Origin of the sequence: Caballeronia sp. SBC1, from assembly GCF_011493005.1 — a bacterium.
Classification (GTDB): Bacteria; Pseudomonadota; Gammaproteobacteria; order Burkholderiales; family Burkholderiaceae; genus Caballeronia.
In genome coordinates, this window is sequence record NZ_CP049159.1 from 459,474 (window position 1) to 517,144 (window position 57,671).

General features: G+C 58.0%; 44 protein-coding genes and 2 pseudogenes (1 of these 46 only partly in view). 25 read left to right on the forward strand and 21 right to left on the reverse strand.

What is annotated here, in order from left to right:
* Positions 1-751: 751 nt before the first annotated feature.
* Positions 752-1,114, forward strand: coding sequence for a response regulator (locus SBC1_RS37080; protein WP_256443283.1), 363 nt, complete (start codon positions 752-754; stop codon positions 1,112-1,114).
* 117 nt (positions 1,115-1,231) lie between these two features.
* On the opposite strand, the gene SBC1_RS37085 is transcribed toward SBC1_RS37080, so the two are convergent.
* Both SBC1_RS37085 and SBC1_RS37090 read right to left on the reverse strand, forming a co-directional pair.
* The gene (locus SBC1_RS37085; protein ID WP_165106788.1) at positions 1,232-1,450 is read right to left on the reverse strand and encodes a hypothetical protein; all 219 of its coding nucleotides are present in this window, start codon (positions 1,448-1,450) and stop codon (positions 1,232-1,234) included.
* A 506-nt stretch (positions 1,451-1,956) separates the two neighbouring features.
* On the reverse strand, positions 1,957-3,621 hold the full coding sequence (locus SBC1_RS37090; protein ID WP_165106790.1) for an alpha-amylase family protein: 1,665 nt from the start codon (positions 3,619-3,621) through the stop codon (positions 1,957-1,959).
* Between the two features lie 51 nt (positions 3,622-3,672).
* On the opposite strand from SBC1_RS37090, the gene SBC1_RS37095 reads away from it, so the two are divergent.
* Complete coding sequence (locus tag SBC1_RS37095) at positions 3,673-5,274, forward strand: alpha-amylase family glycosyl hydrolase (protein WP_165106792.1); 1,602 nt, start codon at positions 3,673-3,675, stop codon at positions 5,272-5,274.
* Here the strand turns inward: SBC1_RS37095 and SBC1_RS37100 are convergent.
* Positions 5,251-5,598: a cytochrome c gene (locus SBC1_RS37100; protein WP_206366222.1), complete on the reverse strand. Its 348-nt coding sequence runs from the start codon at positions 5,596-5,598 to the stop codon at positions 5,251-5,253. The two genes, SBC1_RS37095 and SBC1_RS37100, sit on opposite strands and share 24 nt — an antisense overlap.
* A gap of 232 nt (positions 5,599-5,830) precedes the next feature.
* On the opposite strand from SBC1_RS37100, the gene SBC1_RS37105 reads away from it, so the two are divergent.
* Positions 5,831-7,383 (forward strand): IS3 family transposase gene (locus tag SBC1_RS37105; protein WP_241202531.1). Its coding sequence is split into 2 segments (ribosomal slippage): positions 5,831-6,293 and positions 6,293-7,383, totalling 1,554 coding nucleotides; the frame shifts between segments, so codons are not numbered across the junction.
* A 91-nt stretch (positions 7,384-7,474) separates the two neighbouring features.
* Positions 7,475-8,794 carry a hypothetical protein gene (locus SBC1_RS37110; protein WP_165106797.1) on the forward strand — a complete coding sequence of 440 codons (1,320 nt, stop codon included), beginning with the start codon at positions 7,475-7,477 and terminating at the stop codon, positions 8,792-8,794.
* Positions 8,795-8,902: 108 nt separating this feature from the next.
* Here SBC1_RS37110 and SBC1_RS37115 read toward each other — a convergent pair whose 3' ends face one another.
* The 4 genes from SBC1_RS37115 to SBC1_RS37130 all read right to left on the reverse strand — a co-directional run bounded on the left by SBC1_RS37115 (position 8,903) and on the right by SBC1_RS37130 (position 16,303).
* A complete protein-coding gene (locus SBC1_RS37115) occupies positions 8,903-12,475 on the reverse strand; it encodes a WD40 repeat domain-containing protein (RefSeq protein ID WP_165106800.1) in 3,573 nt (1,190 codons plus the stop codon).
* Positions 12,476-12,497: 22 nt separating this feature from the next.
* A complete protein-coding gene (locus tag SBC1_RS37120; protein ID WP_165989209.1) occupies positions 12,498-13,388 on the reverse strand; it encodes a hypothetical protein in 891 nt (296 codons plus the stop codon).
* Positions 13,389-13,526: 138 nt separating this feature from the next.
* Positions 13,527-14,117, reverse strand: coding sequence for a toll/interleukin-1 receptor domain-containing protein (locus SBC1_RS37125; RefSeq protein WP_165989211.1), 591 nt, complete (start codon positions 14,115-14,117; stop codon positions 13,527-13,529).
* Positions 14,118-14,569: 452 nt separating this feature from the next.
* Positions 14,570-16,303 (reverse strand): DUF4231 domain-containing protein, encoded by a 1,734-nt coding sequence (locus tag SBC1_RS37130; RefSeq protein ID WP_165106806.1) that lies wholly within the window; start codon positions 16,301-16,303, stop codon positions 14,570-14,572.
* 480 nt (positions 16,304-16,783) lie between these two features.
* Here SBC1_RS37130 and SBC1_RS37135 point away from each other — a divergent pair, with 480 nt between their 5' ends.
* The 4 genes from SBC1_RS37135 (at position 16,784) to SBC1_RS37150 (ending at position 22,001) form a co-directional block, all read left to right on the forward strand.
* Entirely contained in the window at positions 16,784-18,226 is a 1,443-nt protein-coding gene (locus SBC1_RS37135; protein ID WP_165106809.1) for a multidrug effflux MFS transporter, read from the forward strand.
* A 54-nt stretch (positions 18,227-18,280) separates the two neighbouring features.
* Positions 18,281-19,672 carry a hypothetical protein gene (locus SBC1_RS37140; protein WP_165106812.1) on the forward strand — a complete coding sequence of 464 codons (1,392 nt, stop codon included), beginning with the start codon at positions 18,281-18,283 and terminating at the stop codon, positions 19,670-19,672.
* A complete protein-coding gene (locus tag SBC1_RS37145) occupies positions 19,669-21,435 on the forward strand; it encodes a tetratricopeptide repeat-containing protein (RefSeq protein ID WP_165106814.1) in 1,767 nt (588 codons plus the stop codon). The genes SBC1_RS37140 and SBC1_RS37145 overlap by 4 nt, the downstream gene beginning before the upstream one ends.
* A 227-nt stretch (positions 21,436-21,662) precedes the next feature.
* Positions 21,663-22,001, forward strand: a complete 339-nt coding sequence (locus tag SBC1_RS37150; protein WP_165106817.1) for a hypothetical protein — start codon at positions 21,663-21,665, stop codon at positions 21,999-22,001.
* A 1,229-nt stretch (positions 22,002-23,230) separates the two neighbouring features.
* Here the strand turns inward: SBC1_RS37150 and SBC1_RS37155 are convergent.
* The 6 genes and pseudogenes from SBC1_RS37155 to garD form a co-directional block, all read right to left on the reverse strand.
* Entirely contained in the window at positions 23,231-24,430 is a 1,200-nt protein-coding gene (locus tag SBC1_RS37155; protein ID WP_165106819.1) for a porin, read from the reverse strand.
* A gap of 76 nt (positions 24,431-24,506) precedes the next feature.
* Entirely contained in the window at positions 24,507-25,859 is a 1,353-nt protein-coding gene (locus SBC1_RS37160; RefSeq protein ID WP_165106822.1) for a TRAP transporter large permease, read from the reverse strand.
* Positions 25,860-25,861: 2 nt separating this feature from the next.
* The gene (locus SBC1_RS37165) at positions 25,862-26,389 is read right to left on the reverse strand and encodes a TRAP transporter small permease (protein ID WP_165106824.1); all 528 of its coding nucleotides are present in this window, start codon (positions 26,387-26,389) and stop codon (positions 25,862-25,864) included.
* 127 nt (positions 26,390-26,516) lie between these two features.
* Positions 26,517-27,509 (reverse strand): TRAP transporter substrate-binding protein, encoded by a 993-nt coding sequence (locus tag SBC1_RS37170; protein ID WP_165106826.1) that lies wholly within the window; start codon positions 27,507-27,509, stop codon positions 26,517-26,519.
* Positions 27,510-28,238: 729 nt separating this feature from the next.
* Positions 28,239-28,427: pseudogene (locus SBC1_RS37175) on the reverse strand (NAD(P)-dependent oxidoreductase); the annotation flags it as partial.
* A gap of 24 nt (positions 28,428-28,451) precedes the next feature.
* Positions 28,452-30,041 (reverse strand): galactarate dehydratase, encoded by a 1,590-nt coding sequence (gene garD, locus SBC1_RS37180; protein ID WP_165106828.1) that lies wholly within the window; start codon positions 30,039-30,041, stop codon positions 28,452-28,454.
* A gap of 202 nt (positions 30,042-30,243) precedes the next feature.
* Between garD and kdgD the strand changes: the two genes are divergently transcribed.
* The 5 genes and pseudogenes from kdgD to SBC1_RS37205 all read left to right on the forward strand — a co-directional run bounded on the left by kdgD (position 30,244) and on the right by SBC1_RS37205 (position 35,717).
* Complete coding sequence (kdgD, locus tag SBC1_RS37185) at positions 30,244-31,161, forward strand: 5-dehydro-4-deoxyglucarate dehydratase (RefSeq protein WP_165106831.1); 918 nt, start codon at positions 30,244-30,246, stop codon at positions 31,159-31,161.
* A 219-nt stretch (positions 31,162-31,380) separates the two neighbouring features.
* Positions 31,381-32,730 carry an MFS transporter gene (locus tag SBC1_RS37190; RefSeq protein WP_304502602.1) on the forward strand — a complete coding sequence of 450 codons (1,350 nt, stop codon included), beginning with the start codon at positions 31,381-31,383 and terminating at the stop codon, positions 32,728-32,730.
* 325 nt (positions 32,731-33,055) lie between these two features.
* Positions 33,056-33,797 (forward strand): annotated as a pseudogene (locus SBC1_RS37195) (FadR/GntR family transcriptional regulator).
* A 596-nt stretch (positions 33,798-34,393) separates the two neighbouring features.
* Complete coding sequence (gene gspG / locus SBC1_RS37200) at positions 34,394-34,858, forward strand: type II secretion system major pseudopilin GspG (protein WP_165106836.1); 465 nt, start codon at positions 34,394-34,396, stop codon at positions 34,856-34,858.
* Between the two features lie 85 nt (positions 34,859-34,943).
* Positions 34,944-35,717 (forward strand): alpha/beta fold hydrolase, encoded by a 774-nt coding sequence (locus SBC1_RS37205; RefSeq protein ID WP_165106839.1) that lies wholly within the window; start codon positions 34,944-34,946, stop codon positions 35,715-35,717.
* Positions 35,718-36,171: 454 nt separating this feature from the next.
* Here the strand turns inward: SBC1_RS37205 and SBC1_RS37210 are convergent, their stop codons facing one another.
* Complete coding sequence (locus SBC1_RS37210) at positions 36,172-37,575, reverse strand: replication initiation protein (RefSeq protein ID WP_165106842.1); 1,404 nt, start codon at positions 37,573-37,575, stop codon at positions 36,172-36,174.
* 1,069 nt (positions 37,576-38,644) lie between these two features.
* Between SBC1_RS37210 and SBC1_RS37215 the strand changes: the two genes are divergently transcribed.
* The 4 genes from SBC1_RS37215 (at position 38,645) to speB (ending at position 45,372) form a co-directional block, all read left to right on the forward strand.
* Positions 38,645-39,856, forward strand: coding sequence for a ParA family protein (locus SBC1_RS37215; protein ID WP_165106845.1), 1,212 nt, complete (start codon positions 38,645-38,647; stop codon positions 39,854-39,856).
* Positions 39,853-40,830, forward strand: coding sequence for a ParB/RepB/Spo0J family partition protein (locus tag SBC1_RS37220; RefSeq protein ID WP_165106848.1), 978 nt, complete (start codon positions 39,853-39,855; stop codon positions 40,828-40,830). Before SBC1_RS37215 ends, SBC1_RS37220 begins: the two co-directional genes overlap by 4 nt.
* Positions 40,831-42,377: 1,547 nt before the next feature.
* Positions 42,378-42,878 (forward strand): transposase, encoded by a 501-nt coding sequence (locus SBC1_RS37225; protein ID WP_165989214.1) that lies wholly within the window; start codon positions 42,378-42,380, stop codon positions 42,876-42,878.
* Positions 42,879-44,394: 1,516 nt separating this feature from the next.
* Positions 44,395-45,372 (forward strand): agmatinase, encoded by a 978-nt coding sequence (gene speB / locus SBC1_RS37230; RefSeq protein ID WP_165106855.1) that lies wholly within the window; start codon positions 44,395-44,397, stop codon positions 45,370-45,372.
* Here the strand turns inward: speB and SBC1_RS37235 are convergent, their stop codons facing one another.
* Positions 45,373-46,308 (reverse strand): LysR family transcriptional regulator, encoded by a 936-nt coding sequence (locus tag SBC1_RS37235; RefSeq protein ID WP_165106861.1) that lies wholly within the window; start codon positions 46,306-46,308, stop codon positions 45,373-45,375.
* Positions 46,309-46,534: 226 nt separating this feature from the next.
* Between SBC1_RS37235 and SBC1_RS37240 the strand changes: the two genes are divergently transcribed.
* The 6 genes from SBC1_RS37240 (at position 46,535) to SBC1_RS37270 (ending at position 53,435) form a co-directional block, all read left to right on the forward strand.
* Positions 46,535-47,677: a branched-chain amino acid ABC transporter substrate-binding protein gene (locus SBC1_RS37240; RefSeq protein WP_165107447.1), complete on the forward strand. Its 1,143-nt coding sequence runs from the start codon at positions 46,535-46,537 to the stop codon at positions 47,675-47,677.
* A gap of 265 nt (positions 47,678-47,942) precedes the next feature.
* Positions 47,943-48,248, forward strand: coding sequence for a panthothenate synthetase (locus tag SBC1_RS37245; protein ID WP_165106864.1), 306 nt, complete (start codon positions 47,943-47,945; stop codon positions 48,246-48,248).
* A gap of 1,369 nt (positions 48,249-49,617) precedes the next feature.
* Positions 49,618-50,361, forward strand: coding sequence for an acetoacetyl-CoA reductase (gene phbB / locus SBC1_RS37250; RefSeq protein ID WP_165106875.1), 744 nt, complete (start codon positions 49,618-49,620; stop codon positions 50,359-50,361).
* A gap of 306 nt (positions 50,362-50,667) precedes the next feature.
* Complete coding sequence (locus SBC1_RS37255) at positions 50,668-50,934, forward strand: hypothetical protein (RefSeq protein ID WP_165106877.1); 267 nt, start codon at positions 50,668-50,670, stop codon at positions 50,932-50,934.
* 1,007 nt (positions 50,935-51,941) lie between these two features.
* Positions 51,942-52,148 (forward strand): hypothetical protein, encoded by a 207-nt coding sequence (locus tag SBC1_RS37265; RefSeq protein ID WP_165106882.1) that lies wholly within the window; start codon positions 51,942-51,944, stop codon positions 52,146-52,148.
* A 654-nt stretch (positions 52,149-52,802) separates the two neighbouring features.
* Entirely contained in the window at positions 52,803-53,435 is a 633-nt protein-coding gene (locus SBC1_RS37270) for an SH3 domain-containing protein (protein WP_165106884.1), read from the forward strand.
* Between the two features lie 48 nt (positions 53,436-53,483).
* Here the strand turns inward: SBC1_RS37270 and SBC1_RS37275 are convergent, their stop codons facing one another.
* Both SBC1_RS37275 and SBC1_RS37280 read right to left on the reverse strand, forming a co-directional pair.
* Complete coding sequence (locus SBC1_RS37275; protein ID WP_165106887.1) at positions 53,484-53,804, reverse strand: CcdB family protein; 321 nt, start codon at positions 53,802-53,804, stop codon at positions 53,484-53,486.
* Positions 53,804-54,046 (reverse strand): type II toxin-antitoxin system CcdA family antitoxin, encoded by a 243-nt coding sequence (locus SBC1_RS37280; RefSeq protein ID WP_241202532.1) that lies wholly within the window; start codon positions 54,044-54,046, stop codon positions 53,804-53,806. The genes SBC1_RS37275 and SBC1_RS37280 overlap by 1 nt, the downstream gene beginning before the upstream one ends.
* Positions 54,047-54,740: 694 nt before the next feature.
* Here SBC1_RS37280 and SBC1_RS37285 point away from each other — a divergent pair.
* Positions 54,741-54,974: a hypothetical protein gene (locus tag SBC1_RS37285; protein ID WP_241202533.1), complete on the forward strand. Its 234-nt coding sequence runs from the start codon at positions 54,741-54,743 to the stop codon at positions 54,972-54,974.
* Between the two features lie 35 nt (positions 54,975-55,009).
* Here SBC1_RS37285 and SBC1_RS37290 read toward each other — a convergent pair whose 3' ends face one another.
* Together SBC1_RS37290 and SBC1_RS37295 are read right to left on the reverse strand one after the other, a co-directional pair.
* The gene (locus SBC1_RS37290) at positions 55,010-55,369 is read right to left on the reverse strand and encodes a hypothetical protein (protein WP_370469757.1); all 360 of its coding nucleotides are present in this window, start codon (positions 55,367-55,369) and stop codon (positions 55,010-55,012) included.
* A 6-nt stretch (positions 55,370-55,375) separates the two neighbouring features.
* Positions 55,376-55,519 (reverse strand): DUF447 domain-containing protein, encoded by a 144-nt coding sequence (locus SBC1_RS37295; protein ID WP_370469756.1) that lies wholly within the window; start codon positions 55,517-55,519, stop codon positions 55,376-55,378.
* Positions 55,520-56,276: 757 nt separating this feature from the next.
* Here SBC1_RS37295 and SBC1_RS37300 point away from each other — a divergent pair.
* The gene (locus tag SBC1_RS37300) at positions 56,277-56,720 is read left to right on the forward strand and encodes a response regulator (protein ID WP_165106896.1); all 444 of its coding nucleotides are present in this window, start codon (positions 56,277-56,279) and stop codon (positions 56,718-56,720) included.
* Positions 56,721-57,219: 499 nt separating this feature from the next.
* Here the strand turns inward: SBC1_RS37300 and catC are convergent, their stop codons facing one another.
* Complete coding sequence (catC, locus tag SBC1_RS37305; RefSeq protein ID WP_165106898.1) at positions 57,220-57,498, reverse strand: muconolactone Delta-isomerase; 279 nt, start codon at positions 57,496-57,498, stop codon at positions 57,220-57,222.
* Between the two features lie 92 nt (positions 57,499-57,590).
* Positions 57,591-57,671 carry the 3' portion of a muconate/chloromuconate family cycloisomerase gene (locus tag SBC1_RS37310; RefSeq protein ID WP_165106901.1) on the reverse strand. It continues 1,047 nt past the right edge of the window, so only the last 81 of its 1,128 coding nucleotides appear in the window; the start codon falls outside the window, past its right edge; it ends in the stop codon at positions 57,591-57,593.

Consider the following 57,671-nt stretch of genomic DNA (forward strand, 5'->3'; position numbering starts at 1 on the left):
AGTTTTCGTCCGTATTCGGGGCATTTTCGACAGGCATTTACCACCCATCACCGCACCCGAACGCACGGGAGGGGTTCTTCCGACTGGCGCTCGCTCTACGGGCAGTTCCTCCGACAATTCAGCGTTAATACGGGGTGCCGGAATTAGAGCATCGATTCTAGAATGCGGCTGCGCTTCAGTTCTAACCGTTGCCGTGTCGTACCGTCGTAACAGTGCATTGAGACACTCCACGGCATTGCAGTAAACACCTTCGCGTAGACGAAGGTGATCACCTGAGAGCCAGTATTCATGAGAGCACCATCTACAACCGCGCATCGCGGTTTTCTGCTTACAGCAAGCTCATGTCCCGTACATAACGGCCTGCTTGCGGCGGACCTTGTGGTCCAACGGCCGGGCCATGCGCCACGCTCCTTCCCTGCACTCGACTACTTCTTCGACCACGAGCAAGCGGTGAACTACGCGACTCGTTGGGGTCGAATCTGGATTGATACGACGGTTTGAGCCGACATTTGGCGCAGGCCGGTCATCGCCGAAGCGCATTCTCACGAGCAACGTGGCTGTCCAACATACTGGCTAACGCGAACACGGGTTTGACGTCGCTCACGCGCGAGCCATGATGCAAGCTTGTTGCCCACAGCCATAACTTCGTCGTTCGTGATTCGGACTTACGCGCAGACGCGAACAGTGAGCGACGGTTTTGTCCTCGGCACGCGACGCGCAGTTCTGGCGTACGCCGACAGGGAAGAACGACATGAATGTTTTGTTTGTAGACGACCACGTAGTGTGTGCGGACATGTTCGCCGACATCGCAGAGGGACTGGGACATCGCGCTCGCGTAGCATACGACTGCGTTAGCGCGCTGCAACGTTGTTCCGAAGAAACCTTCGACCTCATCCTGATGGATATAAGCCTTCCCGATGGCGACGGCCGCGACGTATGCCGCGAACTTCGTGCCAATGGGCGGGCGCAGAAGACTCGAATCGTTGCTCTAACAGGGCATATTGATTTAAAGGGGAGCAATTGCATGTCAGGTTTCGATGGATGCATCATCAAGCCGATTGCAATGCAAGCGCTAGAGGCGCTTCTGAAGGCCCCCGAGCCGTCAACGGTGTGAATGAAGTCGCCGGCTAATTAACCGTTTCCGTCTCAGCGACGTTCAGTCCACGACCGCTCCTATCCTATATAAGCAGCGCCATCTAAATCCGGCCGTGCTCTGGCGGACCTTCAGTGTCTAGGAAGGAGGGCTCTTCAGGTAGCCGTGCTGCCAGCTCCACTGAAGGTGTTGCCTCAGAAATTCCTCGGCATCGAAACACACCCCATCGGCACGTCCAAAACGCGCGCTCAGGCCCAGGGACCTGGCCATGGCCGCCGACGCCGCTTTCCCGTCAACCGAACCGCCGGGGAAGTAAGGGATGTTCCACACGGCATTCAGGTCGTTCGCGTAAAACATGGGGTCCGCGTCATAGTGGGCGCAGATCGTTCGAGAAGAACGGGCCGCGGTGGCATAACGATTGCGGCGGATTTGCCACGGGATGTGCCTGTTGCGCCACTCTCGGGTCTAGGCGAAGGAGACTGCCATGCGAGTTGCCACAAAGGGACTATTGGTTTCAGCGTTAATTTTGGCGCTTTGCGATGCCGTTTACGCCCAGGGCGCAGGCAGCGCCGGTACGGGCGGCGCCGGCGGCACAGCGGGAGGCAATGGCGCTGGACAAGGTGGAACTGGAATAACAACTCCAAATGGAAGCGGCACTACCGGTTCAACATCCACGACGTCGCGCCCGAGCACAACGGGAACATCGTCAGGCGGTGCGCAGCCGAAAATGAATGCGGGAAGGATGGACGCGCCTGCCTCAGCCAGCGGAATAAAGAAACCCTATTGAGAACGCTGCGGAGCCCGTTAGCGGCCACGCGTCTACCGCTACTAGCCACCGACAGCAAACGACGACATCACGCACATTACACTTCACTGCGCTTGAGCAAGTAATCGAGCCCTCCCATGCGATACCACCGATACCCGTAAGGCTCGAAAACAACGCTATGGCGGCCGTCGGCAGCCACTTGGCTGTGGTCATCGGACAGAAGGTTGACGAGGATGTCCTCGCCGGGGTTCTCACAGCCCGATTTGAATTTCACCGTGCACGCCTCGGCGCTGAAGTTATGCAGGCACAACACCGAATTGTTACGCCAGTCGTAGCGCAGGGCGAGTACGTCGTTGCGGGAAACGCGTAAGACCGCGAAGTCGCCCCAACTGATCTCCGGTACCTCGCGGCGCATGCGGATCATGCGCTCGATCCAGTTCAGGAATGAGTCGGGATTGCGCCGCTGGTCCGCCACATTGACCCGTTCGTAACCGTAAGGACCACCCGAAATGACTCGCGTGACGGGCCGTGCGTGCTTGGTAAAGCCTCCATGCGGCTCGGTGGACCACTGCATGGGCGTGCGGGCGCATTCACGTTCTGGGAGGCGCAGATCGTCACCCATGCCGATTTCATCGCCGTATCGCAGTACGGGTGTCCCCGGCAGGGTCAGCATCAGACTGTAAGCGAGTTCAAGGCGTCGCCGATCCCCCGAGAGCATCGGCGCAAGCCTTCTGCGGATGCCCCTTTCGTATAGCTGCATGTCCGGGTCCGGACCGAAGGCTGCGAACACGATGGCGCGTTGCTCAGGGCTCAGGCGGCCGAGATCGAGTTCATCATGGTTGCGCAGGAACACGCCCCATTGCGCCGTTGCCGGCCGCGGCCGGGTCGCCATCAGCGCCTTCTTTAGCGGTGCCGTGTCCGCGCTTGCCAATGTGTAGAACGTATTTTGGTTAACCTGGAAATTGAACATCATCTGAAGGCGCTCGCCTTCATCGCCAAAGTAATCCAGGTCCGTATCGGGCAACACATTCGCCTCGGCAAGGATGATCGCGTCCCCCTTGCGCCACTGCAAGAACTCCCGGAACGTTCGCAGCATGTTGTACTGCTCGATCGGCTTTCCGACCTTGGCGCCCTTCGTCGATATGACGAAGGGCACGGCGTCCATCCGGAAACCCGACACGCCAAGTTGAATCCAGAAGCCCATCACCTTCAGTATTTCCGCCTGTACATGCGGGTTGGCCGTATTCAAGTCGGGCTGAAAATCGTAGAACCGATGAAAGTACCAAAGCGCCGCTTGCTTGTCGTAGGTCCACGTCGACTTCTGAACGCCTGGGAACACGATTCCCTCTCTAGCGTTGCGGGGTTTCTTTTTGGACCACACATACCAGTCGCGATATTTGGAGTCAGGATCGCTACGTGCTTCCTGGAACCATGCGTGTTGATCGGATGTGTGGTTGACCACCAGATCAATCATGACTCGCAGGCCGCGTTGATGACAGGCATGCGCGAACTCGGCGAAGTCGCCCAGCGTGCCGTAGCGGGGATCGACGTTGTAGTAGTCCGAGATGTCGTAGCCGTTATCAAGGCCGGGAGACGGCTGGAACGGCATCAACCAGATAGTGGTAATGCCGAGGCCTTGCAGATAATCAAGGCGACGGATAAGGCCCTTGAAGTCCCCGACGCCGTCACCGTTTGCGTCCAGGAAAGTGCCGACCGAGAGGCAATAGACGATTGCATTCTTGTACCAGAGATCGTTTAGCATTTATGTGTTCTCGTTGGTTGCAACTCACTCGAAGCAAATAGAGGAACAGCAATGTCAGACTTGGCGTGGTGGCAGCGAGGCGTGATCTATCAGGTTTATCCGCGATCGTTTCAGGACGACAACGGCGACGGAGTCGGCGATCTTGCTGGCATCACGGCGCGTCTCGAGTACCTGGTGACGCTTGGGGTGAACGCCGTATGGATCTCGCCTGTCTATCCCTCGCCGATGGTCGACTTCGGCTACGACGTCGCCGACTACTGCGCCATCGCGCCGGTGTTCGGGACGCTCGGCGATTTCGACCGGCTCATGGCTCGTGCGCACGAACTGGGCCTGAAGGTACTCCTCGACTTTGTCCCGAATCACTCTTCCGACCAACATCCGTGGTTCATCGAGAGCCGCTCATCACGCGATAACCCAAAGCGCGATTGGTACTTGTGGCACGATCCCGCGCCCGATGGCGGACCACCGAACAACTGGCTGAGCCGCATGGGGGGCTCGGCCTGGGAATGGGATGCGGTCACCGGCCAATATTACTATCACGCGTTTCTGCGCGAGCAGCCCGATTTCAATTGGCGCAATGCCGACGTACGCAAGGCGATGGACGGTGTGTTGCGGTTCTGGCTGGATCGCGGCGTCGATGGCTTTCGCGTCGATGTGCTTTGGTTGCTGATCAAGGATGCCCTTTTCCGCGACAATCCACCGAATCCGCAGTTTAAGGCCGGCGAACCCGATCATCATCGGCAATTGCAAACCTATACGGAAGATCAGCCCGAAGTCCATGACATCGTCCGGTCGATGCGCGCGACGCTCGACGAATACGGCGAGCGCGTGCTGATCGGCGAGATCTATTTACCCGTGCCTCAACTTGTCAGCTACTACGGGCCGAATGGCAACGGGGCGAACATGCCGTTCAACTTTCAACTTATAAACGCGCCCTGGAACGCGACGGAGATTGCGCGGATCGTGTCGGACTATGACCACGCGCTTCCTTTGCATGCGTGGCCGAACTGGGTGCTCGGTAATCACGACAACGAGCGTGTCGCGTCGCGCATCGGCGCGCGCCAGGCGCGCGTCGCCGCGATGTTGCTGCTTACCTTGCGGGGCACGCCCACGCTCTACTACGGCGATGAACTCGCCATGGCCGACGGAGTGATTCCGCCCGATCGCGTGCAAGACCCTGCCGAGTTGCGGCAACCCGGCATTGGCCAGGGCCGCGACCCGGAACGAACGCCCATGCAATGGGATGGATCGCCTAACGCCGGCTTTTCGAGCGGCGTGCCATGGTTACCAATAAGCGGTGGCGATTGCATCAATGTTGCTGATCAGGACGACGAATCAATGTCGATGCTGACTCTTTATCGACGTTTGCTTTCATTACGCAGAAGCGAACCGGCGTTGGTGGAAGGAACGATTGAACGCGTTGATTCAAGTGGGAACGTACTAACGTATGAACGCCGCCTGGGCGGCGACCAGTTTTTCATCGCGTTGAACATGGCCGGTTCCCCCGAGCAGGTGAAAGCGCCCGAGGGGACCCTGGTCTTGTCGACCACGGGAGATCACGAGGGCAAGCGGATCGAAGGACACAGCGTGTTGCTCGCCGGCGACGAAGGCATCGTCCTATCTGTCCGTTCACTTACGAATCTCCGCACGTAAAGAATTCACTTGATGCGTTGTTACCGGGCCTGTGTTTCCCCATGTACTGCGAACAAATGTCAGCACTCTTGCCATTTCTTCGCTGGTCAACTTGCTCGCGAACGCCGGCATTTTCTCGCGCGGCGGACCGCCGTTGGTCTCAGGGCTGCTACCGCCTTCGACCCGCAGGCACATCAGCGAAGTCGCGTCCGGCGCAAGGACAACCGGATTGCCGGCCGGCTTTGGATATTTAGGGGGTTTTCCGGAACCGTCGGCTTGATGACATCTGGCACAGAAGGATAAGAAAATGCCAGCGACCGGCCGCTGCACGGCGCCCGTGCGCATGGTTTCCACACCCTGTTGAGCCCCTCGTGAGTCGGGTTCGTAGGCGCCGGACTGATGGTGGGCCGGCAAGCTCTTGAGATAATGCCCAATCGCATTCCGGTCGTCGTCGCTCTCTTTGACTCTTTTACGTCGACCTGAACCCAGCTAACTGCTGTTACCCCCCGGCGTCAGAATAGTTGTCGTGTTATCTGATTCTTATAGACATGGTCCGGGGGCGGTAAAATCAGGGTGAATGAAAACCTACTCAGCAGAAAGAAAAGAAGCGCTGGTGCGGCGCATGATGCCACCGGAAAACGCGCTGGTTTCGGCGCTGGCCAGAGAAACGGGGATTACCGAACAGACGTTGTACACGTGGCGCCGACAGGCGAAAGGACAAGGGTTGGCCGTGCCGGGCGATGGGAAGAATCCCGAAGCATGGTCTTCGGAGGACAAGTTTGCAGTAGTGCTGGAAACCGCGCCGCTCAATGCAGCGGAGCTGGCCGAGTATTGTCGTCGAAAGGGTCTTTATCCAGAACAGATATCCGCCTGGCGAGCCGCTTGCCGTTCGGCCAATGCGAATGCCACGGAGCAGGCACGCGAGCAGCGCCATCAGTCGAAGGACGACAAGAAGCGGATCCAGCAGCTCGAGAAGGAATTGCAGCGCAAGGAGAAGGCGCTGGCGGAAGCGGCTGCGCTGCTGATTCTGAGAAAAAAAGCCCAGGCGATCTGGGGAGACAAAGAGGACGATTAATCAACGTCCCGGATCGCCTGTTATGTGTATCGTTGATACGCGAGGCGGCGCAGTCAGGCTGCCGGCTGGAGAAGGCTTGCGACGAGCTGGGCCTGAGCCTGCGCACGTTCCAGCGCTGGGTGGGTGACGGTGACGCGGTGCACGCCGATGGCCGTACCACGACCGAACGGCCGCCGCCGGGTAACCAGCTGAGTGAGGCCGAACGGCAACAGATTCTTGAGGTAGCCAATAGTGCGGAGTTTGCCAGCTTGCCGCCCAGCCAGATCGTGCCAAGCCTGGCGGATCGCGGCGTGTATGTCGCGTCGGAATCGAGCTTTTACCGCGTGCTGCGCAGCGCCTCGCAGCAGCATCACCGGGGTCGTGCGCGCAAGCCTTCGACCCGGGTGGTGACCAGTCATTGTGCGACAGCGCCGAATCAGGTCTGGTCGTGGGACATCACGTGGCTGCAGGCGGCGGTCAAAGGACAGTACTACTACTGGTACATGATGCTGGACGTGTTCAGCCGCAAGATTGTTGCTCACGAAGTGCATGAAGCCGAATCGGCGGAACTGGCCGCGTTGCTGATGCGGCGTGCCAGTCTGGCCGAGGGCCTGGCAGGACGTCCTCTGGTGCTGCACTCGGATAACGGCAGCCCGATGAAGGGTGCGACGATGCTTGCCACTCTGGAGAACTTGGGGGTTGCGGCCTCGTTTAGCCGCCCGCGTGTGAGTAATGACAACCCGTACGCAGAGTCGCTGTTCCGCACCTGCAAGTACCGGCCCGACTATCCACGCAGGCCGTTCGGCAGCGTGGATGAGGCCCGTGCCTGGACGCAGAAGTTCGTGCGTTGGTACAACCAGGAGCACAAACACAGCGGCCTGAAATTCGTCACGCCGGCGCAGCGCCACAACGGCGTAGCCGCCGCAGTGCTCGCGCAACGTGAAGCCGTTTATGCAGAGGCCAGGCAGCGCAATCCACAGCGTTGGTCCCGATCGACGCGCAATTGGGAATTGAAGGATGAAGTCTGGCTCAATCTGGAGCGTATGCAGCCGGAAGAACTAAAGCAGTTTGCTTGAAGTGACGCGACAACTACGTTGACAACCGCCGTTACCAAGCGCCCTCACCTATAATCGTCGATAGTCTGTTCACGGCGGAGAGTCCTAATTTATGAGTCAAGCACACGGGCAGCGCACCGGATCGCGAGGCAATGGCCAGCGTTTTCCGCGCCAACCCTCACAATCCACGCCCCATCGGCAAAACAAGCCATACGCGAAAGGGCCGCCTGCAAAAGATCCGGCCCAGACGGCGTCTATCCTGAAAACACGGTCTTTCAAATTACTGGTCGACGCAGTTGGTGCTGAAAACATCGCTTTGGGTCTGGACTCGAATCTGACGCGAGTTGCCGAATTGGTGAACGGTGAGCGCTTTACACCCGAGACCGCGTTCCACATGGAAATGACGCTTGGGTTGCCTGACGGATTTTTCGACCAGCCAAATCCTGTCCTGACACCGGAAACCATTGCTCGCCTGAAGTCGCCGCTGGACTTTATACACACCAGCGCTGATATAGATCACGCATACGACGAAGTTGATACCGTCGTTGTCGCTCACCAGACAGCTGTGCACACATCTCCAAATAATGGATTGATTGAGGAAGCGGAAATGCCGAAGAAAACAAGCAGCGGAGTGGCACCTGCCGCCGCCAAGAAAAGCACCGCAGCAGCAGTGAAGCCGGTGGCGTTCAAACAATCAAAGGGCTCGCAGAAGCCGGCGTCTCAGCAATCGCTTGAGCTGAACGACGCGCAAAACGTTCTGGACATTCGTCGCGCGAACCTGCACGTGCTGACCGCACGCAATGGAGCGAAAGCGCAACTCGGCCGTTTGTTAGACATGAGCCAGTCCAATATGGCTCATCGTTTGCACGGCCAAAAGCGTATGGACGATGCAGAGTCGAAACGCTTTACAGACAAACTCGGGTTACCCACGGGTTGGCTGGACATACCGCGTGAGCCAACCGACATACCCAATGCTGTTGCTGGATTGCTGGCGCCGCAGTCCCGTAGACAAGCATCGTCAATAGTTGAACCGCTCATCGTCGAAAAGCCGGCGAAGACACCCCCAGCGAAGGGAGCCGGCACGAAGGTGCGCGCCATTCGAGAAGCGGCTCTTACGTCCATGGCACCGGCAGATACAGCAACCCCCGCAACTCCCGCCCAGGTTGCCGATATCGGCGTTGAGTCGCAAGACGGACGCCTTGCACAAAACAACGTATCGTTCGCTCTTCAGCGACCGGACAGCTTGGCAAATACGCCAGCCTCCTTCGCGCAAGAGGCGTATCCGTCCACGACTGCGACCAGTCTCGACACCTTGCGCGGAATTGCGCCAATAGCAGAAGCACTTTTGAAGACCTTGGCCGGTAAAGCACGCACAGGTCGCCTGGATGAGATCAAGGCTTTGCAGCTTTTGCAGCAAGCCATATTGCTTTAGCGCGGGAGTTGCGCTTCGACCGTCACCAGTGCGCGCTGGTGACGGCCAAGGCTACGAGCCCTTTCTGCGGATCTATTTCGGCGTCAGCGCGAGTCATTGCGCGGCACGCTACGGCTTGAGTGCACTGTACGATTTATCGTCGGACGCGTGCGCTTCAATTGGCGGGGCGTCGCTTTCGGATGCCCTCATCAGGGACCAGAAATTGCCATTCAACAGGTAGTCCGTTGTAGCCGACAGCTCCGCTGGCTTAAACCTGTTCTCGTTTGAAACCCGCGGCAGCGACTGATCGACGAACGCCAGCAGTTTGTCCTTGTCACGGAAGAACTGCCACTGGAGCACTGCGCCATCTATGGATCTGGCCACAATCCGGTCTGGCTTCTCAGCAAAATCCGCACCAGACCACTTCGCTCCGGCTTCCCCGAAGACACCAACCGGACTGCTCAGATAGCGTAAGTCGTAGAGCATCAGCCGCCCTTGCGAAGGCGCCAGAAGGAGCCACTTGCCATCGCCCGAAACTTTGCATGCGTCAATTCCTGGCCTGATTCCTCCCGCTCCGACCGGAATCGTCAGGTTTCCTTTAGCCACGCCCCTCACCTTCGAGGTGACGACCCAATCGCCGTTCTTCGCGGCCCTTGTTACTTTGGTCCCTGCCGGACCGGCACTTGCACACGCCATCCCGGCCGGCACCGATTGTGCAAGCGGATCGAGACCACGCGACAACGCGGGTTGTGTGTACCAGAGCGACACTTTCCCGTTAGTCGTGCCAGCGGCAATGTGATTCTGGTTGTCGAAAGCAACACTTATGAAAGATCCGTCATCCGGGCTTCCCTGCAGCAACAGCGGGGATTCTCCGCTTCCCTGCCTGGACTCTGGCGAAGGCATCTTCCATAAACAGATGCGTGGCTGGTTCTGAATGGTTGCCGCAACGAATTGGCCGTCCGGACTGATCGCCCCGCGGAAGATCGGGAGATTGTTATATGTTTCGAGTGTGGTAACGCTTCCAGAAGCAATGCTCCAGACGTCGATGCTTCCTCCCTGCTCGTAGGCTCCGATCAGCCTGTCTGGATTGCTCGGGTCAAACATGAGCCACTTGACAGGGTTCTTCGGGAGAGTGGGATCTTGGCCTCGATGACCACTATTGCAAGTATTCTGATCTCCCGACGAATGGCACAGTTCTCTGGCGGGGCTCCAATCATGTCCATTGCCGAGTCCTTTATAGACTTGAACCGTGCCGTCGTTTGCGGCAATCGCCACAAATTTTCCGGAAGCACTGATTGCCGCGGCACCGGAAAATCCGGACGCTGGCGCAATATCTGCAAACACGTGGCTTGGATTAGCGGGCCAGGTGATGGGGCCGCCATCTACCGGTCGCGACAACATCCACATTGCCCACTTCGTGCCGGCGCCGCCAGTCAGTGTGAGATCTCGGTCCGGGGCGAACACACCGAAGATCGGCCTCTTGCCATCGACTCTGATTGCATCGTTCCGGATCCATCCCTTTGAGCCCGACGTGACCAGGCTGATGCCTTCGGAGTCTACGGTCGGTCCCGATAACATTGCATCGCCGGTCTTGTTGACACTAAGCTGATAAGCACTTAACTGGTTGGCCGATTTCATTTCGTGTAATTTAGTAGGTCTACTAAAAATATCACTCCAAACCGGGCTGACATCCCATACCCAAGGGTCTCCGCGATCGGCCCAGGAGACGGTCACAAGTTCGAGCTTCTGTGAACCGCTAACGGGCTTAAAGACCACGCCGATCGTTCCCTTCTGGGCTGTGAGCACCACGCGCTCCTGCATGTGCTGAAGCGCTTCATAGGCGAGCGCCATGTTCTCCGGTTCGAAAGGCAACCTGTTTTCGAGCTTCCTGGCATCCTCATGCGACAACGCATACTTGGCAAGGAGACCTGCCTGATCCGCGCTGTCCCGCTTCAGTAGATTAAGGCCCGCGGCCGCGATCTGGAGCGCCCGCATCTTCGCAACATTCGCGATCTGGGCCTCCTGTATCCTCGCAGCATTTTCTCTCGCCTTTTGCGCATTGTAGAAAGGAAGCCACGCCGCCAACATGGCTATCGCGCCGACGACGACCGCGCCACCCACCACCGTTACCCGACGACGTCGACGCCTTTGAGTTGCCTCCGCCCGTTTGCGTGCTACCTCTGCGCGGCTGCGCGCAAGGAGATCCGCCGCGGCCTTGAGGCGGCTCTCGCCGCCGCGTGTGTACCGGCTGGCCCAGAAACTCGATGGCTGCCGCTGCTGCCACCATGTCTCGAACTCCTGAAGCAACTGGGGTGGAAGCGCGTCCAGATCAGCGAGCGTGACCAGCCTGTTATATTTTTCCGCATCCTCGCGTTCCAGACGCACCCAACTGGTCGGATCGTTGCCGCCCAACCGTTCCCACCGGCGAATCAGCGCCTCATGGCCTATATCGACAACAGCGTTTGCGCTTAACGTATCTTCGGTAGGCGCGCGCAAAAAGCTGCACATCGGGTCGGCGAAATGCGCAACGACCTTGTGCACTGCAGCCTCGATCTCCGCTACTTCGTCAGCCGGCGCGTCGTCTCGCGCGATCACCTTCACGAGATCGCCAATGGTCTGCGGCCGACGAATGACGCGGCCCTGGCTTTCGACTTCCGTGAGGGACTGGAAAATCCGTTTGGCGATGTCCTGAAGATTCAAGCCGCCCGGTGCAGCGTCAGGTTGCGCGAGTGCTGCCAGGACTTCGTCGCCGTGCTGGGTCAACGCCCTCTCTATGCCGCCGATCTCGTTGTAACGCTCGAGGGTGAACGCTGGCGGCAAGGGGCGGTCGTGGTCCTGCGCCCGTTGGCAGCATCGCATCATGGCATGTTGCAGGACGGGAAGCTGATCGGGATCCTCGTTCGTATCATTGAGCACCCGCTGGACGAGAGCGGGTTCAATCGTGGCCCCGGCACGTTCTACCGGTCCGCGGATCGCTAGCGCGCGCTGATCGCGGGTCAGCGCAGGAACCAGGTATTGTGTTCTGGTCACCGCTTCCGAAAGACCATAGAAGCGAGCGCAGTCTCCAATGAAGTCTGAGCGCATCGTCAGCACAATGGCGCCAGAAAATTGTTCGTCTGCCGCCGCAGTCAGCAGCAGCTGCACGAAGAAGGTCGCCTCGTCTCGCAGCTCGGACGCGCGCGTCGGATTGGTATTGCGTCGCGCCCGCAGATTGGCATAGCGGAAGATTTCCTCGAATTGATCGACCACGATCAATAGCCGCGTCTGGTCGCGTACGCGCGTGCTTCTGAGCGCCTCGCCAATACCAAAGCTTGAACTACGCAGCATGATCTCGATGCGGTCCGCCCTAGGCTCCGCCAGCGAATCGGAAGGCGCTGCGCCCGCCCCCTCGTTGGGCCGCGCCAGTGCTTCCGCCAGATTGCGAACTGGCGCCTCGCCGGGCCGCATTTCGACCCACTCCCAAGGCGGCTCGCCCGTTTCGGCTGACTTCAGCGCGGGCAGCAGGCCGGCACGGACCAATGAAGACTTGCCGCTTCCGGAGCTGCCAATGACCGAAACAAGCGAGCCGTTGCGGATGAGGTGCAGAAGCGTTGCGATCTGCAGTTCCCGGCCAAAGAAGAAGGCGGCGTCCTCGACCCTATATGGACGCAAGCCAATGAAGGGATGAATGTTGGAGGCGGCCGCATCGGCGAAATTGAGCATGGCTGGCGGCTCGTGACGCACGTCAGCCGACCGTGCTGCCAGACAACTCGGCAATCAACCCTCTCTCGCCGAGGTTGGCCGCGTCCACGACGAAATCGGCAGCGCCGAAACTTTCGATCTCGCGGGCGATTTTCTTGATGTCGTTATCCGGGCCGAACACGATGAGATGCAGCTTGCCATCCGGTCTCAAACGTCGCCATTCCGACGAGTCGAGCCGATCGAGCGCCTCCATCACGGCGATTTCGTCGGCCTCACCCCAGCAGAACGCGAGATGGTCCGCGCGGCTCGCCAGCGAATAGTCTGTATCGGACGGAAAAATGAGAACCTTTTGACCATGCTCCTTCAGGCGTTTCCCGGCCTCGATCGCCAGCTTCAGATCGACTGGCGCGGCGGCAAGATAGATGGTGGCGGCACGGTGAAGCTCCTGAGGCTTGGCGGGCGTCCGAGCCTCGAGTCGCTGGATGACAAACTCGTTGAAGCGGGCGGCAGTGTCGCCTTCAATTTCATCGGTTTCAAGCAGCGTGTCGAGCTGGGCAAGAATCCGCAACGGATCGCGTACGTTCGCCGCAGCCTCGCCAACCGCAGCATTTTCAGCATCAGGAACAATGGTCGGTATCCAGATCAGCCGATGGAAATCAGGCCTGCGCGCAACCTCCCCAGCCGCTTCCGCGAGTTGCAGGGATACGATTCCGACGTCGAGGCCATCGGGTTTGTAGCCACGCCGTTCACCGATGAAATGGATCGAAAGCTCCGCCTGGGCAAGCGCGGAACGTATCGCACCCTGAACGGCGCTCCCCTCGTCCGCGAGTGGCGATTGCGCGTCGGGGACAACGGTATAGTGGCGTCTGCGAATTTCTCGAACGAGCGTCTCGTAGGGCTCCAGCAGGTCACTGGCAGGCTTGGCTACATACACTGTCCTCTGACCTGCGCGAACCGGGAATTCAACAATATTGTGTTCGTTTTGCTGTTCAGGATCGCTGTCGCGCTCGTGGCCCGATTGGCCCGATTGTCGCTTGAATTCATCCTGCCGCCCCCCGGCACTGCCGGCGGCCTAATCCCCCTCTATTTGCCTGAGCCCCTCGAGGCTCTTCATGATAGAGACAGCCAGGCCGTGGATTGCAGCAGCATAGGGCGTGGGCCGTTTCAGAACGCCGCGAACGTAATATGGACTTTCACCGCCCGTCTCCCGGTCTTTCTCCCAGAAGCGGACCGCGTGAACGCTCTGGAGCAATTCAGGCAGTTCGTTGTTCGCTAGCGGCTGCTTTTCCACCCGGAAGATTCGATTGCCCTGGGCCATTTGCGGCAGGCTCCGCAGCCTTTGCATGAACAACTCGACCTCTCGCTGACACTCGTCGCTTTTCGCGAAGTTTTTTGACGTGACCACCAGCATGATGTCGCTCTGCTGGAGCTTGTCGTTGATCACGCTCGGCCAGTTGTCGGAGAACCTGAGATTTTCCTGATCGCGCCAAATGAGATTTTCTGGGAGGCCCAGATCAATGAGCTCCCACTTGAGCTGATCGTAGAGATAGCTAACGAAGCCGCGGGTTTTTGGCTTTTCAAGAGGACGCTGGTCGTCGTCCCTGGCATAGCTCAGGAAGGCCGTACCTCGCTTGCGCGACGCGGATGCGGCGCTGCTGCTCATGATACGCTCCGCCTATTGGCGTTATTATCCCCTGTGCGGGGTCCATGGTCAGTGCTACGTATTAATTACCGCCGAACGACCACCAAAACGATCACCAAGCACAATCGTTCCGTCTTTTAATCTAGTCCAAACTGTCGAGCCATGCAAGCTTGCCCGTTCCCAATGCGCGCAGCGGATTGCGCCATTTGAATTGGTTGTGCCTTCAATCGAGCGTGATGACAACTCGCCGGAGCGCCTGAATATTCACCTGCTTTCGCGACAATGGAGATACCGAAGATTGCATGTTGGATTTTTGTGCAGTCAATCACACCCGTAAGCATTTGACTGTGTTTTTGCGCACAGTACGAAAATGTTCTTCATGCGGAAAAACACCGCAACGCCGCAAATGAACCACGCATGATGCGGTGCATATCTTGCTAGGAGAGCGGCTTTACCGCGAAGCGACTTCCGCGCTAAACAACTTCCGATTCCTTCACCTCGAAAATCTCCGCCCATGCGCGCGAATCGTCCTGCATGATTTGAGCGCTCCTTTGCATGGCCAGTCGCAATGATTTGCTGGTCAGCCTGTCGCCTGAGAGCCTTTCGATATTGGCTTTCTCCATTGCCAGTAATCCGATGAGTCGTGTCGATCGATGGACGACAATTTCAAACTCGGCCTGATTGCGGATGCCAAAGCTCGCAGCACCCAAGGCTGGAAAAACGCCGGCTAGCCAGCGCAGCCATCCAGAATCATCTGTTTTCGGCCAGCAAAGCTCGGCCCCCGCCGCTAAGATGGTCAATGCAAAAAGACCTACGCTCACCAATCGAAGACATTTGCTTATCTTTGCGTTGCGATGCGCCGTGGCCTCGTTGTACGCCAGTTGATCGCGCAATCTCTGCTTGACTGCCCAGTCCCGGATCTCTGAAAGATAGGCCGCGTCATATCGTGCGCCAACTATTCCGACCGACCGCTTGACCGCAGCGACGAACCACGGCACCCATCCGCGCGTTGGGTGAATCTCGCTATTGAGGTTCATGCAACCACACGGCTCGGAGCCTCCGATTGTCGCGAGCAGGTCTGTCTGTCGAAACTGCTCCGCGAGTGTTCGGTAATCGAGCCATCGTTCCCGCCAGCGGAATCGTAATTCTGCCAGCACGAGAACAAGAACAAAGCCTAGGGCCGCCAGTTCAATGTAAGTGGCACAAACGTTTAGTTGCAACTTGCCGAGAGGCACGCCTGCGAGAAATTGCGCCGTAAATGCAGCGACAAGCGATATTGAACCAAGAAGATAGATCATCACAAACGCGCTTCGATGTATGTTGGCATAGTGCGTCGCCAACGCATCGGATCTCTGGAAGTGTGCGATGTAGGTCTGGGCAGCCAGGCTGCCGGCGCTGGCCGGCTGGTTCAGTTCAGGAGTGGTGGCGGGTGAAGCGTCTGCAAGACATCGCTGCAAGAGGGGAAACACGGTGCCTAACCATATTAAAGGCGTTACTTTCAAACCGGACCAGGACAGGTCGGGGCCATCGGCACAAACACTTTCCGGTTCGTCCCACAAATAGGTCGCGACAGCCTTGTGATGATGACGGGTGCTGGTTGGAGCGGTCGAACCCACCTTCCACGCCGGTATAACAATCAGGCGAACCAGCTCTTCGGTCGTGAAGCTGCGGTCACCTTCGCCGAGGGGCGGGTCAAGCAGCAGTTTGACAGCATGGGGCGCCGCCGAATCGATGTGAACGACCGGCAAACCCAGCCTCAAGGCCGTTTCCACAATCTCTCCAGTGCCCCCTTCCCCGGCCGCTTCGAGACCATCCCAGACCGCAATGATCAGGTCGGAATGGCGCAGGACAAAGTGCCCCGCTTCGAAATACGCTGCGCCTTCCGCGTCGCGGCGACCATCAAGTTCGACCACCTCGTTAATTGCTTTCGCACGCGCCAGCAAACTGCGGAACTCGTCGACGCTGTCGGTAAAGTCCTTTTCGTATTCCTGCTGCGGGAAGGGCAAAGGTGCCGAAAGCAACCACTGTCGCGCGAGAGCTTGTCGCGCAACCACGCGGTCTGCGCCCGTCGCCAGCGGCGAAATAACTCGAAGAACAGGCTTCTCTTGCTGGTAGAACCGATGCAGCGTGGGATCGTTGGCAAGCGCGTTCATTGTGGCGCCGATTGTGTCGAGGATCTTCCCGATCGTCTCGTCGAGAAGCGCCATATTGGCCGCGGGGAGCTTGCGATGTCCGGTGACGCCTAAGCGCAGGCCTGGCGTTGGGCGGCCGACTGTTGCGCTCGCTTTTCCCAAACTCCCGGGCGTGACGCCCTGTTCACCTCGCGCAACTGGTTCGCACTCCCCCATTTCATTGCCTCCGGCAAAAAACGTGCTATCACGCCCCAACTCGCGTTAGCCCGCGACAGCCAGGATTCCCGGCGACGCCGACAACGCGATCGCTAACACACATTTAGTAGATGCAATTTTTCCTGCGTATGTGCGGTGCGCCATACCCAGACCTATCGCGCGTCAATTCTGTCGAGCCACACTTTCCGAGGGTGTTAAGCCGTCACTGACCGCGACCGTTCGTTGACCGTACGTTAACGCACATACTGGAAGAACCGCTCACCGAGAATGAGGAACGGTATCGCATCTGTAAGATTTCTCGCGGATATGCGCCCGCATGAGACATCGCTCGATAAGAGATTGAAACGTCCGGGCAGTAGGCTCGATTCCGAGCGCGGGGCGCCCGTCGTCGCCGCGAATCACGAACAGATTGACGATCTTTCCGGACGCGATCAACGCACCGGAGTCGAGCACCTGATCAACCTGACTGTCGAGATCCGGCTTCGTGGGCTGGACGGCGTTGCCCTCGGGGGCGGGGCGATCAGTGCGTTGTTGTGTGCGCTGCAGTTTGGATTGAGCGGTCCACTGGAGTTCGCAATGGACAATCTTCAAAACCTGCGCGTCAAGCCGACGCCCGATTTGAAGTATCTGCTCGGGTTCATCATCGCGATCGGCCCGGTGTCGGTGGACATGTATCTGCCCGCCGCTTCCGCGATTGCGCAGGAGTTCGGCCGCTCGACACCGCAGCTCACGCTCGCCGCCTACTTCGCCGGGTTCGCGGTCGGCCAGCTGACTCAGGGGCTGATCTCGGACCGCTTCGGACGGCGCATGCCGCTTGCTGCCGGCCTCACGATCTACATACTCGCGTCGATCTGCTGCGCGCTCGCGCAGGGCACAGCGAGCTTTTGCGCGTTTCGGGCGCTCGCGGCATTCGGCGCCGCTGCCTCGATCGTGGTGCCGCGGGCGATGGTCCGCGATGTCGCCGATGGAGCGAAGGCCGCCGCGCTGATGTCCGGCGTCATGCAGGTCATGTCGGTCGCGCCGGTCATCGCGCCGGTTCTTGGCAGCCTCGTGCTGGAAGTCGCCAGCTGGCGGATGATTTTTGTGGTCGCGGCGCTGTACGGCGTGGTCAGCCTCGCGCTGCTGTTCTATTTCCTGCCAGAGACGTTGCCGCGCGAGCGGCGTCTGTCGATTGACGTCGTGGCCTCGCTGCGACTCTTCTGCGGTGTGTTGCGGGAAAGGCAGTTTCTCTCGAACGCGCTGGTCGGCACATTCGGCATGGGCGCGCTGTTCGCGTTCCTCGCCGGATCGCCAACCGTGTTCATGACGCAGTACGGCTATACACCGACTGCCTACGGCCTGACCCTCGCGCTGATCGGCGCCGCAACGGTTGGCTTCTTTCGCTTCAATACGTGGCTCGTGCAGCGTCGCGGTGCACCTCGGGTGATCAGCTTCGGCGTCGTAGTCTGGCTGGTCGCGAGCGGCGTTCTGTTGGCGTGCGGAGTCAGGCCACCGCCACATTCCTGGCCAGTGTTCATCGCACTGCTGGTTTTCACGCTCGGTTACTGCTTTATCCCATCGAACACGCAGGTCGGTGCACTGTCGCGGCACGCCAGTCACGCCGCCAGTGCGACCGCGCTCATGAGCACCATGCAGTACTCAGGCGGGGCGGTAACGGGCGCCCTCGTGGGCAAACTGGCCGACGGCACGGCCAGACCGATGGCAGCCGTGATGCTGGGCTGCGCGATCGCAGCTGCGATCGCGGCCAGCCTCAGACCCCGCATCGCTCAGCAACCGGTCTGATCGAACGAGGCCGTTCACGACCGTCCAGAACAAATAACACGATAAGAGGAGAACATGATGACGCGTCCGCTGCTGATACTTTTCGCTCTGCTCTGCCCACTGCTCGCGGCCTGTTCGCTCGAGCCGATCATCAACCACCAGGTTGTCGACTATTTCGAAGCCAACGACATTGCGTCGAATCAGGTGATTCTTCAGAACATCCTGCGAGCGAAGGACGGCGCACCGCTGCACTTCAGCGAACTCGCGAGCATACGCGGGTCGCTGTCGAGCGGCGCCTCGGCATCGGCGACCTTTCCGTTCATGGGACCCGATCACGCAACGACCTTGCCACGAAAACTCGGCACTGTCGGCTTGACGATCACGAGTTCGCCAAGCTTTGACATCGACAGTCTGGATACGCAGGATTTCACCAACGGTGTGATGCGGCCCATCACGCCCGAGACCGCGCAGTTCTTTCTGAACGAAGGCATAGACTACCGGATGGTGCTGCTGTTGCTGGTGTCTGGCGTGCGCTCGGCGGGTAGCCCGGAAATGCTGCTGAACGCGCCGAACAGTTCGCGAATCGTGTGCTACAAACAGATGCCGGGCCCGAACGCACTGCCGATCGACTACACGATCCTGGAAGCGGACGAGAAATGCGACGGCAACAAGTCGGAACCCGAGTTCTACGCTTTTCTGCGGACCATCAATCATCTGGGACGGCTCTATCCCCTGAGTGTCAAAAAGTCACCGAAGCCGGTCGGCGGTCCATTCGATCTCGACATGCACAAGGATTTGCCGGAGGTCGCCAAGATTGATCCGAGCCACTATCGGCTCGCGCGCCTTGGGTCGGGAAAATATCAGCTAATGAGCGAGACGCAGGGCAGCAATGTGGTCCTGTGCCACGAGACGACGAGTGAACCTGCCGTCGCCGGCGTACTGGCCAGCGAAAGCGACGAATCGACGCCAGTGCCCTTCGACGCGTGCTCACGCAAGCGCGGCGCCGCCGTCGATCACAGTGCGTATGACGAGCAGACGGGCATCACCAGGCAGACGGTCGTCGGCGAACATGAAGGTACCGTCGTGTTCAAGCTGCGTTCGACGCTCGAAGTGATCGAGTACGTCGGCCAGATCCTGGCGCTGCAGCAGGAGGAAACGGAAGCGAATCTGCAACTGCCGGAGCGCTGCGTGACGCTCGAATATGAAGACTACAAGAACGGCAAAAAGATGACCTGCAACTACGGCGTGCTGTTCCATCTGCAAAGAAGTTCCGACGGATTCAGTTCGCCGTTGACCACCGTTTCCTACAACGGCGTGAGCTGGTCGCTGCCCGCTCCGAAGGTCTGCAGGTCACCGACGCTCTGCGATCACACGCTCGAAACCATCTCGGTAATCTCGCTGCTGCTCAACCAGAATAAATCGTCGAAGGACATCGCCAAAACGCAAGCCGTGCAGGTGGTTCCATGACGCCATCCGTCATGGACGCTACCGTTTCGTCTACGTCGAGTGTGGTGGAATGGCTCGAGCGCATTCAGCGCGCGAACGGCAACGAAGGCAACTACCTCGCCGCTTACGATCTCTCCGTAAAAGCGCTCGCCGCGTGGCCCGATGCAATGGTTTTCGAGCATCAGGCGATTCTTGCGCTCGCGCGGGCGGGCGCGCTGAACCGTGCGCTCGAGCGATACCGGAGACTCGAAGGATCTGGCCGGCTCGCCGCGCTGACCGACCTTGATCTTGCGGCGGAATTCGCGGGCCTGTTCGGCCGGTTGCTGAAGGATTGCGCGAGCGGCAGTTCCATCGAGGATGCAAAAAAACATCGGCTGGGATCGGCGATTGCTTATGCGAGCGCATTCGAGCGGCTCGGCAAGTACTACCTCGCGATCAATGCTGCGTCGATGTATCTATCATGCGGCAAGTCCGGCAAGGCGCGCCATTACGCACAGGTTGCGCTCGAACTGGCTGCCGCGCAGCGCGAACAGGATTACTGGTCGCATGTCACACAGGCGGAGGCATCGCTGATCCTCGGACAACCCGGGGTCGCGATCGACATGCTGAAGGCCGCGGCTGCCGACCGGCTTGCCATTATTGCCGTCAACGGCGCCGAAAATCTCGATGCCGTGGCGAGTACCCGTCGTCAACTGACGTGGGTTGCAAGCCTCGCGCATGCGCCTGCGGACATCGTCGACCATCTGCCGAAGCCGCGCGTGCTCAACTGGATCTCGCGTCCCAATCTTCTTCTGTCGCACAACCCGTTTGTCTTCGCACCCGGACAGACGGTCATCGCATTCGGTCCATTGATGTCCGCTGCAGATCTGCTGATCGCAAGCGCGCTGCTCCAGGTTGGCGCGAATGTGCACCTGGTACTGCCGTGCGAGCCGGATTTGCTCGCCGCGCGAATCTTTCTGAATCAGCCGGAATTGCTCGAGATGCTGGCCCGCGTACTCGCCAGCGAGCGCGTGCGCGTGACGCTTGTCACGAAGGAAGGTTCGCCCGACGAGCCCGCAGGCACCCTGCTGTGTCAACAGCAAGCGCGCGGCCTCGCGCTGCTACGCGGGCATAGTCTCATGGTCGACCCGGAACTGGTCGCGCCCGGTGATGGCACCATCGCGTTCGGAGCGATTCCCTCGGGCAACCGGGACATTACCGGCAGTGCGCTGCCAGTGGGCTCGCATTCGAATGACGTGCGCAAACCGCATGCCATCGTGTTTGGCGACGTGCGCGGCTTCAGCATGTTGAATGAGGCAGAGCAACTGACGTTCCTAGATCACGTGATCGGCGGATTCGCGAACGCGCTGCACGCGTGCGAGGGCGTTGAATATGCCGAAACCGCCGGGGACGGCCTGTTTATCGTGCTATCCGACGTGATGGCCGCGGTCGACTGTTGCTTCAGACTTCAGAGGGTGCTGCGGCCGGAGAAGACGGCAAGGCTCGGCTTGCCTCCGCATCTCGGCATCCGGCTGAGCGCGCATGTCGGGCCACTTTACCGGCGTTACGACAAGGTGATTCACCGATACAAGTTCGTCGGGGTGGAGGTCGTGCGCACGGCCCGGATCGAACCGGTGACGCCCGTCGGTGAAATCTTCGTGACCGAGCAGTTCGCGGCAGCGCTGGCCTTCACGACACGGGAGGCTTATGTCTGCGAGTACGCGGGCATGCAGCCGATGGCGAAAAACTTCGGCGAATGCCGGATGTATTCGTTGCGGCGGGCGGGGCGGCGTTTTCCTGCGTGAGGGGCATGCGTGAGAGGCATGCGCGAGACGGGACGCACGGACGGGCGTTGAATAAACTACGGCGTCGTCTGCGCGCTTGAATTCTTTGTCGAATCTACGCCGAGATCTCTTCGATACAACCACCGCATTACCAGCGTCCCTAGTCCTGGATGCGAGCGTTGTGCCATGATGGAGCCAGGAAGACGACACAAGACGGTCACATGGCCCATCGGCCGAAGGAGGTCAAAGTGGCGGACGACAATGGTTTAGCGAACGGCCAACCCGAGCAGGCGTCTGAATCGCTGCAGGCACTTGCCGAATATCTGGAGCGGTCACTCGACAAAGCGACAAGCATTGTGATGATGCGACATACGGCCGACATTTGTACCGTGTATCTGGGGGACCCCGCGGGTCCACGCGAAGACCTGAAGCAGATTGGCGCGATTGCAACATCGCTCGCAAACGACATGCTTGAATCGACCTCTTCGGGAGCGAATCAATTGCCAATTGGCAGCCAGGTCTATCGTTTTGTCCGTAGTTTCACGCAAGTCGGAGATACGGCGGCGGTCGTCTTCTCAACGGATTAGGCCGTAGCTGACTGCTACCCGGCTAGTAGCTGCTATGTTGACGTGTTGCAGACAACGCGACGTCATGCGGGCACGCTGGATTGCCGCAACGGCAATCTGGCGGTCGTACGTCCCAGAGCCGTGGTCCATAGACTGCTCCGGCGGTGGTCACGTCTTCCCAATCCGCGGCTCGATGGCAATCATGTTCAAGGAGGACTGGTGCATCCGAGACAACATTTGGCATTGCTGCTGTCAATGGCAGCGTTTGGTTCAACCGGAGCATGGGCGAGCGATATTCAATGTGCTACCACGCGTCAACCGGCTGAGCGCGTCATATGCGACCACGCCATTCTGAACAACGAGTACGACGATATTGTCGCTCAGCAACAGACTCTGCTAAGCGCTGGGAAGCTATCGCCGCAACGGCTCGCCCAGTGGAGGCAATCGCGCAACGCGTGCATTGATGTCCACTGCATCGACACCGTATTTGCGCAGTGGAAGGCGATCGCCAAGTCTAGCCAAGCCATTTCTCGCGAACCGTCGGCTCCGGTTATAGCTTCGGCTACCGATATGGCTCCCGTCGGACCCGCTCCAGACGCGGTTCCCGTGCCAGCATCTCAGGCGTCCCCGACATCGGAAGCGTCCCTCGCGCGGCAAGGGAGTGCCGCTGGCGTAGCGCTTCCGCAGCCGGTTGCGACGCAGGCATCGGTACCTGCGGCTGCATCCGACGCGGCTTCGGAGGCGACTGGTTCCCACGGCTCGAGCGCGCTGAGCGTTGTTGCACTTTTCGCGATTGGATTCATCGCGCTCGTCGCACTCATCGCGGGTCGGAAAAGAAGCCGTCGCCGCACTGGCCAACCATCGGGAAATGTCCGCAGCAAAGACGAGCCTTGAACGGACCTCCCTGAAAGGCATGAGCGAGGTGACGTCATGTTGCGATTTTCAGTTGGAGCGCCGCGGCAACAATGCTCTAGCGCTTTTGTACGAGCGTGGCGTATTGCAACCACGCGCACATGCAGGTCAATCATGGCAACGACTTTGGAATCAATTCAAGGCGTTCAGACCTGCCGGTTCGCTAATTTCGCAGCACTTCAAACAATCCCGCTGCACCCATGCTGTCACCCACACACATGCTCAGCACTACGTATCGAACCCCACGCCGGCGTACTTCAATTGCGGCGCGCATCATCGGCGACGACCCATGGTGTACAAGGGCGGCGTCCACGGATGCCGCCCCGAACGCTACGCGATTAGAACCGGTGAATGATACCGACGCCTGCAGCAAACTGGCTACGTGACGATGACGGCGCGCTGTTCTGGCCATCGCCGATATCCGCGGTTGCGTTGATGATGCTCACGCCGTTCGTTCCCAAGGTCTGGCCGCTCGCACGTTGATAGGCCTCCAGCGCATACAGTCCGGTACGCTTGGAGAGACTGTAGTACTGCGAGAGGTTGAACTGCTGATACTGAGCAGAGTTCGAGATGCCGTTCGCCTCTGTTGCGCGCGTGTAACTATAGCCTGCCGCCAGGTCCAGCACTGTCGCCGGCTTGAAGTGCAGCACTGCGCCGGCCGTGTTGAAGATCGCCTCGTGGCGGAATTGCGAGTTGATACCCGGGATGTATTGCACGTTCGAATACGAGAACGAGACGTCCCATTGTTGAGTGAACGTATAGCCACCTGTCACCGCAACCCGCTGCTGAGCCTGCGCAGTCTGATAGCCGTTGTTGATACCCGACACGCCCGCCTGCGCGCCCGCATTCGACGTCGTGGAGCTAGCGCCCCATGCGCCGCCACCGGGCGTCGAGTTATTGATCCGCTGGAAGCCTGCCGCGATACCGAACGGTCCGTTCAGGTACTGCAGCGCCGCGCTCCATGTGGAACCCGCGTTGAAGCTGCCCGGCACGCCGCCCATTGAATACGATCCGCTGGCTGTCAAGCCGTGCAGGCTCGGGGACGTGTACACCAGCGAGTTGTTCGCGCGGTACAACGTATCAAGCGAATCAATATCGCCCGGGTGGGCACCGTAGGCGCCAGTCAGCCACGTGGTCGGGCTATAGGGCGAGAGCAACGTGTAGTACGACGTGTACTGACGGCCTGCTGTCAGCGTACCGTACGTGGAATTGGCCAAACCAACATAAGCTTGCCGGTTGAACGCCTCGCCGGCAACGGACTCCGCGCCGGTCGCACTGTTAAAGCCCTCTTCCAACTGGAATATTGTCTTCGTGCCGCCGCCCAGATCCTCGCTTCCCTTCAGGCCGAACCGGCTGCCTGCCCAGATGCCGTTGACCATCTTGACGACCGAGCGGCCACCGGATGTCGAACCGAGCGACGTCTGGCTGCTCTGATAGCCGATCCCTGTATCCACGATGCCGTACAGCGTCACGCTGCTCTGAGCGTGCGCGCCGAGGGCGACCAGCCCAAGGGCCGAAGTTGCCAGTACCTTTTTCATCTTTGATCCCCTTTAGAAAAAACTTGTTGTTGATTCTTCGCGTTGTCTAAACAGCGCCGACTCTGAAACCACACGCTCAAAACACTGGGTGTCCATTGATCAGGCTCGGCAACCACGTCGAAAACATCGGTACGTAGGTCACGATATTGATCGCGCTGAAAATGGCCAGGTAATACGGCCACGCAACTTTGGTTGTTTCCCCGATCGAGACATTGCCGATCGCGCAGCCAATGAATTGCACCGAACCGATCGGCGGGTGAACGAGGCCCAACGCACAGTTCAGCAGAATCATGATCCCGAACTGCACCGGGCCCACGCCGCTGTGCATCGCCATCGGCAAGAACAATGGCGTGGTGATCAGGATGTGAGCCGCCATGTCGACGAACGTGCCAAGAAAGATCTGGATGATATTGATGTAAAGCAGCATCAACCAAGGGATCGTCGTGGCATTTTCAAGCAGGTGCTCGATTGCGTCGGGAATCTCCAGATAAGCCATCTGGTAGCGAAGCATGTTCGACACGCCGATCAGCAGCAGCACCACTCCGGTCGTTTTAGTCGCCTTGGACAGTGCCAGGAAAAGCTTCTTCCTCGTCAGCGTGCGATAAACGACGATGGTCAGCACCAGCGAATAAAACACGGCAATGGCCGCCGCCTCCGTCGCTGTCGCAATGCCTTTGGCCACGCACACCAGGATGATCGCGATCACCATCAATCCCGGCAACGCGCCGAGAAACGTGCGGCCAACTGCGAACCAGCCGGGAAAGCGCTGCAGTTCGGTCGAGCCGTCGGGGCGACGCGGATAACCGAAGCGAACCGCCTGCCAGTAGGCTGCAATGAGGATAAAACCCATCACCCAAAGCACGGGCAGGAGACCGGAAAACAGCAGGTCGCCTATCGAGACGCCACTCATCTGATGCCCGTTCAAGGTCCCCGTTATGCCCTGCGCGGCAAACGCATAGATGATCATGTTCGTGGAGGTAGGCATCAACGCACCTGCCAGCGACGAATGAGTGGTGACATTGACCGCGTAGGCCGCGCTATAGCCTTCCCGCTTCATCAACGGAATGACGACGCCGCCCATCGCCGAGGTATCCGCGGACGGCGAGCCAGACACCCCGCCGAACAGCGTGCATGCGACCACGTTGGCCATACCGAGACCACCCCGGAAATGCCCCACCGTGGCCTGCGCGAAACGCAGGATGCGGTCCGCGATGCCGCCGTGCAGCATCAACTCACCGGAGAAAATGAAGAACGGGACCGCGAGGAAAGAGAATCCGTTCATTCCCGAGATCATCGACTGCATCGCCGTTGCAGCCGGCAAGCCTTCATGCAGATAGGTCAGTACGCATGCAAGACCTAACGCGAACGAAACGGGAACTCCGAGAACGAGGAAGACGATGAAACTGACGGAGAGGATGGCAAGTTCCATGATTATTCTGTTTTTGTTTCTGCGTGAACAACGCTAGCAGGTGCTCTAGCGAGAATTTGTTTTTGCGTGAACAGCGCTAGCAGGTGCTCTATCGAGAAAAGAATGATGCAAGCGCTGGCAACGATCGGGATGAGATATCGAAGCGCTTCCGGCAGGCCAAGAATGGGGATTTGATCGTCCATCGTCGTCTCCGCCATTTCTATGCAGCCGAAGAAAACCGCAGCGGAGAACGCGATCAGGCAGAGATGCTGGAACGCCTCCGCCGCTACCTGACCCTTGGGCGACAATTTCTTGACCAGTGAGTCGAGTCCAATATGACCGTTCTCGCGAACTTTGAGAGCGGCGCCAAACATGGCGATAACGATCACCAGCAGCAGAGCAATCGGCTCGACGAAATCCGGGGCGTCGTTGAAGACATAACGCATCACAACACCGTAGAAGACAAGCAGGCTCAGCGCGGCCAGACTCACTGACGCCACGCTAACCAGCACGTAGACGAGAAAGTCATTTGAGCGTTTCATGAATTTCATTGATGCCATCCTTGCATACGACGGACTTTTACTTATCAATCAGGAATCCTCCGTAATGTCACGGATTCATCAAACCGCATACGGCGAAAATCCAGCAGGATTTTCGCCAAGGCCAGACTTATGAACCTTATTTAACCGCTTGGATTTCGTCGACAAGCTGCTTCATTTGCGGGGTCTTTTCGTACTTGGCCCACACCGGCTGCATGGCTTTGACGAATGCCGGACGGTCGATCTGATTCGCCGCGATGATCGTCGCACCGCCCTTGACGACTGTCTTGCTCGCGTCGTTTTCGCGCGCGGTCCACAACTTCTCGTAGTAAGGCACCGAGTCAGCCGCCGCCTTCTTGATGATGACTTGCTCCTGCGGCGTCAACGTATCCCAGACCTTCTTGGAGAACACCAGCACTTCCGGCGTCATCGAATGCTGGGTTTCGGAATAGATCGGCGCGACTTCGAAGTGCTTGGTCTCTTCGTAAGACGGGATGTTGTTTTCCGCAGCATCGACCAGACCCGTCTTCAAGCCCGTATAGACTTCGGAGAACGGCATCGGCGTCGGCGTGCCGCCCATTGCCTTGATTTCATCGACCATCAGATCCGAAGGCTGCACGCGCACCTTCAGGCCCTTCATGTCGGCGGGCGAATGAATGGGTCTCTTCGAGTAGATCGAACGCGCACCGCTCTCATAGAACGTCAGCGCGATCATGCCCTTCGCCTGGAAGGCGTCAAGAATCTTCTGGCCCACCGGACCGTACATCACATCGCGAAAATGGTTGATGTCGCGAAACAGGAAAGGCAGCGACGGAATCATCGATTCCGGAACGATCTCGTTGAACGCGGCGCCATTGCAGCGTGCCATGTCGAGCGCACCAATGCGCACCTGATCGAGCGTGTCGTTTTCCGAACCCAGCGAGCTGTTGCCAAAAACCTTCACCGTGTCCTTGCCACCTGTTGCCTTGCTGATCTCTTCGCCCATGTACTTCACAGCCATGTTGGTCGGATAGGTGTCGCCATGCACATCCGAGACGCGGAACATGCGCGCTTGTGCCGACACTGCGGTGAATGTCAGCGCGGTCGCCGCGACAATCATCGAAACGCGGGAATAGGCAAACTTCTTTTTCATCGTGACATTCCTTGAAATTAGATCATCCAATCGATTGCGGATGCGACATGGTTTTGATACGTCTCCCGGCCCGCGATCGCCGCCGTTGTAGCTGGCGAAAGCTTTGCCGCGCTGGCCTGTTTGATCTCCCCACCACAGATGCTCAGCACTCCTGTCGTTCAACTCAACTTCTTTACTTCGACTGCATTGGCATCAGCCCCAACGCACGCGGGTCACGCGCGCGACGGGCACTGCCCTATTCATTCAGCAGCCCAAAGGTTCTCAGAAAGGAATTTGTTTGGGCTTGTACGTTGTACGATGACGTATGAAGTCTATAAAATGGCTTTCATGTTGTACAGCCGGTATTTACCCGCACGGCAGATCTGATGACGCAATATTTACAGGTTCGGTCGTTGGCCGATAACCCAATATACAAAGGGTTTAACAGCGAAAGTTGCGCGTCCAGGAAGATCTTTGCCGCAGAGGAAGGGGAACTTAACAGTGGTTTTTATGCGACCATGTTGTCGGACGAGTGATGAGCAAACAGCAACAGACGAGTCGCAAGGGATTGACGACATGCCGTCGCTTTTCTCATGCACCTGTTGTTTATATAGTTCGCTGGTGCATTCCGACTCGGACAGGCCGATCACCCGCGTTGACCAACGGGTTTGCTGTGGCGCTCATCGCTTTGACTCTATCGGACCGGCCAGCACGAACGGGCCGCCCTGATAGCGCTGCGTCGGGTCATCAGGATTCATCCGCGAGATCGGCGATCAATGCTTCCTCGTGCGCAGCCATTGCGCCGAGCGACGCGATATCGGTCACGTGCACGACATTGCTCGCCGCGTAGTTGCCGCCCAGATTTCCGGCAGCGCCGGTGAGCAGAAGGCGCCGGAAGGGTTTCTGTGTCATTGAATGTTCAAGGTTCGGGCCGCTCATGCCGACACCTGTCTTGTGATTGCATCAGGTCACCGGCGCCGGATTGAACAGCGTCAATGCATTGTGCAGCTTGAGTTTCTCCGCGCAGGTCTCTTTGCGCCCGCTGGCCACCTCGAGCATCAGGCGGAACAACTCCCAACCCACGTCTTCGATGGTCGCATCCCCAGTTGCGATGGTGCCGGCATTGATATCCATCAGGTCATGCCAGCGGCGGGCCAGATCCGAGCGTGTTGCGACCTTGATGACAGGGACTTCCGCGAGGCTATAGGGCGTGCCGCGGCCGGTCGTGAACACATGAAGGTTAATGCCCGCGGCAACCTGCAGCGTGCCGCAAATGAAATCGCTCGCGGGCGTTGCCGCGTAAATCAGGCCCTTCTGCCGCACCTTTTCGCCAGGCGACAGCACGCCCGAGATGGCCGAGTTACCCGACTTGATAATCGAACCCATCGCTTTTTCGACGATGTTCGACAAGCCGCCTTTCTTGTTGCCCGGCGTCGTGTTGGCGCTGCGGTCGGCGCCGCCGCGCTTCAGATAATCGTCATACCACTGCATCTCCCGGATGATCGCTGCGGCGACATCCGCATTAGCCGCGCGTGCGGTCAGTTGATCGACGCCATCCCGCACTTCGGTGACTTCGGAGAACATCACCGTCGCACCGGCGCGCACCAGCAAGTCGGTCGCGAAGCCCACCGCGGGATTCGCAGTCAGCCCGGAGAATGCGTCGCTGCCGCCGCATTGCACGCCGACCACGAGGTCGGCGGCCGGACATGTCTCGCGACGGCGATTGTTCAGCCGCTTCAGATGAGCATCTGCCATTCTCATGATCGAATCGATCATCGACTGGAAGCCAACGTGTGCTTCATCCTGAAGCACGACGACATCGCCATTCTGGTCCGCCTCGACGTCACCAATATCGGCGACTTCAGCGACATTGGCGGCCGCGGCAATGGGGATCGTGCCCGGCGGCATCAAGCGCTCCGGCTGCAACTTCTCACAGCCAAGGCTGACCATCATCACTTCGCCGCCGAAATTCGGATTCAGACTGATGTTGCGTACCGTGCGGATCGGCACCATGGCGTCGGGCGCATCGATGGCGACGCCGCAACCGTAGGTGTGCCCGAGACCCACCACATCGTCGACGTTCGGGTAATGCGGCAACAACTCTGCCTTGATGCGCGTGACCGCATGCTGAACCACGTCGGCCACGCATTGCACCGTGGTCGTAATAGCAAGGATGTTGCGCGAGCCGACCGATCCGTCAGCATTGCGATAGCCCTCGAACGTGAAGCCCTCAAGGGGCGGCATGTCTGGCGCCCTGATGGTCGCGATCGGCAAGTCCTCAAGTCCTGGCGGACTCGGCATGCGGATCACGTGTTCGTTGATCCAACTGCCCGACGGCAAGGACTTGAGCGCGTAGCCAATCACCACGTTGTAGCGAATGACTTCGTCGCCTTCCGCAAGATCAACGAGCGCCACCTTGTGTCCTTGCGGCACGCGCTCGCGCAGCACAAGCCCATCGGGAAATACTGCGCCCTCACCCAGACCGCCGTCGTTGACGACGATCGCGACGTTGTCATTGGGGTGAACGCGAATGTAGAGCGGGGAATTTTCCATTGCATCGATCCTTATGACGATTTCATACCCGTCACGACAAATTCATACGTCATCCTACAACATGAGCCTTGTCGAGACGTTCCGTATTTACCCTATGATGCCCAATGCACAACAAATCATCATTGAATTCCACGGATCTTGTGTTGTACGATGACGTATAAGAAAGCGCTATCCCTATCACCTGACACGCTGGATGCTCCCCATGACGACACCGCAGGAACTGAAGCAGATTGTTTCGAAAGGTCTTTTGTCCTTCCCCGTCACCGACTTTGACGAACAAGGCGAGTTTCGCGCCGATACCTATGCCGAGCGCCTGGAATGGCTCGCGCCATATGGAGCTTCGGCGCTGTTTGTCGCTGGCGGCACGGGTGAATTCTTCTCTCTGACACACGACGACTATTCGAAGGTCGTCCGCACCGCGACGGAAGTTTGCAGGGGCAAGGTACCGATCCTCGCTGGTGCAGGCGGCCCGACGCGTGCAGCGATCGCCTACGCGCAGGAAGCTCAACGTCACGGCGCGAACGGCATCCTGTTGATGCCTCACTACCTGACCGAAGCTTGCCAGGAAGGCATCGCCGCGCACGCCGAAGAGGTGTGCAAGTCGGTGCCGGACATGGGCGTGATCATCTACAACCGCGCGAACTCGAAGCTTAACGCCGACATGCTCGAGGGCTTGGCGCAGCGCTGCCCGAACCTGATCGGCTTCAAGGACGGCGTGGGCGAGATCGAGAACATGGTAACGATCCGCCGACGCCTCGGCGACCGCTTCGCCTATCTCGGCGGCCTGCCGACCGCGGAAGTCTATGCCGCGGCATACAAGGCGCTGGGTGTACCGGTGTATTCGTCGGCGGTGTTCAACTTCATTCCGAAGACGGCGATGGACTTCTACCACGCGATTGCCGCGGAGGACCACGCCACCGTGGGCAAGCTGATCGACGAATTCTTCCTGCCTTATCTGGCGATCCGCAACCGTCGTGCGGGCTACGCGGTAAGCATCGTGAAGGCCGGCGCGAAACTCGTGGGCCATAGCGCCGGACCGGTACGCGCTCCGCTGACCGATCTGACCGAAGAAGAAATGAGCAAACTCGACGCGCTCATTAAAGCACTCGGCCCGCAGTAACGCAGCAAGCGCCGAGGGCCGAGGGCCGTGCGAACCAGGGTCGCGCACATGGACCGCAAAGAGCGCCCGGGACGGCAACGTCGCCGGGCGCTTTTACAGCACCCGCCGCCCCCGCACGGCACTTCCGGCCAAGCTCCGGCTGATCGGTAACGCCGTCTCGGCTGATTGCGCTACACAGCCTGGGAGCGCTCTGCCTTGCATAAGATTCAGGAGATGACCATGGAAATGCGCCGCACGGCAAGCCCCTCCCACGTCGCCAAGCGCACCAACGTCCGCTATGCGATTCTGCTGTTGATCTTTCTTATCACGACGTTGAATTACGCGGATCGCGCCACGCTCTCGGTGACCGGCTCCGCGATGCGCGCCGAGTTCGGCCTCGACGCGATCAGGTTGGGATACATCTTCTCCGCATTCAGTTGGGCATATGTCTTGTCGCAACTGCCGGCCGGCTGGCTGCTGGACCGGTTCGGCGCGCGGCGCGTCTATGCGGCAAGCATTTTCCTGTGGTCCCTCTTCACGCTTCTGCAAGGCGCGATCGGTTTGCTCGGGAGCGCAGCCGCCGCCATCACTGCGCTGTTCGTGCTGCGCTTCGCCATGGGCGCTGCCGAGTCGCCAGCGTTTCCGGCCAATGCCAAGGTGGTTGCCAACTGGTTCCCCACGACTGAGCGCGGCATGGCCTCGGCCATTTTCAATTCAGCCCAATACTTCGCGGCGGTCGTTTTCACGCCGCTGATGGCCTGGCTTACCCACGCGTTCGGCTGGCACACGGTGTACCTCGTGATGGGTATGACTGGACTCTTACTTGCCTTCACCTGGCTGAAGGTGATGAAGAACCCTGCCGATCACCCGCGGGTCTCGCGCGCCGAACTCGACTACATCGAACAGGGCGGCGGCGTAGTGAACGGACATAAGCGAACGCAGCCCAGTGACATCGCAGGCGCCGGGGGCTGGCTCCTTATGCGCCAGTTGCTGACCAACCGCATGCTGCTTGGCATTTATCTCGCCCAGTACTGCATCAACGTGCTGACCTATTTCTTCCTGACGTGGTTTCCGATTTACCTCGTGCAGGCACGCGGCATGACGATCCTGCACGCGGGTCTGGTGGCATCGCTGCCCGCGATCTGCGGATTCTCCGGTGGCGTACTCGGCGGCTTCCTGTCCGACTCGCTGCTTCGGCGCGGCCATTCGCTCACGCTTGCGCGCAAGGCACCGATTGTTGGAGGCATGCTGCTGTCGGTGTGCATCATCGGCTGCAACTATGTCACGACCGACTGGGTTGTCGTCGCGCTCATGTCGCTCGCATTCTTCGGCAAAGGTATCGGGGCGCTCGGCTGGGCTGTTGTCGCGGATACGTCGCCCAAAGAGGCCCTCGGTCTTTCAGGCTCCATCTTCAACATGTTCGGCAACGTGGCTGGCATCGTGACGCCGATCGTGATCGGCTATCTCGTTGCGAACACCGGCTCGTTCAATGGCGCGCTGGTTTTCGTCGGCCTGAATGCGTTGCTCACTGTATTCAGTTACCTGGTGATCGTGAAAGACATCAAGCGGGTCGAACTACGCCCGCGGTAGTAGACAGCCGCCGTCACGTCAGTGCGGAAAGGGCTTCGCTTTCCGGCGCGTACTTCCACCGCAGTCGAATCGGCCCGAAGGGACGTCGAAACAATCAGTGGGGCGCGGCCCTTCGCCGTGCAGTCATCGTACTTCATGGAGCCCTCCCTTGGATGTTCTCCGCCCGGCCCGTAAAACTGGGCCTGCGATGGCGCCTGCGATACGCACCAGACATCGGCGTCGAAATGGTTACGCGTGGTTACGACTCGCATGAGCAGTCATCAGACGACGGTATAATAAAAATGGGGAAAATAGACGCAATCATTTGATTTTAGGGGCGTTTTCGATGGCCACTCCTCTGGCTTCCGCTTCACCGCCACGACGCGCTCGCAATCTCGCTGAGTTTGTCGTCAGCTATGTCACCGAGCAAATTGAGAATCACGCCTTCAGGCCCGGCGACAAAATGCCGACCGAATCACAGTTGATGGTCACGCTGAGCGTGAGCCGCACCGTTATCCGCGAGGCCATTTCACGCTTGCAGGCGGGCAAGATCATCGAGACACGGCACGGCATCGGCAGCTTCGTGCTTGAACAATCGCGCGAAACGCTGGGCATCGACATGGTGCCGGCCACGACCTTGCGCGACGTCCTGTCCATACTTGAACTACGCATCAGCCTCGAAACGGAATGCGCGGGTCTGGCTGCTCAACGGGCTAAGCCGGACGATCTCGCACGCATGCGCGCGGCGCTCGATGCGATCGAAGCGACCCGCCGCAATGGGCAGGACAGTGTCGACGCAGACCTCCAGTTTCATGTCTCGGTGGCTCGCGCAACCGGCAACCGGTATTTCGTCGATGTCCTCACGCAGATGGGCAGCGCACTGATCCCCAGAAACCGGCTCGATTCGGCGGGAATCGCACGCGCGGAGCCTGACGCCTATCTGTCGCTGGTCAACCTGGAGCACGCAAGCATCCTCGAGGCGATCACGCGGCACGATGCCGAGGGCGCGCGCGGCCATGCGCATGCACCTGTCCAATAGCCGCGAGCGGCTGAGGCGCGCCAACGAAACTGTTCAAGCGTACGGTTGATTCGCGACAGGTTGAAAAAAGGCCGCATGCAGCTTTTTTAGCGTGACGGGGTCCGCGCCGTTGTGGGTTGTCACCTAGGCGCCCGCTTTGGTCTCGAAGGCGATGCCGTCGCGGGATCCCAGCATGGAAACGAAGGTGAGTGCTTCACTTCAACTTCTTCGCGTCGAAACGTTCGCTCGACTCATTGTCCGATGACTTAATCTGGAGAAATTGTGTGCGCTGGTTTTCATGATTGCAACGGACTGGCGTCACATGGGCTCACGCTTCGTTGATTACTCCCCCGCTTTGAAAGCGCGTTAAGAGCCTTATCGAAGCGGGCCGAGGGGTTCTTGTTAATGAGGCCGGGGCGTCAGACTGTTAGTTGTGTTTTAACGCCCGCACGCAACCCAAGTGGACGGTGGTTTCTCGAGATCCAACATGTCATCGGCCAGAGTGGTTGATCGTTTCCCCGTCCCCATTCCATTGTCTGGATGCTCTACTGGCTACATTTACCCTACACTTACGACAAAACCTTACAACGAACGGTCGGGCTTGTTTGAGCACCCTCTTTCCGTGCGTTGACCGTACGTTTCTTCCAGGAAAATAGGTAGCAAGTTATGCAAATGGGGACTAATCGCCGCACGGATATCGCGGCTCTGCGCAGCCATGACCAACGAGGGTTCACGTTTAGAAAAATCGCGGTCGTGGTTGCGATGCTCGCCCTGCTGATCACGCTAATCGTCTCTAAGATCATGAGTGGCCCGGAAGAAGCGAAGCGTGTCGCTGCGAAACAGGACATCGGCACAATCGTGCAAGCGTTGAAACTATACCGCCACGACAGCGGCCGCTATCCGACCCAGGAGCAAGGCCTGCGGGCGCTTATCGAGAAACCTGCTACTAGTCCGGTGCCGAACTTCTGGAAGGACGGCGGCTATCTCCAGCGCTTGCCAAACGATCCATGGGGCAATGCGTACCAGTATCTCAATCCTGGCGTCCATGGTGAGGTCGACGTATTCAGCTACGGCGCCGACGCAAAGCAAGGCGGTGAAGACAGCGATGCCGACATAGGCTCATGGGAATAGCCGGGTGTCTCCTTGCACTGCGCACGCGACGCTTAGCCCGACACCATTGCTCCGCTCCATCGAATAACAAAAGAGACGTAGATAAATGACGCAGGCTTTAGCCACGTTCCATCTCAGTCATGGACCCAAAAACAGACCGACCCTTGTCTTCTTGCCGGGCGCCCTCATCCCGCCAAACGCCATTGCGCCTGTCACAAGAATCGTCAAGCTTCGGGCTATCGGCGTGGGCTGGCTCGAAGGCACGGGCCCGCACGACCTTCACTCGGTTGCGGCGCGTGTAGCCATGCTACTTAGAGAGCTCGGACCCACCGTGCTCATAGGACATTCAGTAGGCACGCCGATCGCTGCGCTCGCCGCTGCGATCGATTTACGCTCGACGAAAAGGAACGTAGCTGGTCTCGTGCTGAGCAATAGCGGAGCGAATACAAAGGGACACGGCGATATCGAATCAGTGATCGAGCGCGTCCTTCAGACATGGGGGCCGCCGCTGTGGAAAGCCATGACCGAACGCTCGCTTGGAAGCGTCTGCCCCGCCGAGCTTGTGGACTCGTTTATGACGTATCCGCGCCGTGTTACTGCTGAGGCGACGGCCGAAAGCTTGCGCAGTTTACAACACACCGACCTCACGGACATGCTCAACGAACTATCATCCCTTCCCACCGCGGTGGTCCATGGAAGTCGCGACCCGGCTCGCAATTTGTCCCATGCAGAAAGCCTGAGCAACGGCATTCCAGGTTCTAGACTGGTGGTGCTTGAAACGGGCCATACGTCGTGCGTCGAAGCGCCCGACGAGTTTGCCGAAGTAATACGCTCCGTGGTTGAGCAAGGCTTAAAACCGGGCGCCGCGAGCGCGGATTAGCTGTTGGCCCATCGGAATCAGAAAATGTGTGCGCGGGGCACTACGGCGCCAGATCGATGACCGCCCTCCCCTCCTTGCCGTCTCGCACTCGCCCAGCTTCCCAGACCATCTAGTCCGATCCTATGCGCAACATACGCGGGGGCCGGCTATAAAGCCTGCCTCGGAGCGTAAAGCTCAAACATTGGAGACTCGAATCCAGAAGTGAGCTTTCGATGGCCTTCGCTTCCAGCCAATACAAGCCACCAGAGCATGACCTCCATCGGCGGTTCCTTCTGATCGGTTAAGCGCGAATACTCTCTCCTACTGAGTTCTGCGTCGGCGCGCAACATGCTGGCCACCATCAAAGCGTTACTCTTAGAGCGCCGTGCCTCGACGAGGGCTGCATCGCGTTTCCGGCGAAGACTCGCTGCGAAGCTCAGGCTGGCACTATGATTGGCAATGCCCTTCAGGCACATCAGGGCGATGTCCGAGACGAATTCATGCGCCCGAACACAAATTGCCCCAGGTACCAACCGAGGTCCGCATTCGCGAGGATGTCCTGCTCCGTTACTGTTGATGCCTCAAGTTTCATACGCCGGAGCATGAGTTTGCCTTGGCTCGACGTGACCCATGAGCGGACCAGATCTTTGCGCGTTTTCAAGTCAGCAGCGTTGAAGTGTTCACGTCCTTTAAGCGATTCTTCATTCATGCGTGCACGGACTTCTTCCTCACGCGATGCCATGGTGCGTGCGACCGAACTCCGGGTTTCATTCTTTGCGACCTCTGCTTCTGTTTCGTCGGTAAGCAGTTTTGACTGAACGTCTACCATGGTCCGTTCGGCTTCAGACATTTTCCAGTTATCGCGGAGAGCTCTCATCAAGTAGCCAGCTGGACTCCTTTTCACCTGTCCGCGATTAATCTTGAAGCGAGTGTATTCAACAGCTTGCTGGATGTGCGTATCGGTCCAGACCTCACGGTTCTCGGAAATCTCCGTAAACTGTTTAGTCGACAAGTTGAATTCATCCTTGAGAATCTTGTACAGGTGGCTGGCGTCAGCCAAGCTGGCCAAGACAGCATCGGCGGTATCCTTGCGCTTGAGCAGAAACCTTATGCGGTCGATTTTTTTCGATGTGGTGGACTCGGTCCTGGTTTCATACGTCAAATCGATGTCCGATACCTCATTGATTTCACGCACCGCCGGCTCAAGCCAGTCCCGTTTGAAGTATTTGAAGATAGCCGCGTTCGCACCCATTTTCCCGGGCCAATTTCGCATTTCTTCAAGCGGTATCCATTCCGTTCTGCCATCGGGGACGCTCGGCAGTATCTGGTCATAAATCGCTCGCGCCAGACTGCGTGTAAAAGCCGTCGAAATGCGCAAGCTTAGCCAGTGAGACTTTTTGGGGTCACGGATGTGTGGGACCAATCGAGGATGTACGTCGAATCGGATCCGTCCTCTGTGGAACCCTACCATCCCCAGCAGCTGGACTGAGACCCATAGGTCGTCTTCATTGGGGTCACGGTCGAGCGGCGTATCGGTCACCTGGATCTTCGCGTCCTGCGCTTCCTCTGCGATTGTGCGCAGGTGCTTTAGATTGCGGCTGTCATAGCGCATCAGCCATTTGAAGTAGTTCAGTTCAACGTCATACTGATCTCGTGCTTCCTGTTCCTGGGCAACGATGAAATATGCAGCGTCAAGAAATCGCCGCGCCGGCAGGCCCATGTTGACGATCTGCGTGAAAAAATTGTTCCGCTGATAGCCGATCTCACGGGTGGCTTCGCTGATGGGCATGCCCAGGTCGAACAGGTCCTCGAACAGCGCGAGCGCCATCTGGCGAGGTGTTACCCTCGACTTGCTTTCTTCAGGATTGTCCGCCGCCATAAGCTCATCAGCTGATCATTTCAATTGTTGCGAATGTAGCATGCATGGGTGAGCTGTCAACACATACAACCTCACCCTCCTCCGGTCGCACGCGGATGTTTGTAGTGGTCAAGCTTGCACCACCTTGCCGATTTCGCACAATTAACCTCACCTATGCACAATCAACCTCACCACGTTGAACCTGTGCCCCACGGTAACGCCTTATTTCACGCCGCCGGCAACGACGCCTTCCCGGTACTGCACAGCCAACCTCACCTTTGCTAGAGCAGTTTTTTTCTGCACATCAAACCTCACCATTGCGCGAATTAAACCTCACCTTGGCCACACAACGACACTCACCTTCCTGCACAGCAAACCTCACCTTCGACACAAGGAATCTCACCTTTCTACAGTTAAATTGTTGAAATCAAAGGAAACAAGGGGACTCTGTTGGTAGGTTGGTGGGTTTAATTCTTTAAAAAAACAAACCAACTCGTCGCCAATACGTTGAGACGTGAGTTGCTGAAGATGGTGAGGTTAGTTGTGCAGTGATGGGAAAAGAGACCGGTACGGAGGATGGCGAGCAAAATTCATGGTGAGGTCGATTGTGCATTGCATCACCGCTGGTCCGTGCTCGCGGGTTTTTCCACTAAAAATATATTAGGGAACGTCCAAAACACGCGATTGAAGGTGAGGTTAATTGTGCAGATTTACGCTTTGGCCTTTTTGCGGAGATTTTTCGCGCTTGTTCCGGAAATCCGGGTACGAAGGTGAGGTTGATTGTGCACTTCAGATCCGGTCGAACGACGCCGTCAATAAGAACAGCACAATCGACCTCACCTTGAAAATCTCAGGAGCGATTGGAGAGCGGTCTAGCGGCGTGCACGAGACAACAACTACGTCGACTCATGATCGTCCCGAAGAGAAATTGAGTAGTTTTACGTTTCGCGAACGCGCTCTACAACGTTGTGAGTGAAACATCGGCTGTCGTTTTCACAGATTATTTCTATAATAAACAGCAATTTATAGAGCAATTTACAAGTCTTTCCTGTATTCTGAGGTTAATTGAAATTTATGGAAAAACCTCAGAATGGTGAAAACGAGCCAACTTCCTGCTGTAGACCGAACTGTTCACCTTGAGCAAATTAGCCAATTTGCTGAAAAGGTCTCAATTTTCACAGATGAACTTCGTGACACTATTCTCGCTCCACGGCCGAGAAAGGCTGCGCCTGTCTTTAAAACAGGGGAGATTGCCGAAATGTGCAATATCGCCCACTCGCAGGTTCAATACCTCGCCACCAAGAGTGACGGAGAGTTGCCGTCGGGCACCGCGGCAGGCACTGGCCGAACCCGGACCTTCACTCTAGAGGAAGCGCGCGTCTGGGTTCAGAAAGTCTCTGACATCTATCAGACTCCGCTTGTTACCGGGACACGCGAGCCTGAAGGGAAAATCATTATCACGGCTCAGTTAAAGGGGGGATCGGCAAAGACAACCACAACCATGTGCCTGGCACAAGGATTGACGTTGCGCGGGCGCAAGGTGCTGGTTGTCGACCTCGATCCGCAAGCCTCGCTTTCCGAGCTTTGTGGTCTTTACGCGGAAAAGGATGTGACGCCGGACGACACGATTCTGCCTTACATTTACGACCAGGACATTGAAGGTGGATTGGAAGCGAGAGTTCAGTCAACGTATTGGAATGGTCTTGATGTCATCCCGGCTCACACTGAATTGATTGGTGCAGAGTTTCATTTGCCCGCGATGCAGAAAATGAGGCCGGGATTTCGGTTTTGGACAGTACTGCGCCAAGGCCTGGAGCCGCTGCGCAAGCGTTATGACTACATTCTCATGGACACGTCGCCTTCTCTGTCGTACCTCAACCTGAACGCGTTGCTGGCAGCCGATGCAATGGTTATGCCAATGGTCCCGGAGAATCTCGACTTCATTAGTTCGTTGTCGTTCTGGCGCCTGTTTTCTGATGTGTCCAAGAGCTTCATGAAATATGAGACTGACAAGAAATACGACTTTATTTCGCTGCTCCTTTCGAGGGTCGACTATGGCCGTACTTCGTCAGCGCCCATCGTGCGTGCGTGGGCACAAAGCGCCTACGAGAATTGGTTGCACTCGATTGAAGTGCCCGCGAGTTCTGTAATGAGTACGGGAGCGCTTGCGTTCTCAACGGTGTTCGACGTCAGCAGTACCCATAGCGCGTCAAAGTCGTTGCAGCGGGTTAGACAGCCTCTTGTCGATTACTGTCGTTGGATAGATGAAATCTATGCGGAAAAATGGAGGAACGCGCAATGAGCAATATGCGTGAACAATTGCTGGCCAAGACGGCAGGCATACGGGCAACTTCGTCTATTAACGGAGACGAAGTGAAACGAAGCACTCGCACGCAAACGGCGCCTGGCCTCGCGGGAGCGTTGGCGGTTGCGCAGCTCCGTGTGCAAGAGCTGGAGTCCACCGGTGCCGCTTCGAAATTGGTTGTGTCCGACGTTGTGCCGAACCCCTGGCAGCCGCGTCGAGTATTCAACGAGGCGAAGCTGTCGGAGCTGGCGGAATCCATTCGTGAGGTCGGGCTCATGCAGCCCATCGTGGTACGCCGGTCCGAGGAAAACTATCAGATTGTGGCGGGAGAACGCCGGTGGCGCGCGCACAAGATGGTCGGGTTCGACACAATCAACGCGGTTGTTGTGGAGTGTTCCGACGCGGATATGGCGGTCTTGGCCCTAGTGGAAAATGTCAGCCGTGATGACCTATCTGACTATGAAGTCGCCACGTCCATCAGGCAAACGGAAAAGGAATTTCCCGACCGGAAACGGATGGCTGAGGCACTGGGTATGTCCCGCAGTGGGCTCTACCAGTTCCTCTCATTCGAGAATTTGCCGGACTTTATCAGGAAGGACTTGGACATTCAGCCGCGACTGCTTGGTGGAACCGCAGCCCAAGCGATTGTGACGGCCATCAAGAAGCATGGCAACGGCGGTCTCACCGCTGCGCTGGAACTCTGGCCCCTCGTTGTGAAGGGTGATATGGACCAAGGTAAGGTCGCGGCGGCGATTAAAGCGTTGGCAACTCGACAAACGACGACGGCCAACTCAGCGAGCGAGCGGAGCATTGACAAGTTCTTCTCGGGCAAAGAACACGCCGGCTCTATTACCAAGGACATTAGCGGTATCACGGTAAAGATCAAATCTGGCGTGCTGACTGACGTGCAGGAGACGCAGATAAGGGAGCTAATAAGCCAAATGTTCCACGCTCAGCCTAAAGCGAGCTGAGGAACGATCGCCGTAGCAAAGCCCGCCATGTGCGGGTTTTTTTTGTGCTGTCTCCAAGCGTGTCTAGAGTCTAGACACGGAGCAGATATGGCGGCCCGGTCCGGAATCCATTTTGCAGCATATAGTCGTGTCTAGACTCTAGACATGGCGCCCGTAGCGTTGACACCCGCATGCCCAATTTTTAGAGCCTAGAAACGCGCGTGGACAGCCAACGGTCAAGCCGCGCTATCGTCACCGCGCGATACCTGGGAGTCTGACCGAGCACGCCGGCAGATCAGCCGAACGGACCAGCGAGTCTAGACGCGCGCGTTAGGCCTTGGTGCGGAGATCCATTTGCAACTCTGTTGACTGTTGATTCCCTGCTCGGCAGGTATGTAGAGATTGAAAATGTCGCCACGCGGCATGGCAATTACGCTTGTCTGGTGCCTAAAGGCCGCGGTCACAATAGAAAAATCCGTCCCTCAGAAAAGCAGCAAAGAGTTTCCGTGGCCACAACGCCGGAGACCGTATCAAAACCATGCCGGGATACAGCGCGACCGTCCTTGCCCGGGTGACGTCCGCAATCTGGTTGGTCGCTGATGCTCGTGGCCGGGCATCTTCTCGAAGGCTGCTTGTTCCTTTGCGATTGCTTCGGGCCTGTCTGGGCCGTCGGAGGGCACGTGTGAAGGCAAGCCACAGGACACTGAGGTACCGACGCAAGCGCGCGAGAGCTGGCTTTGCTGGGGATTCGCGAGTTCAGGGCGAGGACTTGTTTCAGGCTTCAAGTCTGGCGGAAGAGCTTCTGCGGACCGCCGTTTTACGTGTTCCAGTTGCTCGGGCAATTGCGATATCGGTGACCTCGGCCCGCCGGCACTTTGCTGTGCGCCCTCAGCGCCTTCCGCCCGAGCGTGTCTGTCGACTGACGCGCCGGGTGAATTTCCACGTAGCGACAGCCCCGTTCGTACCGATGCGTGTCTAGACTCTAGACACGCATCGGTACGAACGGCCTGCCAGTCTCGCGCTAAAGAGATATCGCGATAGGAGCTTCGGATTTTTCCGCCGGCGTATGGATGGTGGGCTTTGTCACGTTGTTGATCCGCTGGCGTAGGATCCTGACATGACGAAATCGAAATCGCTCCAACACGATCACCGTTTTTCGCCCCATGTCTTCAATTGCGCGGTGCGCTGGAATCGCTAGTTTCAGTTGATGCTGGACAACATTGAAGCCTCGCTTTTCGAGCGTAGCGAGGTCGGTAGCTATGAGACTGTTTGTCGCTGCAGACGCGTTTGGCGCAAGCTTCACGCGCAGTGCACAGGTTACGCGTTGCGAGTCTGGCACCACATCGGATCTGTAAGTCGTGTTTGTTACGCCGCAAGGCGAGCCGCATTTGCGGCGCCGGTGCAGCGGAATATCGAGTGCCGCGCCACGCTGATCGGACGGCTCGTCCTAGCAAATACGGGTAGTGTGCTGGGAAATATGCAGAAAGTCTGAAGGCAGGTAGGGGGTGGCCGTGGTGTAAGTTGATGAGTGTCCAATTCGTCAACCTGCCCCGTGGAGGGCTTGTGCCATGGCCACAACCAATCGTAGTGCGACCCGGCTGCCAGCGGAAGCGCTGGTTGCTGGCCATCGGGACCTGATGAAGGCCCTGATGAAGGACGCGCTGCAGGAAGTACTCGAAGCCGAGATGACGGAACAACTAGGCGCGACTTCCAACGAGCGCACCGAGGTGCGCAGCGGTTATGGCGCGGGCTACTGCGGCCGTGGCCTGATCCCGCGTATCGGCAAGCTCGAGCTGTGCGTGCCGCGCGACCGGCATGGCGAGTTCCCAACGGCCTTGTTTGAGCGCTACGCGCGCAGCGAGAGGCACTGGTCGCCCCCTCGCCGAAATGTATGTGCAGGGCGTGTCCACGCGCAAGGTGAAGGCGATTACGGTCACAGCTTCTCGGCCTCGGCGGTTTCGGCAATTAACAAGGGGCTGGACGCGACGCTGGCGAAGTTTGCGCATCGCCCGCTTGAGGAGGGCATACCTGTACCTGATGTCGATGCGTGCAGATCCATCTGCGGATAGGACTTGCAAACTCGTGTCAGGCACCTCGCGATGAGATCGCGCGGAGACCCTATACGCAACTAACGGTCCCCTGCGGGAGCATACACAACAAACGCCACGCTCAACATTCAATGGCGGAAGACGCCTATTACTTGTCATCAACGAGTCGTGGCATTCGAGTACTGTATAAACATACAGCCTGCGAGGAAGCCATGGAACAGTGGGTACGCGTGCGGAACGAGCAGGATCATCAGCTGTTGAGGTGGCTTGTTGAGGCCGTCGGCGAGGCGGCGATTGCCAAGGCTGCGCAGGCGTGCGCTAGGGGTGACGCTAAACCCTACTTATCGACCGTGTGTCGGCAGCTAGGGGTGTCGGTTCCGCGACTTTCGACCCCGCGTTCTCAGTCCGGCGGGGTAGGGGAACAGCACCTCCAAGCGATCTACCGCATCCTCCAGCGGCCGGGCACACCAGCTCGAGGCGATTGGCAATCCACGCGCTCGACGGCCTTGCATCAGTGACACACTGCGGCGCGCCGTACAAGGGTCCGTCTGGGGCCATGTTTGCCACGCCACCAGCAGGTTAAGAGTGCAGCAACTTTGTTTGCGGGATCGCCCTTGGCCGACAATTCTTTATTGACTGCGTTTGCCGGAGTCGACGGTTCTCCAACTGTCCGGGCGATGGCCCACGGGCGCCGACAGGGCGAGTTGAGGTTGGCCGAACGGTTCGCCCGGACCAAGTGCCGAAGCGGTTGGTCCGGGCGGCTTTTGCTTTAGCGCCATTGAACGGACCGGGTGCGAGCATGTTGCGCAACGTGCCGCGACCGTGAAACAATCGATAGCAAATCAGGAAGTCCCAAAAGCCATATCCAGTAACGAAAGGCCGCGTTAAAGGCCGGAATGTTTCACGCGCCCACGAAGCCTTTTGGGCTCGACGCGTTTTTGAACCCGGCTTTTTCGATAACTGGCGGCAATCCATCGATTTCCAAGCTCGCTTGTATCGAATGAGTCCAAAAGCGTATCAACCGCTACGTTAAGAATCAAACACAGTATCCTTCGCTATCGCGCGGCATGCAGGCGTCGAACGGGACGCAGCGCCATGGATAACTTGTCCGCTGCTCTGAGCGCGAAGAACCCGACCACGGATGGGGGCCGCAAACTTGCCGGGCAAGTCAGCAAGCTCTGGAAGGCCGTTGGCGCAAGTAGCGCGAATGACCGCTGCCAAACGCGTATGACACACCGACTCGCGCAGCACGCAGAACTCGTCGCCCCGCATGGTGATCAACCGATTCGTCGCTGATAAGGGTCAACTTCCACTACCTGCACGACCGACCCATTCACGGGCTCGCCATGCTTCAACATAGCTTCGGACTATTCCGAAGTGCATTTCTTGTTTTAGGCATTTTTCCGTTGAAATTGTTTGCCTAGACTTCGCTCCAGATGCGCCACTCGCTCCCGACAAAGGGCGCCGCTGAGCAATGGAGTGGGCGACGCCTGCGCGTCGCACCTATCTGGATGAACAAAACAGGACGGAGGCAATCATGTCTGAAAACAGCTACGAAACGGGGCGGCTCAATTTGCCGTTTGTGGGAATCTGCACGTTCGCGAAATCCCCCTTGTGTCTTGATTGGGACAAGATCGGCGCGGACGTCGCGGTAATGGGCGCGCCCTTCGACTGCGGCACTCAGTGGCGCGCCGGAGCGCGCTTCGGCCCGCGTTCGATTCGCGACGCGTCGACGTTGTTCTCGTTCGGCCACGGCGGCGCATACGACTTTGAAGACGATGTTGTTTACCTGCCTAGCGACGAAGTTCGTATCGTCGACATCGGCGACGCGGACATGGTGCACACCAACACCGAAAAGAGCCACGCAAACATTGAGTACGGCGTGCGCAAGATCCTGGCGGCGGGCGCGTTGCCAGTGGTGATGGGCGGCGATCACTCGATCAACATTCCGTGCATCAACGCGTTCGAGGGCCAGGAGCCGTTTCATATCGTCCACATCGACGCACACCTTGATTTCGTTGACGAGCGTCATGGCGTGCGATACGGCCATGGCAATCCGCTACGGCGCGCGGCGGAGAAAAGCGTGGTGTCGGGCATGACGCAGATTGGCATTCGCAACGTGTCGTCGACGGCGCGCGAAGGCTACGCCCAGGCGCGCGAGATGGGTTCCGACATTATTTCGGTGCGCGATTTGCGGCGCCTCGGCATCCAGGGCGTGCTGGACCGCATCCCGAAGGGCGTGCGCTATTACTTGACGATCGATATCGACGGTTTCGATCCCTCGATCGCGCCTGGCACGGGCACGCCTAGCCACGGCGGTCTTCTGTACTACGAAGGACTTGAACTGTTCGCAGGCCTCGCCGCGCAGGGTGACGTGATCGGCATCGATCTCGTGGAAGTTGCGCCCGATTACGATCATTCGGGCTCCACTTCAATTCTTGCCGCGCAATTGCTGCTGAATACCATCGGCCGTGTCATGCATCAACGCAAAGTTAAGCGAAACCTTTCCCGCTAATTAATCCGCGCGCTGTTTGCCGCTCCGTGGGGCGCGGCCAACTTGCTTGCCGGCTGCCCGCAACTGGTTGCAAAAGGCCTGTACGACGCGCGCCGATTCACCCCCCTTGCGCGTGATGATCTGAAAGTCCAGATGGGTCGCGTAGTGCTCGGGATCGATGCGGGTCAACAAACCGCTGTGCACCCAGGGCTGGGCATAATGCGGCGGCAGAAAGCCGATGTAGTTGCCGGACAGAATCAGCATGGCCCGGCCTTCAACGTTATCGACGGAGGCCGCGGCTTCCGGCATGCGCAGCAACTTCAATTCCTGGCTGCCGAGATATGCGCGGGCCGCCAGCCGCTGCTTGCTGAGTAGCGAAACAGAAACCCTGCCACTCGCCCGTTCGTGCAACGGATGCGTGGACGCACAGTAGAGCCCTTGTTCCTCACGATAGAGCGGCAAGTAATCGAGGCCAGGAATTTGCGCGGGGAACGGCCCCACTGCAAGATGCAGACGGCCATCCAGCACGTGCTGCTCCATGCTGCCGGGCGTTTCGATCTGTACATGCAGGCGGACTTCCGGAGCCATCTGGCCGAACTCTCGAATCGCTATTGGCAGAGGCGAGTACTTGTCGGTCAATGTCGCTTCGATCATGCCAAAGCGCAACACGCCGGAAAGCTGATTGCGCAGTGCACCGGCCTCCATATGAAATGTGTCCACCGCGCCGAGCAGACGTTGCGCGGCCGCGTGTAGTTCCGCGCCCTCCTCAGTGAGCCGAAAACCGGCGCGTCCGCGTTCACATAGCCGGAGTCCGAGTCGCGTCTCCAGCTGCGACATATATTCGCTGATACTCGATGCACCGATGTTGAGAATTGGCTGTGCAGCGGAGAAACCACCACATCGCACGATGGTTTCGAAGATCCGCAGCAGCTTGAGATCCGTGTCCTGAACTTGCATCGTGCCACCTCTCCATTACTTCGGGAATTACCGAAATATGCTTCGTCAATGGTGCATTTTATTGGAGAATTTGGCAACACAAAATTGTTGCTAACCCCACTGTCCAGACATTGGAAGAGGCGTCGCGACGGATGGGGTCGCGCGATGTTTCCGTGCCCACACTGATGAGATTCGCCGTCTCGGCGACGACACGGTTTGGCACACCACACGAGGTGAGGAAAGCATGATGAACAAACCATACGCAGGCGCAAGCTGGGTGACAACAGTCGCTTTGAGCATGATCTCCCTGAGCGCGACGGCCGGCGATCAGGTCGTCAAGATCGGTTTGACAGGGCCGTTGACTGGCGCGCAGGCCGCCATTGGCAAGGACGACGAAAACGGCGTGAGAATGGCGATAGAGCGCTTGAATGCCAAGGGTCTCGTGATCGGCGGCCAGAAGACGCGCTTTGAACTGGTTTCACAGGATGATGCCGCCGACCCTCGTACCGGCATGACGGTCGCACAAAGTTTGGTGGACGCGAACGTCAAGGTCATTTTCGGGCCTTTCAATTCCGGCGTCGCGATTCCGATCTCGAACCTCGTGAACGTGTCGGGCATCGTGATGGCGACTGTCGCGTCGAATCCGTCGATTACGCAGCACGGCTATCCGTTCGTGTTTCGCATCTCGGCCAGCGATACGCAGCTTGGCAGCCGGATGGGGGAATTTGCAGCGAAGGAACTGAAGGTCAAGCGTATCGCCGTGATCGACGATCGCACTGCGTACGGTCAAGGCGTCGCCGACGAGTTCGTCAACGCGGCTAAAGCCAACGGCATTGAGATCGTCGATCGTGAATATACGACCGACAAGGCGACCGACTTCGTCTCGATCCTTACGCATGTCAAGGGCTCGAATGCCGAAGGGATTTTCTACGGCGGTTACTATGCCCAGGCCGGCGCGCTGCGCAAGCAGATGAAGCGCCTCGCGATGAATGGCTACCTGCTGGGCGGTGACGCAATGTGCAATGCCGAACTGGCGAAACTTGGCGGCGATGCGGTCGACACGCGCGTGTATTGCCCGCAAGGCGGCCCCGTTCTCGATCAAACACCGGAAGGTCGTCGGTTCAAGGCGGACTACAAGCAGCGCTTTCATACCGATCCGCTGACCTACAGCGCTGCTTTGTACGATGGCGTGAACATCGTCGCGCAAGCGATGACGAAGGCCAATTCGATTGAACCGGCCCAATACCGCGCTGCGCTGGCGAACATCGATTCTCACGGTGTTTCCGGCCACTACCAGTTCGACAAGAATCGCGATCTCACGGATTCTCCCATCACGATCTATAACTATCGAAATGGCGAACCGACGCCTCTTGCGTCTGCGCAACCGTAGGCTTACGCCGTGCGCGCCGTCTGCGTGACCGTACGCTCAGACGGTCGCTCCACCCAGCAAACGGCCATTCACTGCGCCGATGACATCCGGGCCAACTACGGTTGAGAGCTTCGACTCTCTTGGGAAAGCCGGTGCGTGGAACGCTGAGCAACGCATGTGAACGCTCCCAATTACTCTTCGCTGGTTTGTTGAATAGCCGCAGCCAATGACGCGACAACCTCCTATTCTAAAAGAGTCCATCCGGACACAGTCAAGGAGGATCACTATGCGCATGCTTCTCAACATACGAATACCTCACGAGCCATTCAACGCTTTTGTACGCGATGGCTCCATCGGAGAGTTAATAGAGAAAATCCTCGCAGAGTCGAAACCGGAGGCCGCCTACTTTACCGAGCAGAACGGTACACGCGGAGCAATTCTCATCGTTGACCTTGAGGAGCCGTCGCAGATTCCAAAATTCGCGGAACCATGGTTTCTTACGTTCAATGCCGACTGCGAGTTTCGCGTGGTGATGGTGGCAGATGACCTCAAGAGAGCTGGACTCGAAATGCTTGGCTCGAAGTGGAAATAGGGCGCGGCACGGCGTGCGAGTGACGCGCTGACAGCATGCCGTGCTGCCGCCCACGTTTGAAGCGGTAGAGTTTCGAACAAACCTCAAGATAGTTTGTCTCCAGCTCCAACCTACTCAGATGACCGATTGACCTCGGAGAGCCGCCGTTCCCCACCAGGAAGCGTTAGCGGCGGAGGAGGGTCGACAGGCCAGCCCGGGGAGCGGCATAAACGAACTCCGGCCCTTTTCATACCCTCCATATCAGTTGGATTCCGGAGCCGCAGACAACTCAACTCGATGACACGGAGCGAGCCGGAGCCGGAGCTTTGACAAAATCCGCACGGCTGCGCGCGACCGATCATGGGATCCCGGCGAAGCTTTGCTCCAGAGAGGCGAAGATGGCGGTGGACTTACAACCAGCGCGATTGGGCTCTTCCTGAACATGTAGGTAAGGCATTTTGATGTTGCAGTGCGACGGCATCGTTTCGTACATATCCAAAGAATCAAATATAAGGGTATTTACCTAGTGATCCACCTACTTGCTTTGGCGTTCATCTGGTTAGAATAATTACTCTAATATTTGTTTGTATGTAACTGCATACACCGCAATGCGGCCGAACATGCCCCCGCCGAGGGCCCAACATGTCAAGTGTCAAGCTCAAGGGGGCGGTGGCGAGGCGGCTGTCAGAATCGCGCAATGTTCAAGGTTTAATCTGCTGGATCGCGGGTTAAAAGGTTCGATCCGAGTGGACTGTTTTTCAATCTATTAGTCATACTAATAATGACTTTCAAAGCAGATCTTCTCCAACCAGCAGGCAGCAAATTAACGGCATGCAAAACCGCCGGCGCCGCGTGTTTTAAGCATCAATCCAGGAAAGGCAATGAACGATTTTTTGTCTGAAGAACTGACGCAATTCTATAAATGGAATGTTTCGACCTTCTTTTAATGGAATGTTTCGACCTTCTTTTCGCTGGCTAGCGAATCGTTTGAGGGGACGCGGAAGCTGACCGAACTTAACCTGCAGGCGGCTCTTTCGCGGTCTGGCTGAATGCACGGAGACGCTGCTCAAGCCAGCGATATGGTCAGCGCCCGTGTCTATCCGAAGATGATTGGCAAGGGATCGGCGCCAGCAGTCGAGCGCGCCTGATCATGCGGGACATTTAGAATTTTTAAAGCAGTGCGCGGCATGTTGTAGCGCGCTGACGCACCAGACTTCATTCGCGCAATACCACAAGCCTACAAAAACCCGCGCAGTTCAAACAATGCTGAAACCGTTCCTTCCGCGACCCGGAAGGCGGTAATGCATTGTGGCAAAGCAATGGCGGGTTTTGCGAGACGGCCATTGGGTATTCATGATCCTCGCAGATATTACGATCACGGATGAAAAGGATGACGAAACGAATCGCTGTGGTAACGGGTGGTATGGGCGGCCTTGGAGAGGCGATCAGCACGAAACTGCATGACGCTGGTTATGCGGTTGTAGTAACGCACTCGCCGAACAACGCCGGCGCAGCCGAATGGCTGGCTAACATGGAAACTCAAGGCCGGGGCTTTCGCGCGTACCCGGTTGATGTCGCCGACTACGACTCCAGCCAGCACTGTGCGGCCAGAATCCAGGTTGAAGTTGGCCCGGTTGACATTCTGGTGAATAACGCCGGGATCACGCGGGACATGACGCTCAGGAAGATGGACAAGGTCAACTGGGACTCGGTCATTCGCACCAATCTGGATTCGGTCTTCAACATGACTAAGCCGTTGTGCGAAGACATGGTTGCACGCGGATGGGGGCGCATCATCAACATTTCTTCCGTCAACGGCTCGAAAGGCTCAGTCGGCCAGACTAACTACGCCGCGGCCAAGGCTGGCATCCACGGCTTCACCAAATCGCTGGCGCTGGAAGTGGCGCGCAAGGGGGTGACCGTCAACACAATTTCGCCGGGCTACCTGGCGACAAAGATGGTCACTGCGATTCCTCAGGAAATCCTCGATACAAAGGTGCTGCCGCATATCCCGATGGGGCGTCTCGGCAAGCCCGAGGAAGTAGCGGCGCTTGTTGCTTACCTGTGCTCGGACGATGCCGGCTTCGTGACCGGCTCCAATATCGCGATCAACGGCGGCCAGCACATGCAGTAACGCGACGCGCGCACCGGCTGGTTCGTGCAGGACACCGTACGAACCGGCGTGAACCAATCACGCAACCCCTGTGCTTCCATGAGAGGTATGTGTCATGAGTGAAACCTGGTTAGGTCTGGTCATTGGGGGCTCGGCCCTTAGTATCGCGATGCTCATGGTGATTGGTCACTATCGCCGTGAGCGGACACGGGCAAGAATGCTACGGCATTTGAATCATCATGAGTGGTGGCATCAAACGCGCGGGCGAATGTGATCGCACCGCCCATGCGAAGAACAAGACAAACACATCGGAGAGAGGGCTTGCAGATGACACCGAAAATTGCCGGGCTATTAACGGCCACAGGCCATCAGATCACGGTTCGTACGAGCAGCGGCGGCATGCGGGTCGCCGCCATCTGGCAGGTGCTGATGCCGGTCGCGCGTGACATCGAGTGCGTCCGGATTGTGACTAACAGCGAACGTGGTTTCGAGGACATGACGATATCGTTTTCCGAAACGATCCCCGGGTCGCTGAACGCAGTTCTCAGGCAGTTCGAGAAGATGACGTGGGTGGCCACCGCACAGCTTTGCTAAACATTCCCGGTGCCGTGCGCGTGCGATGGGTCTCGTCGAGTCGTCGGCCGGGACGGGTCGCGCTTCCGGAATTTGCATGGTCGCTGTTCAGTGAGGACACACCCGCGTTTGTTGTTTGATAAAGACAGGCTCAACTAAAGCCTGGCGTGCGGGGCCGGACTTAGTAGGTAACCACAAGAGAGAAGTGGATGAAAACAACGATAAAAAAAGGACCCGGAGACATGGGGAGCCCTTATACACCCCAAAATGCCGAGGATGCGATTTCCCATCTCGAACGGATCCTGTCAGCCGATGGTGCAGACTCATTGTTCAACCGGACCTACTGGCGCGCACGTGTTCAGCAGGTGAGCGCTACACGAGGGCTGACTCCGCAGCAGCGAGCAAGGCTTGCGAGACTGCTTGAGTCCCTGCCTTCCCCGGTTCGGGGCGAAGAGCCATCGTAGATCCGCACCGTCGTGCGCGTCGAATGCCTGTTGGCAAACGTCGCTGGTCGAGCGTGCTATCTGGTTTGCGTCGCGCGGGCGAGGCAAACCAGCATGACGTCACAGCTTCTCGATGGTCCAGCCGCACTGAAAATGGGAATCGGAGCGCGCGACAGGCTACGACGACGCGCCGAATCACCTGGCCAGTGATGAGTATGCCTACACATCACTGGCTAGCTCGGCGGGCATCTCCACTAACGGCGCTTTGCAATGTAAGAGTCCGGCGTCCATTTGGATATGTATCTTGGCTGAAGGCATCGGAATTAAGCCAAAAATCCGCGCTCAGAAACTGATCACCTCTGGCGCACCTGCAAAAAAGTCGATTGGTGCACGATTCGGTCTGCAGAGGGGTCAAAAACCGCAAAGCAGCAAAATCCAATTCCATTACGCGTCCATAAAGCGGCCGCTTCGAACGCTCTAGCTTGGTGCATCCACGGATGAGTTCAATGGGAGTGTGGCGGAGAATGAAATCCACGCCGGGCAACAGACCGCGTTCGACGGTTTCATAAAGCCGAGAGGGCACACATGTCTAAGGTAGCAGTTACATATAAGGGATTCTTTCTAACTCCACTTGCAGCATTTGACGAAGGTTCCTACGCCGCGATGGTCATCGTTGAGCGACCCGACCACTCCGAAAAAGCGTCGGGCGTGCTGGGGCATTTTGCCAATCCGGATGCGGCTTGTCGTTGCGCAGTCGAGTATGGAATGGCCGAGATTGACCGCGTTGTTTGACTTGGCGCGCAGCCCGAGAGCTTCGCGCAAAGTTTGCGTGAGTTGGCGTTCGAGGATCGTTGTGCCGAAATAGTCGAACCGTCCCTCACAGGAGTATCGGTGAGGACATTAGCCGCCGATGCCGCTCTTGTCGGACAGATTGCGGTTGCACTTTGCCAGTCGGACAACAAAATTCGCGCCGTCAGACCGTATGGACCGTTGACTTTCAGCTCGGCCATTGGAGTGCCCGCGCGTCGACGGGCGGGATTCTTGCGTCATAGACCAGTGTCCGGCATCTAAGTCGGCGCCGGGAAGATCTATCGATACATTAATCGTGATAGTTCGTATTATTCAGACAGCGTTTGCAGCGCAAAATCAGCCCATGTCCACTGCGCGTCGGTTTTTCGAGGCCGAGCGCCCTTAATGTCCCGCCGGTCCGACTCCTCAGCCCGAGAAACCGCCCGCATCATCATGCAGCTCGACTGCGCGATTTCACAACTTTCCTATGCTCGATCTGTTCCAAAGAAAACGACATGCATAGCTTGATGAAAGCTTGCCACTCAAAGTCTTGCACGACGAAAATGAGCAACTACGACGTGAGCAACTAGGATGCTTTCTGTCCCGACGCTAATCGATCGGAAAAGATAACAACCGATTCTTAAGGGGATGATCACGATGAAAAAACCTTTGGCTATGAGTCTCTTTGTTGGCATGGCCGGCTTGCTTTGCCTAACGGACAGCGCGTCCGCGCAGCAGGCTGCGTTCACCAATGTACCCGTCGACGTGTTCGCGGGGCCCGCGCCGGATTATCCGGTTGTGTCGCAGCTGCCGCAGGGACTTCAGGTAACGGTATACGGCTGCGTGGCCGGCTATTCCTGGTGCGATGTAGCCGTACCGAACCTGCGTGGCTGGGTTGACGCCTCCACACTCAGCTATCCGTATCAGGGCAACAACGTGCCCATCCTGACTTATGGCGCGGCCATCGGCCTGCCGATCGTCACGTTCTCCGTGGGCGATTACTGGGGCAATTATTACCGCGGGCAACCGTGGTATCACGATCAGGGACGATGGATCAATCATGCGCCGCCTCGTCCGAGCCCGGGGCCGGGTTATGGGCACCCGCCGCCGCAACCGTATGGTGGGCGTCCTCCGGGGCCACCACGTGGCAATGAAGGCTATGCAGGTCGTCCGCCCGGTGCGCCTCAAGGCAACTACGGGCATCCGCCTGGACCCGGGGTGAATCGCGAGCAGCCGAAGCCCGAGCATCGGGGTGGCGAAGATGATCATGGCCATCCGCCGCCACAATAAGCGGCTAGCAAGGCAACAAGCTCAGCCCGGGCCGGGAAAGTCTTTCGGTCAGTAGGCGCCGAAAATCCGGTCGAGCGCGGCCAAGATGGCGTCGCGCTGATCCGCAAGAGAACCAATGCGCCTGCCGAGTGCGTTCAACGGAACGGCACTCATGGCGGGCGTATCGAGGAAGTAGTACTCGCCGTTAATCTCGAAGACCGGAAGCAAGTCGGACGGTTTGCCTGAGAACCCGAGGTCCGGGGTAGGTCGCAGAGGAATCACGATGCGCGTCGGCAATATTCCGACATGCGTGCTCTGCACGTCGAGCAGGTATGGCGCAAGGCGCCGCGTTTCATTGTCGGGGTTACCGTAGAGATCAAAACGCGCCATTAAAACGTCCGGTACTTCGCAAGCGGCAGCCCGTCGCGTTCAACCATGGCCGTGTATGCCGCGACCAACTCGGCATTGTCGTCGGCCCAACGACGCGCCTCGGTTTCCTGGATTTCTTCGCGCACACCACGCTCACTCGCGCGCGAAAGGTTGATCCCGAGCTCCTTTGCCCGATCCAGGACTTCAGGCGGCAGCGTGACATTCGTGGACTTGCGCGCCCGGACTTCGAGTGCCTTACCCATGTGTATATCCCTGTTGGAAAACATGTGCATTGTAGTCCACATGCATGATGATCGCTAACAGGAAATCTTCCTCCGAGCGAGCCGGTGCAAGGCCACGGAGTAGACGCCTTCGCGACAATGGCGGGAGGACGGCCAGAATTGTCCCGAAGTATTCGGCGCTCTTCCACGGCGGCCGGATAGCCATCATTTGTTCAAGCCCCGGGTTCGGGTTTCTGCTGCATCAGAAGAGGGACGAACTGCCGAAATGTCTCGTGGTCCGGCTCGAACAGCAACTGATCGGAGGCGGCGTCAGTAGCAGAAGTTTTTAATTCCATTACTAAAATCGTCTGACTGCCGGGGTGGGCTGACGTGGCCGCACTGAGACGGTTCAGTGGTTTCAATGTCATGAATCAAAACCAAAAACATGCTTTCAGGCACAGCGTCCTGCCGCAGTCGGAGACGACGCAATTCGCGACGCCCGGCATCTGCTCAATTGAGACATTTTTGCAACACTCCAGATCTTAATGCACAGATCGGCATCGCTTTACGCTGAACTTTGTTATGTTTAGATGGAAGCTGTAAACGAAAAGATTCCAATCGCTCAGATGCGGTCGATTGCTGTCTAGGCGCAAGCGATCGGACATAAAGCGACGCGACCGGAGAGATCACTATGTTGCGATGGATAGCGAGCTGGGCGGCACGTTACGCACCGACTGTGGAGCAGCAGGCGCAAAAGGCGTTGCCGGAACTACGTCTCGAGCTCTTTCAAGCCGAGCAACGAATTCTTGACGCACAAGTACACGCGGACTACTACCGCGCGCGATTAGCATTTTGCGAGTCGGTGCTGAAAATCGGCATCGAGCAGGTGAGCGACAAGCGAAAGGAGCCGGAAATGGCAGTTGCGACATTGCGCAGCGGCCCTAAGCTAACAGCAGCGCAATCAGCGTAAGTAATCGGCGTGAGTGTCAGCGCGCTGCCTGAAACTCACCGCAGTTTGTTTTTGAGCGCTGTAGCTGAGCGGGTGAAGTGCAGCATCAATTTCGCGTTGACGTCCGCGTGGAATCCAACGTCTGCGATGGCCTTCTTCATACACGTAAGCCATGCTTCAACTTCAGCGGGACCAATCCGAAGGTGTTCAGGTATGACTCGCATATTTGCATGCCCCATCTTTTCAAGGTAGTACTGAGGATAACAAAATAATCCAGGCAGGAATTTAAATCGGGCCGAATGGACGTGGTTGATGCCGAACTCCTTCAGATGAAGTGCATGAATGGTTGCGCCATCTGGAGCGGTTTCGATGATGTCATAGCCGTTCGAGCGTCTCGTCGCCGCTGATCGTCTGATAAACCGTTACCGCAGATCTGTCACGCAGCCGCCGAAGACGCGTACGTCAGTCGTGAAATTCACGACTGCGCAACCGGCCGCGACGATGTTGTCATAGGTGGCCGATGGCAGGAACGGCATCAGGATCACATTGCCGTCCTCGAAGCGCACGCTATTGGCGCGATGTGCGACGCGTCATGTTTCGATTCCGTGACCACGGCAGTTTCGTGGATCACATAGCCCGTCCGGCCGAGATCCTTTTAAATATGGATACCTTATTAATGTAATAACGTCACTCCAAACGGATGGCGGTGCGATGTTCTTGAGCCCGAGAGCGCACAGGTCGGGCTGCCCCTTGCGAATGCGATGCATCAACTCGATGCCTGAAATCGTGGTCGCGACACCTCAGATGATTGCGACGACCCCAGCCGTTGAAGGTCGCTATCCCGCTAGCTGTGTTAGTTAGTTATGCTAGCGCCCCGAGTCAATCGATTGGTTCAGTGCTAGTCTGAAGATCGGGATTTTCCCCAGTCTTGGGAGAAGGGAGAACATGATGCCATCAGACCCTACCGCAAATCCTGCCGCGCCATCGGCGACCCGAGATAAGCCGGTCCCTGCTTCGACGCCGCAGAACAAACCACCAGTTCCAGACGCCGATAAAGCCGAGCCGGCACCGCATGAGCGCCCGCCGGTCCGGTCAGACGACAACTGACTTTCCTTTTTCTGGTTATCAAACTAAATACTTCATCTCTAGGGCTGCCTTGGCTCTGACTCGTAAGTAGTTTCGATGAGTTGTCGATGATTTTGTCGGGGCGTACCGTGAAGCCGTTGTGCGACTGTGCGGCAGCGGTGAGGACCCCGGCCGATTTCGACATGAACTGCCGGCCCTGTTGCCCGGCACGTTCGTTTTGCCGGAGGCGGCAGCATCATGGCTCACCGCGTCTATTTCGACAGCACCGATGACTTCATCATGTGGCGGCCCATCGATGCGATTAATCCGGTTTCGACACCCCGAGTCCTGGTGGTCGACGACTATCCTGTAGGAGCAGATGCCCTGCAATTGCTATTAGAGCAAAACGGGTTTGAGGCTCGAACAGTCAATGACGCGCGGCTGGCGTGTGCGGTTGCAGAGGAATGGCTGCCCTTCGCTGTGGTAGTAGACGTTGCGATGCCCGGGATGACGGGGCTGGAACTCGCGCGCCGGCTCCGGGCAGGGGCGCTCACTTGCGAAATGCTGCTTGTCGCCTTCACCGCGCGGACTTCGCAGGCGGACCGGACCCGGGCACTCGAAGCCGGCTTCGATGTCCACTGCGCAAAGCCACTCACACCTAGCCGATTACTGACGGTGCTCGCGTCCGTCGTCAGCAGGTGATCGGGCCGTTCAATGCTGTGGTCGATGAGCGTATTTCCGGGTTTGCTGTCAGCCCTTCAAAAGCACCACAGGCCATTGCAGTCGTGGACATTCGAATCTCTCCGACGCTACCGACGAATACACGATGCTTGGTCCAATACCCGGAGGCGGATATATACGCCAGTCTTTCCGTCCGTGATGAAAGAAAGTCAGCGAAAAGAAACCTGCCGTGAGAGGGGCGCGAACACGGACATACCGACAGGCGCCGGGATAGACGTGGCCGAAGTGCGACATGTGAGCCCCACTGTCGGCTTCAAACCACCTGCTAACCTCATGGCGAAGAGGCGATTGATGATCTTTGGACATGTTCTGTCTCGGCAACTGGCGTCGCAGCCACGCGACATTTCGACCTGAGAAAGCACATTAACTTTAGGACACAAACCCATTATTTGCAAAGGTTTATCGAAATCCCCATCGCCAAAGCATCATCGGTGTCGCGATTCATGGCATCCGTTGCACTTCAGCGGATGGACGATGGATGACGTGCGAGCGCGGTCACCTGCATCGTCACATACGGAAACAACGGCAGACCTGAGAGGATGGTATGCAGTTCGTCGTGCGAGTCGACATCGAAGATGCTGTAGTTCGCATACTCACCGACCACGCGATGCAGCTGCTGCCACTTGCCTTGCTGCTGAAGCTCTTGCGAGTACGCTTTCTCGCGAGCCTTTATTTCATCGGCTCGGGCAGCGGGCATGTCGTGGGGCAGATGTACGTCCATTCTTACGAGATAAAGCATAGGTCTCTCAATCAAAAAGTAGGGGTCTCTCAGGTCCACCGGCACAACAATTGGAATGGGTCGATGTTGCTGGTGCCGGGTTGACGGTGCACTCAGATATTTTTGTCGCGACGGTAAAAGGCGAGCTTCTCTTCATCGATATGCAGGCCCAGGCCCGGTCCCTCTGGCATATG

Bases quoted from the DNA above. Each gene is read 5' to 3' on its own strand.
- SBC1_RS37080 (WP_256443283.1), top strand. From the start codon at position 752: ATGAATGTTTTGTTTGTAGACGACCACGTAGTGTGTGCGGACATGTTC.
- SBC1_RS37085 (WP_165106788.1), bottom strand. From the start codon at position 1,450: ATGTTTTACGCGAACGACCTGAATGCCGTGTGGAACATCCCTTACTTC.
- SBC1_RS37090 (WP_165106790.1), bottom strand. From the start codon at position 3,621: ATGCTAAACGATCTCTGGTACAAGAATGCAATCGTCTATTGCCTCTCG.
- SBC1_RS37095 (WP_165106792.1), top strand. From the start codon at position 3,673: ATGTCAGACTTGGCGTGGTGGCAGCGAGGCGTGATCTATCAGGTTTAT.
- SBC1_RS37100 (WP_206366222.1), bottom strand. From the start codon at position 5,598: ATGCGCACGGGCGCCGTGCAGCGGCCGGTCGCTGGCATTTTCTTATCC.
- SBC1_RS37110 (WP_165106797.1), top strand. From the start codon at position 7,475: ATGAGTCAAGCACACGGGCAGCGCACCGGATCGCGAGGCAATGGCCAG.
- SBC1_RS37115 (WP_165106800.1), bottom strand. From the start codon at position 12,475: ATGCTCAATTTCGCCGATGCGGCCGCCTCCAACATTCATCCCTTCATT.
- SBC1_RS37125 (WP_165989211.1), bottom strand. From the start codon at position 14,117: ATGAGCAGCAGCGCCGCATCCGCGTCGCGCAAGCGAGGTACGGCCTTC.
- SBC1_RS37130 (WP_165106806.1), bottom strand. From the start codon at position 16,303: ATGGCGCTTCTCGACGAGACGATCGGGAAGATCCTCGACACAATCGGC.
- SBC1_RS37140 (WP_165106812.1), top strand. From the start codon at position 18,281: ATGATGACGCGTCCGCTGCTGATACTTTTCGCTCTGCTCTGCCCACTG.
- SBC1_RS37145 (WP_165106814.1), top strand. From the start codon at position 19,669: ATGACGCCATCCGTCATGGACGCTACCGTTTCGTCTACGTCGAGTGTG.
- SBC1_RS37155 (WP_165106819.1), bottom strand. From the start codon at position 24,430: ATGAAAAAGGTACTGGCAACTTCGGCCCTTGGGCTGGTCGCCCTCGGC.
- SBC1_RS37160 (WP_165106822.1), bottom strand. From the start codon at position 25,859: ATGGAACTTGCCATCCTCTCCGTCAGTTTCATCGTCTTCCTCGTTCTC.
- SBC1_RS37165 (WP_165106824.1), bottom strand. From the start codon at position 26,389: ATGAAATTCATGAAACGCTCAAATGACTTTCTCGTCTACGTGCTGGTT.
- SBC1_RS37170 (WP_165106826.1), bottom strand. From the start codon at position 27,509: ATGAAAAAGAAGTTTGCCTATTCCCGCGTTTCGATGATTGTCGCGGCG.
- garD (WP_165106828.1), bottom strand. From the start codon at position 30,041: ATGGAAAATTCCCCGCTCTACATTCGCGTTCACCCCAATGACAACGTC.
- kdgD (WP_165106831.1), top strand. From the start codon at position 30,244: ATGACGACACCGCAGGAACTGAAGCAGATTGTTTCGAAAGGTCTTTTG.
- SBC1_RS37190 (WP_304502602.1), top strand. From the start codon at position 31,381: ATGGAAATGCGCCGCACGGCAAGCCCCTCCCACGTCGCCAAGCGCACC.
- gspG (WP_165106836.1), top strand. From the start codon at position 34,394: ATGCAAATGGGGACTAATCGCCGCACGGATATCGCGGCTCTGCGCAGC.
- SBC1_RS37205 (WP_165106839.1), top strand. From the start codon at position 34,944: ATGACGCAGGCTTTAGCCACGTTCCATCTCAGTCATGGACCCAAAAAC.
- SBC1_RS37210 (WP_165106842.1), bottom strand. From the start codon at position 37,575: ATGGCGGCGGACAATCCTGAAGAAAGCAAGTCGAGGGTAACACCTCGC.
- SBC1_RS37215 (WP_165106845.1), top strand. From the start codon at position 38,645: ATGGTGAAAACGAGCCAACTTCCTGCTGTAGACCGAACTGTTCACCTT.
- SBC1_RS37220 (WP_165106848.1), top strand. From the start codon at position 39,853: ATGAGCAATATGCGTGAACAATTGCTGGCCAAGACGGCAGGCATACGG.
- SBC1_RS37225 (WP_165989214.1), top strand. From the start codon at position 42,378: ATGGCCACAACCAATCGTAGTGCGACCCGGCTGCCAGCGGAAGCGCTG.
- speB (WP_165106855.1), top strand. From the start codon at position 44,395: ATGTCTGAAAACAGCTACGAAACGGGGCGGCTCAATTTGCCGTTTGTG.
- SBC1_RS37235 (WP_165106861.1), bottom strand. From the start codon at position 46,308: ATGCAAGTTCAGGACACGGATCTCAAGCTGCTGCGGATCTTCGAAACC.
- SBC1_RS37240 (WP_165107447.1), top strand. From the start codon at position 46,535: ATGAACAAACCATACGCAGGCGCAAGCTGGGTGACAACAGTCGCTTTG.
- SBC1_RS37245 (WP_165106864.1), top strand. From the start codon at position 47,943: ATGCGCATGCTTCTCAACATACGAATACCTCACGAGCCATTCAACGCT.
- phbB (WP_165106875.1), top strand. From the start codon at position 49,618: ATGACGAAACGAATCGCTGTGGTAACGGGTGGTATGGGCGGCCTTGGA.
- SBC1_RS37255 (WP_165106877.1), top strand. From the start codon at position 50,668: ATGACACCGAAAATTGCCGGGCTATTAACGGCCACAGGCCATCAGATC.
- SBC1_RS37265 (WP_165106882.1), top strand. From the start codon at position 51,942: ATGTCTAAGGTAGCAGTTACATATAAGGGATTCTTTCTAACTCCACTT.
- SBC1_RS37270 (WP_165106884.1), top strand. From the start codon at position 52,803: ATGAAAAAACCTTTGGCTATGAGTCTCTTTGTTGGCATGGCCGGCTTG.
- SBC1_RS37275 (WP_165106887.1), bottom strand. From the start codon at position 53,804: ATGGCGCGTTTTGATCTCTACGGTAACCCCGACAATGAAACGCGGCGC.
- SBC1_RS37280 (WP_241202532.1), bottom strand. From the start codon at position 54,046: ATGGGTAAGGCACTCGAAGTCCGGGCGCGCAAGTCCACGAATGTCACG.
- SBC1_RS37300 (WP_165106896.1), top strand. From the start codon at position 56,277: ATGGCTCACCGCGTCTATTTCGACAGCACCGATGACTTCATCATGTGG.
- catC (WP_165106898.1), bottom strand. From the start codon at position 57,498: ATGCTTTATCTCGTAAGAATGGACGTACATCTGCCCCACGACATGCCC.